The organism is Teichococcus wenyumeiae, assembly GCF_003696345.1.
GTDB lineage: Bacteria > Pseudomonadota > Alphaproteobacteria > Acetobacterales > Acetobacteraceae > Pseudoroseomonas > Pseudoroseomonas wenyumeiae.
The window spans coordinates 167,589-222,022 of sequence record NZ_RFLX01000004.1; the positions used below are offsets into that span (position 1 = coordinate 167,589).

Sequence of the window (54,434 nt, forward strand, 5' to 3'; positions counted from 1 at the left end):
CACGGTGCGGAACAGGATGCGCCAGGTCGGCGCCCCCAGGGCACGCACCGCCTCGACATAATCCAGGCTGCGGGCGGAGAGCACCTCGGCATAGGTCACGCGCGCGAAGCCCGGCAGGTAGAGCACCGAGAGCACCAGGATCAGCGTGCCCGCGCCCGGCCCCATCAGCGTCACCACCAGCAGGGCCAGCAGCACGGGCGGGAAGCACAGGATGATGTCCATGCTTCGCACGGTCAGGATCTCGCCCAGGCCACGGAACCAGCCGCCGATCAGCCCGAAGGCGGTGCCGATGACGCCCGCGATGATGGCGGAGGCGAAGGCGACGCCCAGGCTGGTGCGCGCGCCCCAGATGAGGCGGGACAGCACGTCGCGGCCGAATTCATCCCGCCCCAGCGGCGAGCCGGCCATGGGCCCGGCGAGGCGGTTCGCGATGTCCTGCCGCACCGGGTCCGCCAGCCCCAGGATAGGCGCGGCGATGGCCAGCAGAATGATGAGCGCGACGATCGCGCCCGGAATCCAGAGCTTCTTCATGCCGTGCGGATCCGCGGATCGAGGGCGGCGTAGAGCAGGTCCATGATCAGGTTGATCAGCAGGAACAGGCCCGAGATGGTCAGCACGATGCCGACGACCATCGGGTAGTCCCGCGCCTCCACCGCGCGCAGCAGCGGCGTGGAAAGGCCTGGCCAGTTGAAGACATATTCCACCAGCACCGTACCGCCGAGCAGCGTGCCCATGTGCAGGCCCAGCACTGTCAGCACCGGCGTCAGCGCGTTGCGCACCACATGCTTCACCAGCACGCGGGTGGGCGAGATGCCCTTGGCGTGCGCGGTGCGCACATAGTCGCGGCTCAGCGCGTCCAGCACCGAGGCGCGGGTCATGCGGAAGACCACCGCCGCCAGCCCCTTGGCGATGGCGAGGGATGGCAGTGCGAGAAGCGTCAGGTGCTGCCAGGGATTCTGCGCCAGCGGCACATAGCCGCCCGCGGGCATGATGCGCAGGATCTGCGCCAGCACCAGCACCAGCACGGTGCCGACCACGAAGACCGGCACAGCCAGCAGCAGCGCCGCCGCGCCCGAGGCGATGCGGTCGAAGAGCCCGCCCCGGTGCAGCGCCGCATAGGTGCCGGCGGGGATGGCGATCACCACCGCGATCAGCGTGCCGGCCAGGATGAGTTCCAGCGTGCGCGGCAGGCGCAGCGCGATCTCGTCCAGCACGGGGTATTCATCGACCAGTGAGACGCCGAGGTCGCCACGCGTCAGCCCCAGCAGGAAATGGCCGTACTGGTCCAGCAGCGGCTGGTCGAGCCCCAGCCGCTCCCGCAGTTCCGCCACCGCCGCCGGGTCAGGCGAGACGCCGCCGGTGGAGAGCAGGATCTCCGCGGGGTCGCCCGGCACCATGTGCAGGGTCATGAAAACAATGGTGGCCACGATCCAGGCCAGCGCGAGGGAGATGCCGATCCGGCGCAGGAGCCAGCGCATCAGCCGAGATACGCTTCTTCGAGCATGGCGCCGGACAGGGTGCTGAGGGCGCCGGGCAGGTTGGTGAAGCCCTTGACCTTCCTGTCCATGGCATAGCCCTGGCTGCGCCAGGCGAGCGTGACCAATGGTACCTCCTCCAGCGCGGCGCGCTGGAATTCCTTGTAGGCTTCGATGCGTTTGGCCTGGTCGAATTCCCCGCGCCCCTTGGCCAGGGCGGCAACCGTGCGCGGCGCCTGCAGGGCGAAGGACCGGCCATGGGATGGGGAGAGCGTGGTGTCGAAGATCGGCGTCAGCCCATCCGGGTCGTTGCTATCCGCAGAGACGCCGTGGATGGCCATCTCATACTGGCCGCGCTGTCCCTGGCTGACGCGGGTGGACCAGTCCGGCAGGCGCAGCTCGCACTGGATGCCGATGGCGGCCAGATGCTGCTGCACCACCTCCGCCGTGTCCTTGTGCATGCCGTATTGCGCGGTGGAGAGCAGCGTTGTCTGAAAGCCGTTGGCGAAGCCGGCCTCGCTCAACAACGCCTTGGACCGCTCGGGATCATAGGCCCAGCCCTTCGCCAGTTCGGCGTCGTACCAGGGTGTGTCCTGCACCATCGGCACACCTTCCAGCACCGCGCCGCGGCCGAAGAAGGCCGCCTTCACGATCTCCTCACGCCGGATGGCATGTGCCACCGCGCGGCGGACGCGAGGGTCCGAGAAAGGCCCCTTGGAGCCATTGAACAGGATGTCCATGAAAGGGCCGGTGGTGGCGTCCAGCTTCAGGCGCGGGTCGGCCTCCACGGCGGACATGGCCTGCCAGGGCACATATTCGATCATGTCCACGTCGCCGGACTGCAGCGCCGCCGCGCGCAGGTTCTCGTCGGCATAGACGACCATGTTGACAGTCCTGATCTTGGGCAGGCCCTGCCAGTGATTCGGCACCGCTTCCAAGGTGATGGAACTGCCGCGTTCCTGCGCGGCGATGCGGAAGGGACCGGCGCCAACCGGCTCGCGCGCTTCCGACCTGTGCCAGATCAGCCCCATGTTGTAGCCGGCGAACCAGTCCGGAAAGGCTGCCACCGGCTGCCGGGTATGGAAGCGGATGGTGTGCGGGTCCGGGGTCTCGATCCACTCCACGGCCTGGAACTGCGCGCGCATATAGGCGGTCGATTTCTCACCGCCGATCTGTTCGACATTCCAGCGGATATCGGTGGAGGTGACCGGCTCCCCATTCTGGAACGTCGCGTTCGGGCGCAGCTTGAAGACCCAGGCCCCGTCGGCCGGATCACGCGACCAGGATTCCGCCAGTTCCCCCCGCAACTCGCCCTTGGCGTTGTAGGAGATCAGGCGGCGGTGAAGCAGCATCTTCACCGTACCAGCGGCGCCGCCCGTGCTGACCCAGGGTTGCAGGTTGGGCGGGTAGGCCGAGAGCCCGAAGCGCAGCGTGCCATCCGCCGGCTGTGCCCGCGCCGGACCACGGAGAAACGGCAGGGCGGCACCGGCGGTGAGAAAGGCACGGCGTGTCGGGGTCATGACGGGTCTCCGGAACAGAGCCAGCGGCAGGGGCCGCTTTTTCGGGTCGGGCGAGCACAGGTGGTTTCCGCATGGCCGCCTGGACAGCGGCGTCACCACAACCAGCAGGTTGCAACCGCATGGCAGCATCCCGGCAGAATTGGCGCCACTTTTTTTTCGGGGGTGAAAGGCTGCGAGGTACCGCTTTGGCGGTTTAGCGCACAAAAAATCAGCAGAGGATGCTGGATTGGCAGGCGAAATGGCATCCGGCTCTGGTTTCGCACAGCGAGAACAGCCTGTAGTTCCACAGAGCGATACGGATTGCCACGCCAACTGTCGCCGGGCCTTGGGACTCGGGCTAAGGAATGCCCGTCTCTTCACCCTGGCAGGAGGTTCTTATGGCCAAGCTGGTCCACAGCATGATCCGCGTCCTCGAAGAAGCACGGTCGCTGGATTTCTATCGCCGCGCCTTCGGGCTGGAAGTCGCCGAGCGGGCTGCCTTCGATGGCTTCACGCTGATCTACCTCCGTACGCCAGAGGGAGACTTCGAGCTGGAGCTGACCGTGAATGCGGGCCGGGCCGAGCCCTACACTCTGGGCGACGGCTATGGCCACCTGGCGGTGGCGGTGGCGGACCTGCAGGCGGAACACGCCCGCATGCAGGCCGAGGGGCTGGAGCCGGGCCCGCTGCGGGAGATGCCGCATGAGGGCCGGCCCTTCGCCCGCTTCTTCTTCATCGCGGACCCCGATGGCTATCGCATCGAGGTCCTGGAGCGCTTCGGCCGCTTCCGCTGAAGCGGCCGCGCCGGCTCAGGCAGCCGCCAGCTTGGCGCGGGCGTCGTGGCGCGCGACGCGGGAGAGCAGGTATTCCACCTCCGCCTTCGCCGTGGCGCTCATGGCGGCGCCCGGCTTGCGCTGGGCGTCGGAGGCGATGATGCCGCGGCGCGCCATGATGTACTTGCGGATCGCCAGCCCCACCACCGGCTGCTGCTCGTAGCGCAGCAGGGGCAGGTGGGCGTCGAACAGGTCATGCGCCGCGTCGCGCTGGCCGGAGGAAGACAGCTTCACCAGGTCCACCAGCATGTCGGGGAAGGCATAGCCGGTCATGGCGCCATCGGCGCCGCGCTCCACCTCGAAGTCCAGGAAGGCGCCGCCATTGCCGCACAGGATGGAGACGTGGCGCATCCCGTCCTTCTCGAAGTTCCGCAGGGCGGAGATCTTCTCGAGGCCGGGCCAGTCTTCGTGCTTCACCATGACGCAGGAAGCATTCTCGGTGATGATCCGGCGCAGCACGCCCGGCGTCATCACCACTGTGAAGTTCAGCGGGAAGTCCTGCAGGACGAAGGGAATGTCCTCGCCGATCGCTTCCACCGCCTGGCGGTAGTAGGTGACGATCTGGTCGTCGGTGCGCAGGGTGTTCGGCGGCGCGATCATCACGCCAGCGGCGCCGGCATCCATCGAGGCGCGCGCCAGCGCCCGCATGGCCGCGAAGCCCGGTGCCGAGACACCCACCACCACGGGAATCGAGGAAGCCCGCTTCACGAAGCGCTTGGCCAGGTCCAGGGCCTCGCCGCCCTCCAGCTTCGGGGCCTCGCCCATCACGCCCAGCACGGTCATGCCGGTGCTGCCGCATTCCAGATAGAAGTCGGTCATGCGGTCCACCGAGGCCTCGTCGATGCGGCCATCGGGGTGGAAGGGCGTGGGGGCGATCGGGAAAACGCCCTTGGCGGTATTATCGAGCAACATAGGAACTCTCCTGGAGACGTGCCGCAGCCTAGTCAGCCGGCGGCGAAGGGCAAGCCCGCCCCGGCGAGAGAAGCGCCGATCGCCGCTTCCACCCGCAGCGCGGCATCCAGGGCGGCGCGCCCGGCGCGGCCATCCACCACGGCGGGGGTGCCATGGGTGCAGGCCTCGACAAAGGCGGCCTGCTCGGCCTCCAGGTTGTCGCGGTCCTGCCAGGAGAGGGTCTCGATGCCATGGCCGGGCAGTTGCTCCAGCGCCGTGCCCTGGCCCTTGCGGACCAGCTTCAGCTCGCGCGCCAGGAAATCGATGCTGGCATAGCCCCCGGTGCCGAAGACACGCAGGCGGCGCTCCATCTTCAGGCTGGCGCGGCTGGCGGTGACGGTCGCCTGGGCGCCGCCGGCAAAGCGCAGCCGGGCATTGGCGATATCCACCCGATCGGAACAGACTGCCGTGCCGACCGCCTGCACATCCTCCACCGCGCCGCCGGCCAGGGAGATGACCAGGTCCAGGTCATGGATCATCAGGTCCAGCACGACGGAGACATCCAGCCCGCGCGGCCGGAAGGGGGCGATCCGCACCGCCTCCACATACAGTGGCCGTCCAACGCCGCCGGAGGAGAGCAGTGTGGCGAAGCCGGCGCCGAAGCGCTCCACATGCCCGACCTGCAGCACGCGGTTAGCCGAGGCCGCCAGAGCCACCAGCGCATCCGCCTGCTCCAGTGTGGCGGCGATGGGCTTTTCCACGAAGACATGCCTGCCGGCCTTCAGCACCGCCGAGGCCAGATCGAAATGGAAGGCGGTGGGGGCAGCGACGATCAGCGCATCGGCGGCGGCGATCAGGTCATCGGTCTGCCACACCTGCGTGCCGGCCTCCCCCGCCACCAGCGCCGCGCGCTCGGCGCTGGCATCGGCCAGGCCCAGGAAAGTGACCTTCCCCTCGCCTGCCGCCTTGGCCGCCTTCAGCGCGTGGAAGCGGCCGAAATGCCCCGCCCCCAGGATCCCCAGCTTCAGCATCGCGCCCTCCGCACCGTTCAACCGATGGCGGCGGCGTGTAGCAGAGTGTGGCGCCGCGCGCATGGTGGCTTGCGTCGGGCGGCCCGGGACAGCATGTTCCGCACCCTCTAAATTGGGGGGCCTTTCCGGCCATGCTGTACTTCGCGCGGTGGAAGGTCGCCGCCATTCTGGGCGTCATCCTCCTGGGCGTGCTTCTCACGCTGCCCAACCTGTTTCCGCGTGCATCGATCCCATCCTGGCTGCCGGCGCGGCAGATCTCGCTGGGCCTCGACCTGCGCGGCGGCTCCTACCTGCTGCTGGAAGTCGATACGGCGGCCGTGGTGAAGGAGCGCCTGGAAAGCCTGGCCGATGCCACCCGCACCCGGCTGCGGCAGGCCAATATCGGCTATGTCAACCTCGCCATTCAGCCGGATGAGCGCCGCCTCTCCTTCCGCCTGCGCGACCCCGGCCAGTCCGAGGCCGCATTGGCGGCGCTGCGGGAACTGGCCAACCCGGTCGCCATCGGCGGCGGCGCCACGGCGCCGGACATCGACCTCGCCGTGACGCCGGAAGGCGTGGTCAGCGCCACGATCAGCGAGGCCGCCCTGCGCGCCCGCGCTTCCGCCGCCGTGGAGCAGTCGGTCGAGATCGTCCGCCGCCGCATCGACGAGAGCGGCACCTCAGAAGCGCTGATCGCCCGTCAGGGCAACAGCCGCATCCTGGTGCAGTTGCCGGGCGTCGAGGACCCGAACCGCATCAAGGAACTGCTGGGCCGCACCGCCCGCATGACCTTCCGCCTGCTGGACGAGAACGCCAACCCGAGCGCCGGCACCCCGCCGCCGGGCGTCGAGTTCCTGGAAGGCGAACAGCCCGGCCAGCGCTACGCGGTGCGCCGGCGCGTGGAAGTGGATGGCGCCAACCTGTCCGACGCCCGCACCGGCCAGAACCCGCAGACCGGCGAATGGGTGGTGAACTTCACCTTCGACAGCCTCGGCACCCGCCGCTTCGCCGAGATCACCCGGCAGAATGTGGGCCGGCCCTTCGCCGTGGTGCTGGACAACAAGGTCATCACCGCCCCGGTGATCCGCGAGCCCATCACGGGCGGCAGCGGCCAGATCAGCGGCAGCTTCAACGCCGCCTCGGCCAACGACCTTGCGGTGCTGCTGCGCGCCGGTGCCCTGCCCGCCCCGCTGACGGTGGTGGAAGAGCGCACCGTCGGCCCCGAGCTGGGTGCCGATGCCATCCGCGCCGGCCTGCTGAGCCTCGCCGTCGGCGCGACCTTCGTCTTCCTCTATATGGGCCTGGCTTACGGCCTGCTCGGCTGGTTCGCCAATGTGGCGCTGCTGGTCAACCTGCTGCTGATGGCGGCCGCGCTCTCCGTGCTGGAAGCGACGCTGACGCTGCCAGGCATCGCCGGCGTGGTGCTGACACTCGGCACGGCGCTGGACGCCAATATCCTGATCAACGAGCGCATCCGTGAGGAAACGCGCCTGGGCAAGCCGCCGGCCAGCGCGCTGGAGGCCGGCTTCACCAAGGCTTCCGGCACGATCATGGACAGCAACCTGACCAACCTGATCGCCATGGCCTGCCTCTACGGCTTCGGCTCCGGCCCGGTGCGCGGCTTCGCCATCACGGTCGCCATCGGCACCGTGGTGCAGATGTGGACGGCCACGACACTGGTGCGCCTGTTCGTTTCCTGGTGGTACCGCGCGCGCCGCCCGCGCACGCTGCCGGTGTAAGGGGGTTTCGCCCATGTTCCTCGCACGCCCCCTGTTCCGGCTGGTACCGGACGACACCAACATCCCCTTCATGAAGGGGCGCAAGATCGGCATCGCCTTCTCGATCTTCCTGTCGATCGCCTCGGTGATCCTGGCCTTCTATCCCGGGCTGGAGAAGGGCATCGACTTCCGTGGCGGCATCGTCATGGAGGTCCGCACCCCCGGCCCGGCCAACCTGGGCGCCCTGCGCGACGCGACCAGCGGCCTCGGCCTTGGCGATGTCGGGTTGCAGCAGTTCGGCTCCGACAACGACGTGCTGCTGCGCCTGCCGGTGCAGGGTGACGAGGCGGCCACCCAGAATGCCATCAGCAGTGTCCGCTCCGCGCTGGAAAGCGCCGCCCCCGGCACCCGCATCCTGCGGACCGAGGCCGTGGGCAACCGCGTCAGCGGCGAGCTGTTCACCGGCAGCCTGATGGCGCTCGGCATCTCGATGCTGGCGATGATGGTCTATATCTGGGCGCGCTTCGAATGGCAGTTCGCAGTGGGCGCCATTGTCACGCTGCTGCTGGAAATCACCAAGGTCGTCGGCTTCCTGGCCGTCACGCGCATTGAGTTCAACCTGACGACGGTGGCGGCGGTGCTGACCATCATCGGCTTCTCGGTCAACGACAAGGTCGTGGTCTATGACCGGATGCGCGAGAACCTGCGCAAGTACAAGACGATGCCGCTGCAGACCTTGATCGACAAGTCGATCAACGAGACGCTGAACCGTACGCTCGGCACCTCCATGACGCTGCTGCTCTCGGCCCTGCCGCTGGCGCTGTTCGGGGGGGATGCGCTGTCGGGCTTCGCCATCACCATGGTCTTCGGCATCGTGGCCTCGACCTCTTCCTCTATCTTCATCGCGGCGCCGATCCTGCTCTTCCTGGGCGAGAACCGGCTGCGCCGGGGCACCGAGGCCGCCGCGGCCCCCGCCACCGCATCCCGCTGAACGAGTCGCCCTGGCCCACATGCCAGGGCGGCACAGCGGCCGCGTCGTTAAATGAGATAGATCAACACAATAATTGAAAAATCTCTGTTTAGGTAAAACTGCCTTCAACTACCTTTACGTGTAACGGCTATCTAACAGGAAAATGCTCGTAAACTGAGACAATGCTTGGCGCTACTGCCGCGCCTGCATTACATAGCAATGGCTCCCTGGAGATGTGCCATGACCCTGCGCTTTCGTTCGGCCAAGCCGGACGAAGCCCAAATGCTGCTGCTGGCGCGTGATCCGCATGTGATCTCCGCGACCCAGAAGGCTGCCAAGGGCTTGAAGCGCCGCCCGCCTTTGCTGGTGCAGGAAGGGCGCGACGTGCTGGCGCATCTCTTCTCCTCCGGTGAGCCACCCAGCCAGATCGTCTGCCAGGCCTCCGCCGCCGGTCCCAGCTGGCCGGCACTGGTGGCCACGGCCTCGGACCCCTTCGGCCAGACCAAGATGGTGGTCATCGGCGACCCTTCGCAAAGCGGCGGAGCGGATAGCCAGATTCCTCCGGGCCTTACTTGGTCCACGGCCGAGCCGGTATCACTGGCCCGCGCCCTGCAGCAAGCGGCACTGATCCGGGCGCAGGTGCCGACCGACAATCCGCAGGATCTCGCGGTCGGGTTGCATCGGGGGGAGATCACGGTGCGCTACCAGCCGGTGGTCCGCATCGCCGACCGCCGCCTGGTGCTGCTGGAGGGGCTGGCGCGCTGGCAACGGCCTGATGACACGCCGCTCAGCCCCGATGCCTTCGTGCCCCTGGCGGAACGTAACGGGCTGGGCCGGGCGCTCTCCATCGCCGTGGCGCGGCGCGCCTTCACGGAACTGGCTGGAACCCCGGGCCGCATCGGCGCCTCCCTGGCACTGAACCTGCCGCTGGCCGTGTTGGTGGAGCGGGATGTGCTGGTCTGGCTGCGGGAACTGCTGGAAGCAACGCGCTTCCCACCTTCCGCCCTGGTGCTGGAGCTGACGGAAACATCCCCGGTGCTGGACCGGCCGGCGCTGCGGCGCGCGCTGGAACGGCTACGCGGCGCGGGCTTCCCCGTGCTGGTCGACGACATGGAGATAAATGACAACCGCGGCTGGCTGCTGTCCCTGCCTTTCTCCGGCATCAAGCTGGACCGGATGCTCGTCTCCGCCCTGCCAACACGCCGCCGCGCGCGGGCGGAGGTGCAACGGCTGGTGAAGCTGGCGCATGCCTCCCGCATGACCGTGACGGCCGAGGGGGTCTCGAACGCCCGGCTCTGGCAGGCCGTGGCGGCCGCCGGGGTGGACCATGCGCAGGGCTATGCCATTGCCCGCCCCCTGCCCGCCCTGGCGCTGCCTGCCTGGCATTCGGCCTGGCAGGCGCACCTGACGCGGCGCTAAGGCCTCAGTTGCCGTAGACCTCGCGGTAGAGCGCGATGATCTCGGCGGTGCTTGGCACGCGCGGGTTGTTGCCGGGGCTGCCCGAGGCCAGCGCCTGCTCGGCCATCAGTTCCAGCAGCGAGTCAAAGCGGTCCTGCGGGATGCCATAGGCGCGCGGCGTGGGCACGCCCAGTTCCTCGTTCAGCGCGCGCAACTCGTCCAGCAGCATGGCGCCGGCCTCGGCATCGGGCGTCCCGGCGGGCGCGACGTCCATGACTCGCGCGGCCTCAGCATAGCGCGGCAGGCCCGCCTCCAGGCCAAAAGCCGTGATGGCAGGCAGCAGCATGGCGTTGGATAGCCCGTGCGGCACATGGAAATGCGCCCCCAGCGGCCGGCTCATGCCATGCACCAGCGCCACGGAGCTGTTGGAGAAGGCGAGCCCGGCCAGCGTCGCGCCTTCCATCATGGCGGCACGGGCGGCGCGGTTCTGCGGCTCGGCATAGGCAGTGCGCAGGTTGGAGGCGATCAGCCGCATGGCGGCCTGGGCATAGATGTCGGAAACGCTGTTGGCGCGGGCGCTGACATAGGCTTCCAGCGCGTGGGTCAGGCTGTCGATGCCGGTATCGGCCGTTACGCGCGCAGGCACGCTGAAGGTCAGTTCGTAATCCACCACGGCGGCCAGTGGCAGCGCGCCGAGGCCGGCGATCAGCATCTTCTCGTCATGCTGCGTGTCGGTGACGATGGTGAAGCGCGTCGCCTCGCTGCCCGTGCCGGCGGTGGTGGGCACGCAGATCACCGGCAGCGCGGCCCGGTCGGCCGAGGCCGGCACCTTGAAGTCCCGCATGCTCTGGCCCGGCGCAGCGGCGGCCAGGATGGCGATGGCCTTGGCGGTGTCCATCGGGCTGCCGCCCCCGAAGCCGATGAGGCAGTCGAAATCCCCGGCCCGCAGCGCCTCCACGCCCGCCTGCACCACAGTATCCGTAGGGTCCGGCACGGTTTCGGAAAAGACGCTGGTGGCGATGCCGGCACCCTTCAGCGGCGCCAGCGCCCGTTCCACCGTGCCGGAGGACACCATCCAGGGATCGGTCACGACCAGGGGGCGGGAAAGGCCGAATTCCGCCAGCAGCGCGGGCAGCTTCGCCAGGGCCCCGCCGCCGATCAGCAGCTTCCGGGGGGCGACGAGGGAAATCGGGGTCATGCTTGTCAGTTCCTCCTAGTGGGGCGGAGATTCGGTCCGCGTCCTTGGCAGCAGGATCGGGCAGAATGGGCGGCAGGTCCACGCCGGGCATTGCCGGGGCACGGCGGCCCAGGCAAGGCTGCGGGCATGACGCGCACCCTTCTGCTCTATGCCGCCGCCGCGCTGGCGGAGATCGCCGGCTGCTTCGGCTTCTGGGCCTGGCTGCGCCTGGGGCGGAGCCCGCTCTGGGCGGCCGGCGGGGTCGTTTCGCTGATTGCCTTTGCCTGGCTGCTGACTCGGGCAGAGACCGATGCGGCGGGGCGCGCCTATGCGGCCTATGGCGGGGTCTATGTGGCGGCCTCGCTGCTCTGGCTCTGGGGCGCGGAAGGCATGCGGCCGGACCGCTGGGACCTTCTCGGCGTCGGGCTGTGTCTTGCCGGCACAGCAGTTATCCTTCTGGCACCGAGGGGATAGCGCCTCAGCCCGCCACCACCGGTTGCAGGCGGGCCAGCCGCAAGCCCGCCACCAGCGCCAGCAACAGGCAGCCGCCGACCACCCAGGTCACGCCGCTCCAGCCGCCCGCCGACCAGGCCAGCCCACCCGCCACCCCCACGATGCTGGAGCCCATGTAGTAGCAGAAGAGATAGAGCGAGGAGGCCTGGGCCCGCGCCACCCTGGCCCGCCGCCCGACCCAGGAGCTGGACAGGGAGTGGGCGCCGAAGAAGCAGAAGGTCACCACGGCGATCCCGGCGATCACCGCCACCAGGGATTGCAGGGCCATCAGCGCCAGCCCGCCAAGCATAGCCACCAGCACGATCCAGAGCAGCCGCCGCCGTCCGAAGCGGTCCGCCAGCCCGCCCACGAAAGTGGAACTGCCGATGCCGACCAGATACACCGTGAACACCAGCCCCACGGTGGCATGGCTCAGCGAATAGGGCGGCGCCAGCAGGCGGTAGCCGATGTAGTTGTAGACGGTGACGAAGGAGCCCATCAGCAGGAAGCCTTCCAGGAACAGCCAGCGCAGCCCGCCGTCCCGCAGGTGCAGCGCGAAGTTCTCCGCCAGCCCACCCAGCGCCAGGGGGCGTGCCTTGAAGTGGCGTGAAGGCGGCAGGCACTGCCAGAAGATCACCGCGGCCAGGAGCCCCAGCCCGCCGATGCCGCCGATGGCCAGCCGCCAGCCGCCCCATTCCATCAGCAGGCCGGTGATCACCCGCCCGAGCATCCCGCCCAGGGCGGAGCCGCTGATGTAGAGCCCCATGGCATAGCCGGAGGAGCGCGGATGCACTTCCTCCGCGATAAAGGCCATGGCCACGGCGGGCAGGCCGCTCAGCAGGATGCCCTGCACCATCCGCAGCGACAGGAAAGACCCCCAGTCCGGCATGAAGGCGCATGCGACCGTGATGGCCGAGGAAGCGAAAACCGAGACCAGCATGACCGGCTTGCGCCCCACCGCCTCGGACAAGGCGCTGGCTACCAGCATGCAAACCGCCATCGCCGCCGTGGGCAGGGACAGCGAAAGGCTGCTGGCCGCCGGGCTGACGTCGAACTCGGCGGAAAAGACCGGCATCAGGGGCTGCACGCAGTAAAGCAGCGCGAAGGTGGCGATGCCCGCGCACAGGAATGCCAGGTTGGTCCGCAGGAAGGCAGCGGTGCCGCGTTCGATGTAAGGCGCCTCCGCCGGCGTGGTCATGGTCGCCTCGGCGGGAAGCGGCGGCGCGGCGATAGGCTGGTTCATGGGTCGTCCCGGTGGGTGCGGTGCAACATGCCCGCGCCTCAGGGCTTGCTACCAGATGGCTGAAGCGGTGAAATAATTCGGTCAGGCTGAATTCTGTCTTCCCCAGCTAGCGAAAGGCAGCCGCATGGAACTGCGTCATCTGCGTGCCTTCCTTGCCGTGGCGGAGACGCTGCATTTCGCCCAGGCTGCGGAAAAGCTGGGTCTTTCCCCAGCGGCGCTGACGGAGCAGGTGCAAGGGCTGGAGGCCCTGCTGGGCGTGCGCCTCTTCCGCCGCACCAAGCGCAGCGTCGCATTGACGGACGCGGGCCAGTTGTTCCTGCGTGAAGCTCGCCCCGCCCTGGCGCAGGTCGAGCGCGCGGAGCGCACCGGCCGTCTGGCCGGGCGTGGAGAGCGGGGCATCGTATCGGTGGGCTTCGCGGCCTCGGCGGCCTTTTCGGGCGTGCTGGGCGCCAGCGTGGCCGCGTGGCGGCGGGCGCAGCCGCAGGTGGAACTCAGGCTGCAGGAACTGGAAAGCGTCCCGCAATTGGAGGCCCTGGTGGAAGGCCGGCTGGATATCGGCTTCGTCCGCCCGCCACTGGTGCTGCCCGACGGCATCGCCACCCTGCCGCTGCTGCGGGAGCCGCTCTGGCTGGCACTGCCGGACGATCATCCGCTCTGCGCCCAGGCAGCGGTTCACCCGGAGGCACTGGCCGGCGAGGCCTTCATCAGCCCGGATGCCGAAACCAGCATGGGCTTCCACCACCACACCATCGCCATCGGGCAGCAGGCCGGCTTCACGCCCCGGCTGGCGCATCATGGACGGGATCTGGTGGCCGTGGTGGCATTGGTCGGGCTGGGGCTGGGCGTCGCGCTGGTGCCGGCCTCGCTGCGGGATTGCGTGCGGCTGCCGGGGCTGGCCTATCGCCCCCTCGCAGGCTCGCCGTTGCAGGCTGAGCTGGCAGCGGCCTTCCGCCGCAACGAAGCCGCGCCCGCCGCCCGCGCCTGCATCCGCCAGTTGCGCCGGCAGGCCGAGGCGGTGCCGCCCTAGGCGGAGGCCCCAACGACGGCCTCGGCAGTCTCGGGATGCGGTCCCGCCGCGCGGTCGGCCAGCGCCGCCGCGATCACCTGCGCCCCGCGCAGCGCCGCACCCTGGACGTCGCCGAAGGCATCCTGCACCGCCGCCTGCTGCCGCGCCGCCCTGTCGGGCTGGCCCGCCACCGCCCTGTCGATGGTGGAGATGACATCCTCCGGTGCCTCGGCCACCTGGCCCAGCGCCCAGCCGGCGAAGCGCGGGTCATCCCGCCACGCCGCGTGGTGGGCGTTCAGGAAGGCCACGGGGCGCGGCCGCACCAGGAACTCGTAAAGCTGGCTCGACATGTCGCCGAGGTAGATGTCGGCCGCCAGCGCATAGCTCATGTCGATCAGGCGCGGAGAATCGAGGTCCACCAGGATCTGCCCGTCACGCGCCAGCCGCAGCCATGCTTCCCGCTCCGCCGTGTCCATGTTCTCCGCCGCGCGCATATGCGGTGCAAAGACCAGGTTGTAGCGGGACTGCCCGGCGAATTGCTCGATCACCTGCCGGGCCCACGGCAGGGAGGAAATGGTGGCATCGAAGTGCGGATTGTAGAGCACCACCGGCCGATCGTTATCGAAGATGGGCGGAACGGTGCGCGTCAGCCGCGAGAGGAACTCCAGCTTCAGGTATCCGCCGGCCCGGAGCTTGGCGGGCGGCAGGTAGCCCTTCTCCGCCGCCCGGCGCAGGTCCTTCTCGCCAGGGACCACCACCAGGTCGAAGGCGGATTGCCGGCGCTCGGATTCCGGCGCGCGGTCTCCGGCGCCATGCCGGAAATGGATCATCAGGGTGTCCCGCAGCCCCATGGTCCGCAGCTTGGCCGAGGTCCGCTCCGGCGTGACCACCGCCACCGCCCGCCGCAAACGGCGGCTGAGGGAGAAGAGCAGAGGCGTCTTCAGCGAGGACCGCCGGCCCGTCACTGCTGCCAGCATCCGCCCCCAGAGTGGCGGCCGGATGCTCTCGATCCGCATCTCGGGGGCATGCAGCACCTCCCGCACCTGGCGAAGCGCCTCGGCGGTGGCGGCGTCATTGGTGAAACAGGTGACGATGCAGCGCGGCAGCAGCCGGCTCAGCTCCGCCGCCGCGGGGGCCAGGTGATAGACCTGATGCGCGCCGCCGATGAACAGAAAGGCCACCTCGCCTTTCACAGGGGCGGTTCGGGCATTGTCTGCGGCAGGAGGCATGCTGAAAAACCTGTCATCCGCTCACGGGGCTGGGGCTGCCACGCCAGCCGGGCTGCTACACCACGGATGCCGGGACAGCTCGCCCAGCGCTATGGCTGATGGCGGCGCTGCGGTGAAGCCATTTTGTTTGCCAGCGGAGCCGGATCAATCAGCCGGGACCCTCATCGCACGGAGGCGCTATCCTCCTCGGAATGCAGGGACAGCGGCGCGGAGACATCCTCCAGGGGCTTCTTCTCGGCCGCGAAGCCCAGCCGCCATTCGGTGGCGGCGGCGACCAGCATCAAGACTGCCGCCAGCATGAAGCCCCAGAAGATATCGCCACGCTCACCGCTCTCGATCAGCCAGCCGAAGAGCGTGGGTCCGGCCACGCCGCCGATGGCGGTGCCGAAGGCGTAGAACAGTGCGATGGCAATGGCGCGCATCTCCAGCGGAAAGGCCTCGCCGACGGTCAGGTAGGCGGCTGAAGCGGCAGGCGAGGCAAAGAAGAAGATCACCGTCCAGGCCAGCGTCTGCTCCCAGGCGGACAGCCACCCCTGCTGGAAGGCATAGCCGGAGAGCGCCATCAGGATGCCGGCAACGGCATAGGTCAGGGTGATCATCACCCGGCGGCCGATGCTGTCGAAGAGCGGGCCCAGCAGCAGCGGCCCCATCAGGTTGCCCAGCGCGAAAGGCAGGATGTACCAGCCGACCTCATGCGAGGCGATGCCGTAGAACTTGGTCAGCACCAGCGCATAGGTGAAGAAGATGGCGTTGTAGCAGAAGGCCTGGCAGGCCATCAGTGTCACGCCCAGCACCGTGCGCTGCCGTTGCCGTTGCAGCATGATATGGACGACATCGCGCAGCGAGGTATGGCCGCGCCGCCGCAGCCGTACCGGGCCGTATTGCGGCGGCGGCAACGGGCCGTGGCGGGAGGCGACGCCGTCCTCGATCTCGCGCACGATACGGCTGGCCTTGTCGGCATGGCCGTGGGTCATCAGCCACCGCGGGCTTTCCGGCACCCATTTGCGCAGCAGCATGATGACGAAAGCCAGCGCGCCGCCGACGATGAAGGCCGCGCGCCAGCCGATCTCGGGGTCCACCACCGCCGGGTCCAGCACCACCAGGGCCGAGAGCGCGCCGAGCGCCGCCCCGGCCCAGAAGGTGCCGTTGACCGCCAGGTCCACCGTGCCGCGCTTGCGGGCGGGGATCATCTCCTGGATGGCGGAATTCACCGCCGCATATTCACCGCCGATGCCGGCGCCGGTCAGCGCGCGAAACAGCGCGAAGGACCAGAAATCCCAGGAGAAGCCGGTGGCGATGCTGGCCGCCAGATACAGCCCCACGGTGATGAAGAAGAGCTTCCGCCGGCCCCAGCGGTCGGTCAGCCAGCCAAAGCCGACGGCGCCCAGCACCGCGCCGATCAGATAGGCGGAAGCGGAGAGGCCCACCTGCGTCTCGGACAGGGCAAGGCTGGGGCTTTCATGGATGGCGGCGGCCAGGGAGCCGACCAGCGTCACCTCCAGCCCATCCAGGGTCCAGGTGATGCCAAGGGCGATGACGATCAGCCAGTGGAAGCGGTCCCAGGGCAGCCGGTCCAGCCGGGCCGGAACGTCCGTCTCGAAGACCTCTCCTTCGGCGACCTGCCGTTCCATGCGCGCCTCCCCTGATGCGGCCATCCAGACCCCAACGCCCGGATAGCGGCAGCGTTGCGGCGCACACGCGGGCCGGCAGGCTTGCCGGATAGGCTCTGGCATGCATCATGTTCGCCAGATGTTCCGAAGGATTCCCCTTGATGCTGGCTTCGCCTCCGCCTTCCCCCAAAGGCCTTGGCGGTCGCGCCGCGCGTGCGTTCCTGGCGGCGGACCCCGTGCTGGGGCCGGTGGTCAAGCGGGTCGGCGCCTTCACCCTGAAGCCGGAGAAGCGGGAGCCTTATGAGGCACTGGTGCGCGCCATCGCCCACCAGCAGGTGCATGGCCGCGCCGCCGAGGCGATGCTGCGGCGGCTGATCGCCCTTTTCCCTGAACAGGATTTCCCGAGCGCCACCGCCATCCTCTCACTGGAGGAAGGCGCGTTGCGCGGCTGCGGCTTTTCCGGCGCCAAGGTGGCGGCCATCCTGGATATCGCCCACAAGACGGTGGGCGGGCTGGTGCCGACCCGCCGTGCCGCCACGCGCCTTTCAGACGCGGCGCTGATCGAACGGCTGGTGGCGCTGCGCGGCGTCGGCCGCTGGACGGTGGAGATGCTGCTGATCTTCACCCTCGGCCGCCCGGACATCCTGCCGGTCGACGATTTCGGTGTGCGGGAAGGCTACCGCCACGCCGCCGGCCTGGATGCGCAGCCCAAGCCGAAGGAACTGGCCGCCATCGGCGCCGCCTGGGCACCCTACCGCTCGGCGGCGGCCTGGTATCTCTGGCGCACGGCCGATCTGGCCAAGGAAGGACGCTTCAAGGCGCCCACCGCCCTTTAGCCGAGGAAGGCGCCCACCGCGGCCAGGAAGCCTTCCGGCTGCTCCGCATGCAGCCAGTGGCCGGCGCCCTTCACCTTGCCGAAGCGCACGGCGGGGAACAGGGCGCGGAAGAGCGGGCGGTGCTCGTCGCGGATATAATGGGACTTCTCGCCGGCCAGGGCTAGGGTCGGGCCTTCGAAGCGCGCGCCGGCGGGCAGTGCGGGCGCGGCCTCGATCTCCGGCAGGGCGGCGGCGATCTCGGCCAGGCCGTTGCGCCAGGAAGGACGCTCCCCGCCCAGCTGCAGGTTCTGCAGCAGGAAGCCGCGCACCCCGGCAGAGGGCACGGCACCCGCCAGCGCCGCATCGGCCTCCCGTCGCGTCAGGCCGGGGCGGAGGTCCAGGGCCAGCATCGCCTCGGCATAAGGGCGAAAGGCAGGCGGGTATGCGACCGGCGCGATATCCGCCACCACCAGGCGGGAGACGAGATCCGGGCGCGTCAGCGCCAGCACCATGGCAACCTTGCCGCCCATGGAATGGCCCAGCACATCGGCCGGAACAGCGTCGGCGGCTTCCAGGGTCTCCGCCACATCGCCCGCCATCTCGGCATAGCTCATGCTGGAGGCATGGGGGGAAGCGCCGTGGTTGCGCAGGTCCAGCGCCAGGACACGGCGCCCTACGGCCGCCAGCGCCTTCTGCACCGCCCCGAAGTTGCTGGCTTGCCCGAAGAGGCCGTGCAGCAGCACCAGCGGCTGCCCGGCTCCTGTCCCCATCTCGATCAGGTTCAAGCGCATCTGCCTATCCCCGCGTCGCCACAATGACGCTGGCGCCGATCAGCGCGCCGCCGATCAGCACGTCCCAGCCCAGAGGCTCGCCCAGCCACAGGGTTGAGACCACCACGCCAATGGCGGGCGCCAGCAGGAAGCCCACCGAGGATACGGCGCCCGGCAGCCGCCGCCCCGCCTCGATCACGGCCCAGGTGCCCAGCGGCGCCACCAAGCAGCCGATCACCAGCACCTGCCACAGCGCGCCCAGGCCAATGCCATTCATCCCCTGCCCAAGCGGCTCCCGGATCAATGCCATGGGCACCAGCACCACGCCGCTCAGCAGGAAGCACCATGGCAGGTTCTCCAGCATGGAGCGTTCCGCCGGAAAGCGTCGGGTGATGATGATCGCCCAGGACCAGAGGAAGGAAGCAGCCAGCAACATCAGGTGGCCACTCAGGGTACTGGTCTCGCCCGGCCCAACCGCCCAGGGACCCGCCAGTGCCACGACGCCCGCCAGTCCCAGCAACGCAGCCAGCCAGCGCGTGCCGGAAACCTTCTCCCCCAGCACCAGCACGGAAAGCGGCACCAGCCAGTAGATGGTGACATTGGCCAGCACGGCCGTGCGCCCGGCCGGCACCAGCGCCACCGCCAGATGCGTCAGCGCGAAATAGCAGCCGAGTTGCAGCAGGCCCACGCCCAGCACCGCCGGCAGGTCCCGCCGCCGCGGCAGCCGCAGCTTCCCCTTCATGGCCAGCACCAGCCCGACCACCAGCGCACCCAGCAGGGTGCGGGACACCGCGAACCAGAGTGGCGTGGCGTCCGCCAGGGCGGATTTCGTGATGGGCCAAGCGCCGCCGAACAGTGTCACGGCCACCAACAGCATCCGGATATCGGCGACTCGGATCATCTGTCGGCAGGTTCCGCGAGGCGAAGCACGATCCTGCTGACCGAGAGGGACTCGGCACCGGCTCGCGGCGCGGGGCCACTGGTGGATGCAAGCCCATGCGGCAGGCCACCAAGGCCTTGCGCGATATGAGCCATGCTGCGCGGCAGCCCTGCCATTGCCCCGATCCTTTCCCCTCACGGCACCGCGAGGGTTGGCGTCCGGATGCAATCCGTCAAGCCGTGCACGAGCCTGTGAGGCGGCTCCTATGGCATGGCAAGATGTTCGGTGGCCATGCCTGGAACGACGATGTCGGCGGCGGGGAAGTCGATCCTGGCCAAGGCTGGCTGCGGCGCAACAGTGAAGAGGCTTGGCGCCTTGCTTCCTGACGCCGCAGTCCGATGGCACGGCCAGGACATTGCTTTTTTTCGCGCCCTGGGCTGCCCCTTCAAGACGAAGGCTCGTGGCGCGACTCGCCTGTCGGGGTGGATGAGACGGGGCAGGCTGGCGGGCCTGCCCCGTCTCAGCGAAGGCCAGGGAATGGCCTTGCGGTAGTTCTCCATCCGGTCCCGCCGCGCGGGACCGGATGGGCCAGATCAGCTCGCCTTGATACCGGCAGCGCGGATGATCGGGGTCCACTTCGCGATTTCGTCGTTGAGGAACTTGGCCGCGCTGGCGGGGGTGCTGTCGCTGACGGTCTGCATAGTCAGGTCGGACAGGCGCGCCTTCACGCTGTCCATGGCCATCACCTTGTTCAGCGCCGCGTTGAACTGGGTGACGGTGGATTCCGGTGTGCCGGCCGGCAGCATCACCATGTGCCAGGTATAGGCCTCGTAGCCAGCCACGCCGGCTTCCTGGAAGGTCGGGATCTCCGGCACCTGCGACAGCCGCTGGCTGGAGGAGATGGCCAGGCCCTTCACCTCGCCACGCTGCACGAAGGGCAGCGCGCTGTTGGCGACATCCAGCATCATCACCACGGTGCCGTTCAGCAGGTCCGGCATGGCGGCGGCGGAGCCACGGTAAGGCACGTGGTTCACCTTCAGGTCGCCCGCCTGCTTCAGGAACAGCTCGCTGGCCAGGTGCAGCGCGGCGCCGTTGCCGGTGCTGGCGTAGTCGTACTTGCCGGGGTTCTTCTTGAACAGCTCGACCAGTTCCGGCAGCGAATTCACCGGCAGGTCCTTGTTGACCATCAGCATCATCGGGATCGTGCCGGTGAGCGCGACCGGCTGGAAATCCTTGATGGGGTCGAAGGGCAGGTTGGCGAAGATCTCGCGCAGAGCCGCATGGGCGATGGTGGTGTAGAGCGCGGTATGCCCGTCCTTCGCCTTGGCCACGGCATCGGAGCCCACGACAACGCCCGCGCCCGTGCGGTTCTCCACGATCACGCGCTGCGGCAGCATCTTGGACAGCTCATCGGCGATGAGGCGCGCCGGCACGTCGGTCGGCCCACCGGCCGCGAACGGCACCACGAGGCGAATGGGCTGGCTGGGCCAATTGGCCTGCGCGCTGGCAGCGGAGGGCAGCAGTCCCGGAAGCGTGGCGGCAGCGCCAAGGGCGAGGAAGTCGCGACGGTTCATTGACAGTTTGTCTCCTGGACAGGCCGGAAGAATTTCATGGAAGATTTGTCACGCTATGAACTGCAATCAAGGGTGCGTCAACGCGAGCCGGCGGTGCCTCCAGGGCATTGCAAAGCCAATGGAAAGCTGACCGGCACTGGTTTCACGCCAGGGCCGCCGGACGAGACGCTTCCACTCAAGGCATTATCCGGCCGTGCCTTCTGAAGGCACTGGTGAACAGTTCAGAAGCAAGATGCGTGAGGCTGCATCCAGCCCCAGCGCGGCGCGGGACGAGGCATCCGCCGCCACCGCCAGCATCCCCGCCAGGGCATCGGCTGTTTCCAGGAAAGCGAAGGCGGAGCGTTCCAGCTCCTGCCACGCCAGCAGGCTCGGCGCTGCCGGGCCCGGGCGTCCCTGAAGCGCATCCAGGAGCGGGCTGGCGCCGGCGGCTTCCGCCACGATCAGGCGCGGCACGGCGCCTCCCCCGGCGCGAAGCTGCACCGCCACCGCCGCGGCCAACCCACCCTGCCCGCCGGGCGCGACGACATGCGTCGGTGCAACGGGCAGCGCCGCGAGGATCTCCGCCGCCGCCAGACGGTCGCCCTGCATGATGTCACGCGGCACTTCGGTATAGCCTTCCATGGCCCAGGCGGAGACGAAGAACCAGCCTTCCTGGGCCGAGCGCCGCATTGCCTCCTCATGCCCTCCGCGCAGGATCTGGGCCTCGTCGCCCGACGCTATCTCGCCGTTCATGAACATCATGCAGCGGGCGCCCAGCCGCCGTGTGGCCCTGGCGATCGCCGTCAGGTCATCCCCACGGCCCTCGGCACAGGCGAAGGTGACGGTGCCTGCCGCCGAGCCACGCCGGGCCTGTTCCGCCCTCAGCAGACGCGACACCGCATAGGCGTAGCCCGGGCTCGCCGCCTCCCCCAGATGCACGGCGGCGAGCCCGGAAGCCTGCGCCTGTTCCGGCAGCGCCCGCAGCAGTGGCGGCACGCGGTCCGGCCAGGCGCGGATTTCCGCGCTGGCCCGGCGAAACCCGGATTCGGGCAGCAGGACGACGCCAGGCACCCCGTGATGCGGATTCATGAAAAGGCGGAAGGGCGTGGGCGCGATCATGCCTGCCAGCTTGGCCGCGCGGCCGGCGCACGGCAATCTGAGCAGCAGCAGAGAAGCACAGGCGAGGAAACGATGAAGATCACCATTCTGGGCGCCGGGGGATTCCTGGGCCGCAAGTTGGCGGCCCGGCTGGCCCAGGCGGGCGAGCTGAACGGCCGTGCCATCACCGGGCTGACGCTGTTCGACCTCAATGTGCCGCCGCCCCCCGCCGCCGCCTTTCCCATCCGCCGCATCCCCGGCGACCTGGCCAATCCGGCCACGGTGGCGGAAGCCATCCCGCCCGGCACCGACATCGTCTTCCACCTCGCCGCCGTGGTCAGCGCGGCGGCGGAAGCGGATTTCGACCTGGGCCTGCGGGTCAACCTGCAAGGCACGCTGGCGGTGCTCGAGGCCTGCCGGCGGCTGGAGCGGGCGCCACGGCTGGTCTTCACCTCCTCCGTCGCCAGCTTCGGTGGCGGCCAGGGCGCGGTGGTGCCGGATGACGGCCGGCAGCTTCCCGCCAATTCCTATGGCGCGCAGAAAGCGATGGGCGAGCTGCTGCTGCAGGATGCCAGCCGCCGGGGCATGATCGACGCCGTCAGCCTGCGGCTGCCCACCGTCATCGTGCGCCCCGGGCGCCCGAACAAGGCGGCTTCCTCCTTCGTCTCCGCCATTGTGCGGGAACCGTTGCTCGGCCTGCCGACCACATGCCCCGTGGGGCCGGACTTCGCCATCTGGGTCTGCTCGCCCCGCCGGGCCGTGGACTGGTTCCTCCATGCCGCCACCATGGATACCGCTGTGCTGGGGCTGGACCGCGGCATCAACCCGCCCGGCCTTTCCGTGACGGTGGCGGAACTGCTGTCGGCGCTGGAAGCCGCCGGCGGGCAGGAGGCGCGGAGCCTCGTCACCTTTCAGCCGGACCCTGCCATCGAGGCCATCGTCTCCGGCTGGCCCGCCAGCTTCGCGGCTACGCGGGCCAAGGCGCTGGGCTTCGCGCAGCAGGACGGTGCGGAAGCCATTCTGGATGCCTTCCTGGCCGATGACCTGAAAGCCACGAAGGCCGAGCGGGAAATGGCCTGAGCCATAATCTTCTGCCACTTTGCCAACGGCTTGCGGCACGAACTTGGCGGCATCGATCAACTTCGTGCCGCCAAATCGCAGAGGCATCTGGCCTGCCCCACGGTTTCACGCTATGGCGCCGGCGGGCCGCGACTGCCTTTGCCAGCACGTGGACTAGACCGCCTATCAGGCGTGCCGCCTGAGCCTATCGGCACCGAGGAGAGGACCAGCAACTTGATTTCCCGACGCACCATCATGCTGGCGGGCGGCATGCTGCCCCTGCTGCTCGCCGGCTGCCAATCCATCGTGGCGCCGAACAAGCCGCTTCCGGAAGACGGCACCATCGATCTGATGTCGCTGCTCTCCGCCCGCTCTGACACCAAGATCTTCACCGCCGCGCTGAAGCGTTCCGGCCTGGTGGAGCGGATCACGATCGCCAACGGCCCCGCCACGGTCTTCGTGCCGACGGACGCGGCGATCGAGGCCCTGCCGCCGGCGCAGCGCGCGATCTTCACCGACAGCTCCGCCGACCAGGCGGCGCTGCGCGCGGCCGTGGGCGGCATGATCGCCTCCGGCCAGCTGCGGCTGGAGAGCATCGCGGTGCGCAACGGCCTGCTCAATACCTGGACGACCGGGCAGCAGCTGAAGGTGACCGGTGCGCCGGCGCCGACCGCCAAGGTGCAGCGCGCGGTGCTGGCCAATGGCCGCAGCACCGCCAGCGGGCCGCAGATCAGCTTCGTGAAGGCGGACATCCTGGCCAGCAACGGCGTCATCCACGTCATGGACGGCGTGCTGGTTTCCTGACCAGCGCCATCGCGGGCGGGGCTTCGGCCCCGCCTGTTTTTTTGCACCATCCGGCCAGTTGGCAGGGGTGGCAAACCAGACCTTCCCTGGCATCCTGACATAGCCTACCAGCCGCTCCAGCAGCGTGCTGTTGCCGCGAATGGTAGTCAGAGCAGGCGACTTCCGCCGCGCCAGGGCGCATGGCCCTACCCTCTTCCCGAAATTGGAAGGCTGCGGGCGCCCGCCACTGGCGGTGGCGTAACTCCGCTTCGTAAAGGCGCCGCATCCCGCCTCGGGATGCCGGCCTGGGCTAAGGGCTGCCGCCCTTCCCTCGCGGCCCCTGCGGCTCCATGCTGGAGGCCACTCGAAGCCTTCGCGGAACCTGTTGATGTCCGATACCGATCCGGCCCTGATGTCGGCCGAGCAACTTCTCGCCCTTTATGCCCGCCGCCGCCTTTCCCCGGTCGAGGCCCTGCAGGCGATCCTGGAGCGGGTCGCGCGCTACAACCCCTGGGTCAATGCCTTCGCCATGCTGAACCCGCGCGCCCTGGCCGAAGCCGGCGCCAGCGAGGCCCGCTGGTCCGCCGGCCGCCCCATGGGGCCGCTGGACGGCGTGCCGGTGACGGTGAAGGACCTGCTGAACGTCCATGGCATGCCCACCCGCCGCGGCAGCAAGACCACCGACAGCACCCCGGCCACCGAGGATGCCCCGGCCGTGATTGGCCTGAAGGCCGCCGGCGCCGTGATCCTGGGCAAGACCACCACCACCGAATTCGGTTGGAAGACCCCGGGCGACAACCCGTTGAACGGCATCAGCCGCAATGCCTGGAACCCGGAGCGGACGGTGGGCGGCTCCTCCTCCGGCGCCGGCGCGGCGGGCGCGGCCAATTTCGGGCCGATGCATATCGGCACCGATGCCGGCGGCTCCATCCGCATCCCCGCCGCCTATTGCGGGCTGGTGGGGCTGAAGCCGACCTATGGGCGCATTCCGCAATGGCCGCTCAGCGCCTTCGGCCAGGTGTCCTGCGCCGGGCCGATGACGCGCAGCGTACGGGACGCGGCGCTGATGTTCTCCGCCATGGCCCAGGCCGACCTGCGTGACCCCTACTGCCTGCCGGACGACGTGCGGGACTGGCGCGAAGGCATCGAGGGTGGCGTGGCCGGGCTGCGCGTGGCCATCGTCCGTCGCCTCGGCTTCGCGCCGCCGATCGACGACGAAGGCCAGGCGGCGGTGGAACTGGCTGGCCGCCTGCTGGCCGAGCAGGGCGCCATCGTCGAATATGCCGACCCGGAACTGCCGGACACCCGGCATGTCTTCGGCCGTGTCTGGGGCGTAGCGCTGGCGCGCCTTGTCACCACCATGGCGCCCGACAAGCGCGCCCTGCTGGACAAGGGCCTGGATGAAGTGGCGGAACGTGAGGGCGGCATGTCCGCCATCGACTTCCTGGGCGCCGAGGCCATGCGCACCGAGGCCGCGCACGCCATGGCGCGCTTCCACCAGAAATACGACCTGGTGCTCTGCCCCACCACGCCCACCGCCGCCTTCGCCGCCGATGCCCCCACGCTGAAGCCGACGGAAGCCCTGTGGCGCGACTGGGCGCCCTGGACCTTCGCCTTCAACCTGACCCGCCAGCCGGCCATCACCGTGCCGGTGGGCCTGGATGAAAGCGGCATGCCGCGTGGCGTGCAGCTGGCCGCCGCGCAGCTGCGGGACGACCTCTGCTTCCGCGCCGCCCGCGCCATCGAACGCGCAGTGGCGCTGCCGGCGGCGAAGGCGGAGGAATCCCACGCCTGCGCCCATCACCACCACTAGAGGCAGGCTTGAACGGGGCGGTCCGCTGCCCCACTTCCGGCGTTGGAGGGACGGCCCTCCCGCGCAACGCGCATCCCCTCGCCGGGACGGCCCGGCATTGATCGGAGATGTTGGCGATGCTGCCCTGGACCGTCCTGTTCCTCGCCGGCCTGCTGGAAGTAGCCTGGGCCACCGGCCTGAAGCAGAGCGCGGGCTTCACCCGCCTCTGGCCCAGCGTGTTCACCCTGGTGACCATGGCCGGCAGCTTCCTGCTGCTGGCCTATGCCATGCGCTCGCTGCCCCTGGGCACCGCCTATGCCGTCTGGACCGGCATCGGCACCGTGGGCGCCGCCATCCTTGGCATCATGATGTTCGGGGAGGCCGCGACCCCCGCGCGCATCCTTTGCATCGGCCTGATCCTGGCCGGCATCGCGGGCCTGAAGCTGACCAGCTGAGACCCACCACGGGCCGCGGCTGCTAGACGGCCGGAGGCTTCCGGCGCAGCGCCAGTTCGATCTGCCCCAGCGCATCCATGGCGGCCTTCAGGGCGGAGCCATCCACCTGCCGCAGCAGTTCCGCCTCCACTTCGGCCAGGCGGACCTCGATGCGCCTGGCGGTGGTGAGGCCGGATGGTGTCAGCGCCAGCCGGCGGGCGCGCCGGTCCTCCGGGTCCTCAGCCCGCAGGACCAGCCCGGACGCGACCAGCGAGTCGAGCAGCCGCACCAAGCTGGGGCCCTCGATCCCGATCAGCGCGGCCAGGTCCTTCTGACGCAGCGGCTCCGACGCACGGTAGAGATAGACCAGCGGGCGCCAGCCGGCATCCGGGAAGGCGTCGCGGCGGATACCGGCATCCACGGCCTGCCGCCAAAGGCGCGCGAGCTGCATCAGGCGCAGGCCGAAGCCTGTTCGCTTCAAGTCATCAGGCATTCAGAACAGATAACTATCCGTCTGTTACCGCACAAGAATGACCTGCAAAGCCCAGGCTTACCAGCGGCGTGGCGGCCCGCAGTCCAGGTGGACGAAGCCTTCGCGGTAATAGCCGACGCCGCCCATCTGCATCTGCGCCGCCGTGCGGGCCACGCCACGCCCGTCGCGCCCCGGCAGACGGAAGTCGGCGGCCATGCCCGACATGTGCAGGCTGACGGTGGAGACCACCCGCGCCCGGCGGGCGGTGGAGGCATTGTGCTCCGGCGTGCGGTAGCCGCTGGAGATCTGGAAGGATTCGTCGGTATCCAGCCGCTCGGCCACGGCGCTCAGCACGTCGAACAGCCGGGGGTCCATGGGCGTCACCTCGGCTGCGGAAAGGTCGCGGAACACCCAGTCCAGCTTGTGCAGCGCCTCGCGGTTGTATTTGCCGTTCTGGAAGTAAATGCCGTCGAAGCTGTCCTCGGTGGGCACGCGCGTCACGCGCAGGCGGCGCACCGGGGGCAAGGCGACGGCCTTGGCGCTGCCAGGCATCAGCGCGGTGCAGGCCAGGGCGCCGAGGCCGGCGAAAACCTCCCGCCGGCTGAGCGCGGCCGGCTCGCAGCAGGGGCAGGGTCCGGGGCGGGTAAAGAGATCCAGCATCAGCGTGTCACCACCGCGGCCGTGCTGGCCGCCTTCTCGGTCTGGGGGCGCGGCGCGGCGGCCGCAACGGCCGGGGCCACGGTGCCGCGCTGGTCGAGCGCGCGGGCATAGGCGGCATCCAGTCCATAGATGTCCGGGCGGATGCGCACGCCCGCCTGCTCCACCGTCACGGTCTGGTAGAAGAGCCGCACCGGCAGCGGGCGGCGCAGGCCAACGGCGGTGGTCTGCTTCGATTCGAGCACCGTGTCCGCCTTGGCGCGATCCCAGCCGGGGGTGCCTTCCAGCACCACGTCCAGCAGCTCCATCGGCTTGTCCAGGCGGATACAGCCGGAAGAGAAGGCGCGGCTCGGCCGGCTGAAGAGGTGACGGTCCGGCGTGTCGTGCAGGTAGATGTCGTCGCCATTGGGCATGATGAACTTGATCCGGCCCAGCGCGTTCGAATCCCCCGCATCCTGCCGGAAGAAATAGGGGATCTTCTTCGGGTCGATGCTGGCCCAGTCCACCGTCAGCGGGTCCACTTCCACCCGTTCCCCGCCGACATACTGGTAGATGCGGAAGCCCTTCTCGATCATCGCGCGCGGGTCGCGGCGGAACTTCGGCAGCAGGTCTTCCCGCGCATTGCGCTCGGGCACGCCCCAGGGCGGGTTGAACTGCACGGTGTTCATGGTCACCGAGAGCATCGGCGTGGCCCGGTTCGGGTTGCCGACGATCACCGCCATGTCCAGCAGCACGCGGCTGCCATCCAGCAGCTTCAGCCGGTAATCGGGGATGTTCACCTCGATCCGGCGGCCCGGCTGCGGGCGTGGCGCGGCGCGGCGCATATCCATCGCGACGCGGATCTGGTCCACGCGCGCCTGGGCCGGGCGGTTCATGAGGGCCAGCGTGGCGGGGCCGATGCGCCCATCGGCCTCCAGGCCATTGGCGGCCTGCCAGCGGCGCACCGCCTCCAGCAGCGGGTCGTCATAGAGCGTGGGGTCGATCGGGACCGTGGCGGCCAGAATGGCGTCCTCGGCGGCGATGCGGGCGCGCAGCGCGGGCACGCGCTCCGGGTCGATGGCAGCCGGCTCGATGGTGCCGCCACCTGTCGGCACGCTGGGCCAGCCGCCGGCAGCCACCAGCGCACGCGACGCCTGCAAGGCCAGCCGCAGCGCCTCCATGCCAGGGGGCAGCAGCGCGGCCTGTTCGATCACCTCGGCCGGTTCGGCATGGCTGTAGAGCCGTGCCTGCCACGCCACCATGGCCACCGAGTCGCGCCGGATGTCAGGACGGTTCGCAAGGCTGCGCACTCGCCCCTGCAACAGGTCGCCCAATGCGGCATAGGCGGCGGCGTAGAGCGCGGTGGTATAGCCCTGCGGGTCGGAGGCTGCGCGGGCATCGGGCGGGATATTGTAGTGGCCCGGGTTCAGGCCATCCACGTCCAGCGCCCGCAAGCGGGTGGACAGGCGCAGCAAGGCCTCCCAACTCGGCTGGGCAGGTTGCAGGGCGGGTCCGGCCGCCAGTGCCGGCATCGGCAGGACAGAGGCCAGGAACAGCAGGCAGACATGGCGGCGACGCATGCTGTTTGCATACAGCCCCGAGGCCCGGCATTCCAGCCCCGAGAAGCCCCAGCCTGCCCCTGCTGCCCCGCAAAAAATCGCGTGTTTCCGCGCCCCTAGCCGCTTCCGCTCAGAAACGGCACAAAGTGTTACTGCTTGCCCTTCAGGGCGGCCAGCTTGGCGAAGGGGTTGGGCCGGGCGGGTTCTTCCTCCGGCCCTTCCTCTTCCTCTTCCTCTTCCTGCGGCAGTTCCAGCTGGGCGCCGGGCACGCGGGGGTAAGGGTCGAGCGCCAGGGAAAGCTGCTCGGCGACCGCCTCGCCCAATTCCAGCACCTCCCCCTCCGTGAGGATCTCGTCGGGGCCATCCGGCTCGTCCTCTGGCTCCGCGCCCTCGGGCAGGAAGCGGAGGTCCACCGGCTCCTCGATATGCTGCGGCACCGGCTCCAGCGTCACCACGCAGGCCTGCACCACATCGGCGGTCAGGTGGCCGCGCACGCGCACGGCGCCGCCGGCTTCCTGGCGCAGCCGCAGGCTGGCCCGCAGCGAGGACACTTCCAGGATGCCGAAGCGGGCCGCCAGCGCGGCACGCTCGGCCTCGGTGGCCTCCAGCTCCTCCCGCTTTTCCTTCCGGCTCACCGCGCCCCAGGGGAGGGTCCGGGAGAATTCAGGTGCGATATCGGTCATGCCACAGGCTCCGGGAAGCGCGCCTTGCCGGCCAGCAGGGCCTCCAGCGGCTGGGCGGCCAGGGCGGCGTCGGCGTTGAAGGTGATGTCGGTCAGCCGCGCCACCGCAGGATCGGCGGCCGGGCGGGTGCCGCGCCAGACATTGCGGGCCAGGGCATCGGCCAGCGCGGCGTGGTCGCCGGCGGCCAGCGGCGCCTCATAGGCCAGGGCGCGGCCGTGGAAGGCTTCCCACATGTTCTTCACCCGCTTGGCGATGGACATGTCGCCGACGCCCATCTCGCGCAGATTCGTATCCATGTCCGCGAACATGGCGTCGAAGACGGCCTGTGCCAGGGCGGCGCCGCGTGGGTCCGTATCGCGGTGCAGGCGGCGGATCAGCAGCGCCACCTGCAGCCCCACCAGGTCGAAGCGCCCGTCCAGCGTGTCAGGCACGCCGAGGGTCGTGAAGAAGAACGGATGCCGCGCGGCACGCACGGCGGTCGCGTAGAGCTCGAAGCCCTGACGTTCATGCGGCTTGCGGCGGAACAGGCCGAACAGGGCCATGATGTGGCGCGGCTCCCTCTGGTCCGGCGCCAAGACAGCAGGCACCGGTTGACCCCGATGCGGGGCAGTGGCAATCGACCGAGCAGATGGACCGCAACCCGCCCCGGGTCAATCGCGCCGCGTGCGGCACGGCCGGGTGGCGGGCCAAACCAACCAGAGGATCGGCGCCACCATGGCCAGCAGCCACACCTCCCCTGCCCCGCGGGCGCGCCGGCATCCAATGCGCGCCGGGCTGCTTGCCCTTGGCCTTGCGCTCGCCGGCTGTTCCGTGTTCGAGGCGCCGCCCGTGCAGCGCGGCAACCGCGCGGACCCCGAGCTGATCAGCCAGCTGACCCCCGGGGTGCAGACCAAGACCGATGTGCGGGCGCTTCTGGGCTCCCCCAGCGCCACCGGCACCTTCGATGACCAGGAATGGTATTACATCAGCTCCATCACCCGCATCCGCCCGGCGCAGAACCCGGGCGTGGAGCAGCAGCGCGTGGTGGCCATGCAGTTCGACGACCAGGGCGTGCTGCGCAACATCCGGGAGTTGGGCCCCAAGGACATGAAGGACGTGCCGGTGGTGGAGCGCACCACGCCGGTGCCCGGCAGCGAGCGGACCTGGCTGCAGGCGCTGTTCGGCAATATCGGCCGCGTCGGCGCCGGCGGCCTGACGGCCCAGGACCAGGGCCCCGGCGGCGGCCCGGGCCGCTGAAAAAAGGCCGCCTCCGGGCGGCCTTTCTTTTTTATCCGCAAAGCGCCAGGCCGCCGTCCCTCCAAGGGCGGCGGCCGCGCTTGTGCTTGATTTCCCTGGCTTCTTCGCCCCGGCTGCTGGAACCCGGCGGCCGTCCCGGTGGTTATGACCGGGCAAGCCTGAGGGAAAGAGCGCGATGACAGGATCGCCTCACGCCACGGGTGATCCCGGGGCAGGCGATGTCATGAGCGGCACCACGCCGCCATGGGGTGTCGATTCCCGGTAGCAGGGCCGCACCAACAGAGAGCCGCGCCACGCAAGCGGCGGAGGAACACCATGGAGCAGCCGCACGAGGTGACCGTCCAGATCGGTGACAACATCTATACCGGCAGCTATCGCATCGAGGGCGGCATCGTGAAGGTGGTCGCCGACGACTATGGAAGCGAGGAAGCCGCCCGCATCGACGGCGACGATCCGCATGACCTCGCGCAGATGCTGCTGCGGGAGATGATCCGCCGCAAGGAAGACCTCTAGGCGGCCTGGCCGAGTGCAGCCGAACCAGAGCGGGAGTTCATCGCATGGTCAATCCGGCACATATCGAGAAAGGCCAGATCCAGGACCACATGCCCGTGGTGGGCAGCGACGGCAAACACTTCGGCACCGTGGACCATTTGGCGGGCGATTACATCAAGCTGAACCGGAGCGACATCGGAACCGGCGGACTCCATTGTTATCTGCCGCTCAGCGCCGTGGTGGGGCTGCAAGGTGGCGTGGTCCGGCTGTCGATGCCGGCGATGCAGGTGAAGCAGGCCTGCATGACCGAGGAGGAGGTGCTGAAGCGCAGCTCCATGGCTCCCGACGAAGGCGCCCGCCTCGGCCGGAAGCATGATGACGCACCGCGCGGCAGCCGCGAAGGCGCATGAAAGGAACCAGTATGCAGGATGGACTGGCCCAAGGCCGTGACCGTGACCCGGGAGACGCGGTGCCGGAAGGCTTCGCGGTGCAGGAACCCGCGCCGCTGAGCGAGCACGACAAGGCGGTCAAGCGGCGGCTGGAGAAGCTGGGGCGCAACCAGCCTAAGGACGGCAGCAGCCGCGCCTCTTAGGCCTGGCCAGCGCAGCCACGGCTTCCGGCGTCAGAAGTGGCTCCACCCCTCGCGGCCAAGGGGGATAGCTCCTCCCCGCGCATCCCGCACCGTCACCACCGCCTCCCCAGGCAGGAAGCGCCCGATGCGAGTGGCGGCCACGCCGGATGCGGCGGCGCGGGCCGTGATTTCCGCCGCCGCCTCGGGTGGCGCCGCGAAGAGCAATTCGTAATCGTCGCCGCCCGTCAGAATTCGCGGCAGGAGCTCCGGGCGGGCCGCCAGCAGCGCCGCCGCTTCCGCTGACAACGGAACACGCGCGGCCTCGATCTCCGCTCCGCAACCGGAAGCGCGGCAGAGATGGCCGAGGTCCTGCACCAGCCCGTCCGAGACATCCATCGCCGCCGTGGCGAGGCCGACCAGCGCCTGCCCCAGCGCCACCCGGGGACGCGGCAGGCGGTAGCGGGTGGCGAGGTGGCCGCCAGCCTCCCCCGGCAACTCGCCCAGCAGGACAGCCAGGCCCAGCGTGCCGTCGCCGATGGTGCCGGAGACCCAGATATCCTGCCCCGGCATGGCCCCCACCCGCCGCAGCGCCTGCCCCGGCGCCACATGGCCCAGGATGGTCAGGGAAAATGACATGGGCCCTGGGGTGGAAGTGGTGTCGCCCCCCAGCAGGGAAATGCCGAATTCCGCCTGGTCCTGCGCCAGCCCGGCGCTGAAGCCCGCCAGCCAGTCCGGCGGCAGATCCCGCGGCAAGCTGGCGGTGAGCAAATAGGCCAGCGGCGCCGCGCCCATCGAGGCTAGGTCGGAGAGATTGGTGCGCAGCAGCTTGCGGCCGATGGTCTCCGAGGGGTCGTCCGGCAGGAAATGCACGCCGGCCACCATGGCATCCGCCGCCAGCACAAGTTCCCGCCCCGGCGGCGGGGTCATGACGGCGGCATCGTCCGAAAGCTCCAGCGCGCCGGGGCCGGCCAGCGGGCGGAAATGGCGGGCGATCAGGGCGAATTCAGGCGGCAGGGTCATGCCGCCTCATGGCATGAAAGCCGGGGAAAGGCAGCCCACCGCCTCGCGGGGCCTTGATGGCGGCAGCCGGGCGGCCGACCATCCAGCGATGCCACAGGACGTTAGCCTGCCATGAACAATGATTCCCGCTTCCTCGGCCGGCGCGCGATGCTGGGCACCATCTCCGCCACCGTACTGGCCGCCACCGCCGCCCGCGCTCAGGATGCCGAGCCGGAGACGCCGGCGGCGGAACCGGCCCAGACAGGCAGGCCGGGCGAATACCTCATCACCGGCGCGCATCTGCTGACCATGGATGACAAGCTGGGCGAGATCGCCAGCGGCGCCGTGCATGTGCGGGACGGCGCCATCGTGGCGGTGGGCGCCGACCTCCAGGCACCCGGCGCCCAGCGGATTGAGGCGCATGGCGCCGTGGTGATGCCGGGCTTCGTCGATACGCATTGGCACCTCTGGGCCACGCTGGCGCGCGGGCTGGGCGCCAAGGGCGGCTTCGACAAGGCCATGGCGGCGCTGGCGCCAAAGTTCGGGCCGCAGGACAACGCCCTGGGCGTGCGGCTTTCCCTGGCCGAGGCGGCGCATGCCGGCATCACCACCGTCTGCAACTTCGCCCACAACACCCGCGGCCCCGAGGCCGCCCGCGCCGAATGGCAGGCGATGCGCGACAGCGGCCTCCGTGGCCGCTTCTACTACGGCCATCCCAACGAACTGCCCAAGGACAAGCTGATGGACCTGCCGGGGCTGGAAGCCCTGGCCAAGGAGATCAAGGGCGACGGGCTGGTCTCCCTCGGCGTCGCCGCGCGCGGGCCGGACCGCTCGCTGGCGGAGATCTGGCGGCGGGAATGGGCGGCGGCGCGGGACCTGAACCTGCCGATCTCCACCCATGTTGCCTACAGCAAGGCGGTGGCGCAGAGCGGCGCCATCAAGGCCATGGCGGAAGGCAGCTTCCTGGGCCCCGATGTGCAGCTCATCCACCTCACCCAGGCCAGCGACGACGACCTGCGCCGGGTGGCCGATGGTGGCTCCCCCGTCGGCCTCTGCCCCTGGACAGAGATGCAGGTGGGCTTTGGCCTGCCGCCGGTCGCGCGCCTCCAGAAGCAGGGGCTGCCCATCGGGCTGGGGCTGGACAACCTGGCGCTGGCCGGAAACGCCGATGTCTTCGCCATGATGAAGCTGACGGCCGACCTCGCTGCCGCCAGCGCCGGGGAACAGGGCACGCTGACGGAACGGCAGGTGCTGGAATGGGCCACGATCGGCGGCGCCCGCAGCATCGGGATGGAGGAGCAGATCGGCTCCCTGACGCCCGGCAAGCGGGCGGACCTGATCATGGTGCGGATGGACGCGGTGAATACCACGCCCGCCCCGCGCCCCGACATCACCCTGGTACGGGCGGCGCAGCCGGCCAATATCTCACTGGTGATGATCGAGGGTCGCATCCACAAGCGCGGCGGCCGCCTCGTCGGCCATGACACCCGCAAGCTGCTGCGGGATGCCGGCGGCGCCTTTTCCCGCCTCCAGAAGGAGGCCGGGATCTAGCGCTGGAACTCGGCGCCGCGCAGATGCCGCGCCAGGGCGTCCAGCACGCCATTGGCGAAGCGCGGTTCCTCGCCCCCGAAGAAGCCGTGGGCGATGTCCATGTATTCGTTGATCACCACGCGCGCCGGCGGCTCGGAGCCCGAGGAGAATTCGAAGGCCGCCGCCCGCAGCAGGGCGCGCAGCACCGGGTCCAGCCGCGCCACGGTCCATTCGCGGGCCAGATGGCCGCCAATGATCTCGTCCAGCGTCTCCGCCTGCCGCGCCACGCCACGCACGACATGCGTGAAGAGCGGCACGTCCACCGTGGGCACGCGGCCGTCTTCGAAGCCGCCGCCATCGGGGCCGAGGCGGTGGCGGACGAACTGGTCGATCACCGTCTCGGCGCTTTCGCCGCTCTGGTCGCTCTGGAACAGGGCCTGGATGGCGGCAACGCGCGCGCCGGTGCGCGGCCGGCCCGGCGGGGGAGCCGGGCGGGACTTCTTCTGGGTGGGGGTGTTCATTTGATGCCCCATCTGCGCGCCAGAGCGATCTGGGTCAACAGCGCATAAGCGGCCTCGCCACCCTTGTTATGGCGGTCGTCGGCGCTGCGGGCCTCGGCCTGGTCCAGGCTCTCCACCGTCAGCAGGCCGAAGCCCAGGGGCACGCCGGTTTCGCTGCTGATGTCCATCACGCCCTGGCAGACGGCCTCGCAGATGAACTGGTAGTGGTCGGTCTCGCCCTTCACCACGCAGCCATGCAGCAGGAAGCCGTCCCAGCCCGGCGCCACCTTCAGCGCCATGCGCAGCGCCGCCGGCAGCTCATAGGCACCGGCCACGTCCACCACCTCGACATGGCAGCCGGCCTCGTGCAGCAGCTTCTCGGCGCCCCGGCGCATGCCGGAGACCACGCCCTCATAGTAGGGCGCCTGGATCAGCAGGATGCGCGGCGCGGGGCCGGGGATGGAGGGGGTGCTGCGCTCGGGCGCGTCGACGGTGCTCATGCCGCGCCTTCCTCCGTCTCGCCCCCGCCGTCAATGGGGCGGGTCTCCACCACGGCCAGGCCATAGCCCTCGAGGCCGACGATGGCCTTGGGGTGGTTGGAGAGCAGGATCATCTCCTTCACGCCCAGGTCCGCCAGGATCTGCGCGCCGATGCCGTAGTCGCGCAGCTCGGGCGGTGCCGTGCGGTCGCGGCCGGCGCGGACCCGCTCGGAAATCGCCGTCGGCTTGATGTCGCGGATGATGACCACCGCGCCGCGCCCGGCGGCCGCGATCTCGGCCATGGAGCGCTGCAGGTCATGCGGGCCCTTCATGCCGATGATGTCCTGCAGCACGTTCACGGCATGCATGCGCACCAGCACCGGCCCGGGGCGGGACAGGTCGCCCTTCACCAGCGCCACATGCTCCCCGTATTCCAGGGTATTGGCGTAGACGATCACCCGCCATTCGCCATGCCCGCTGGAATCCGGCATGCGGCCTTCCTCCACCCGCTTCACCAGCCGCTCGGTGCGGCGGCGATGCCCGATGAGGTCGGCGATGGTGCCGAGCTTCAGGCCATGATGCTGCGCGAAGGCCACCAGGTCCGGCAGCCGGGCCATGGTGCCGTCCTCGTTCATGATCTCGCAGATCACGCCGGCGGGGTTCAGCCCGGCCATGCGGGCGAAATCCACCGCCGCCTCGGTATGCCCGGCGCGGACCAGCGTGCCGCCCTCCCGCGCCACCAGCGGGAAGACATGGCCGGGGGTGACGATATCCTCCCGCTTGGTCTCCGGATTGATGGCGACCGCGATGGTGCGGGCGCGGTCGGCGGCGGAAATGCCGGTGGTCACCCCTTCCCGCGCCTCGATCGAGACGGTGAAGGCGGTCTGGTGCCGGGTGCCATTGGCCTGGGCCATCAGCGGCAGGCCGAGCTGCTCGACGCGGTTGCGCGTCATCGCCAGGCAGATCAGGCCGCGCGCGAAGCGGGCCATGAAGTTGATGGCATCCGGCGTGGCGAACTGCGCGGGGATCACGAGGTCGCCCTCGTTCTCCCGGTCCTCGTCATCGACCAGGATGAACATGCGGCCGCGGCGCGCTTCCTCCAGCAGTTCCTCGGTGGGGCTGAGGAACTCGTGCAGGGAGCTCTCTTTGGTGACGATGCTCATGAATTGAACTCCCGCAGTCGGGCGACGTAGCGCGCCAGCATGTCGATCTCGATATTCACCCGCCGGCCCGGCGCCAGCTCGCCCAGCGTGGTCACGGCCGTCGTATGGGGAATGACATTCACGCCGAAGCTGGCGCCATCCACCTCATTCACCGTGAGGGAGACGCCATCCACCGTGATGGAACCCTTGGGCGCCACATAGCGCGCCAGCCCGTCCGGCAACTGGAACATCCAGCGCGTGGAACCGTTCTCCGGCGTCTCGGACAGCACTTCCGCCATGCCGTCCACGTGGCCAGAGACGACATGGCCGCCCATCTCGTCGCCCATCTTCAACGCGCGCTCCAGGTTGATACGCGAGCCGACCTTCCAGGTGCCGAGCGTGGTCTTGGACAGGCTCTCGGCCGAGACTTCGACCGTGAAGCGGTCGTCCTCCAGCGTCACCACCGTCAGGCAGCAGCCGGAGCAGGCGATGGAGGCGCCGATCTCGGCACCCTCCAGCCAGCCCTCGGGCGTGTCGATGGCCAGGCGCATGTCCCGCCCTTCCCCAATGGGGTCGATGGCGGCGACGACGCCGATGGCGGTGATGATGCCAGTGAACATGTTTCAGGCAGCCTCGAACTCGCTGAGCAGATCAGGGCCCAGCACAGCGGCGGAGACCCGGCGGAATCTGGGCATGGCGGAGAGCATGTCCAGCGGAAGCACATCCACGGCGGGCCGGCCATCCGCCCCCATCGTGGCAGGAGCATGGAACCAGGCGAGGCGATCCACCAGCCCCGCGCGCAGCAATCCGGCTGCCAGCGCCGCGCCGCCCTCGGCGAAAACCCGCGTGATGCCGCGCACCGCCAGCGCCCGCAGCAGGGCGCCGACGTCCAGGCCCGTGCCATTCTCCGCCGCCGGCACTTCCACCAGCTCGGCGCCACGGGCCCGCAGGGCGGCCAGCGCGGCTTCCGGATGGCCGGAGCGGGTGACGATCCAGGCCGGGGCCGGGTTGTGGAAGAGCCGGGCGGAGGCCGGGGTACGCAGCCGGGCATCGGCCACCACGCGCACGGTGGGCGTCGGCGCGGCGCCGGGCAGGCGGCAGGTCAGGTCTGGGTCATCGGCCAGCAGGGTGCCGCTGCCGACCAGCACGGCATCATGCCGCGCCCGCATGGCATGCACCGCCCGGCGCGCGGCGGGGCCGGTGATCCAGCGGCTCTCCCCGGTGCGGGTGGCGATGCGGCCATCCAGCGTGGTGGCCAGCTTCAGCGTCACCAGCGGCAGCCCCGCGGAAACGCGGCGGATGAAGCCGGCTGTCAGGGCGGCGGCCTCGGCCTCCAGCACGCCGTGCTGCACCTCGATGCCGGCTTCCTGCAACAGGCGCAGGCCGCGCCCATCCACGCGCGGGTCGGGGTCGCGCAGCGCCACCACCACCCGGGCGACGCCGGCGGCGATCAGCGCATCGGTGCAGGGCGGCGTGCGGCCCCAGTGGCAGCAGGGCTCCAGCGTCACATAGGCGGTGGCGCCACGCGCGGCCTCGCCGGCCCGTCGCAGCGCCTCGGTCTCCGCATGCGGGCGGCCACCGGGGGCGGTCCAGCCACGGCCGACCACCTGCCCGTCCCGCACCACCACGCAGCCCACGGCCGGGTTGGGCCAGGTATTGCCGAGGCCGCGTGCCGCCAGCGACAAGGCAGCGCGCATATGCGCCTCGTCCTGTGCGTGCTGCTCTGCCCCGGTTGCCATGTCAGGCCGCGACGGGTGTGGCCAGAAGGGCCAGGGGCTTGGCCAGGATGCTGTGGCGCAGCATGGCGTCCAGCACCGGCTCCGGCCGCATGCCGGCATCCATCAGCGCGTAGCCGCGGCGGCGGAACAGCCCCAGGGCGCGCAGTTGTCCGCTCGGCACCCGCACCCGCAGCCGGTCCACGCCCAGGCCGGCGAGATGCGTCTCCATCTCCGCCAGCAGGGTGGAGCCGATGCCCTGCCCCGTCATGGCCGGCGCCACCCAGAGGCCCAGCAGCCGGGCGGGCGGGTCCATCTCGCCAGGCAGGGAGGCCAGCGCGCAGCCAACCGGCACGCCGTCCATCTCGGCCAGCAGCAGCGGCCCGGGATTGGTGGCAAAGAAGCAGTTGAAGCGCGGGGCATCCGCCCGCGCGCGCAGTTCCGGCGCCAGCAGCGGCGCCAAAGCGCGGCCATAGGCATCGGCGGCCAGGGCCGCCAGGGCGGGCCGGTCTGTCAGCAGCGCCTCGCGGAGGGCGAAGCCCTGGCTTGGTCGGAGAGCCGCGATGCGGCCGGCGGCGCGCGGCAAAGGCGCCGCCGGGGATGCGAAATTTACCACGTGTGTTCTTCAACCGTTATCGAGATCGGTGGATTTGCCCAGGGCGCCCAGGAAAGCCTGGAAGTCCTTGGCCTCACGAAAATTGCGGTAGACGGAGGCGAAGCGGACATAGGCCACGGGGTCCAGTTCCTTCAACGTCTCCATCACCATTTCGCCAATGGCGCGGCTGGTGATCTCGCTTTCGCCTTCGGCTTCCAGGCGGCGCTGGATGCCGTTGACGATGCGGTCCACCCGGTCCTCGTCCACCGGCCGCTTGCGCAGCGCGACGCGGATGGAGCGGGCCAGCTTCTCCCGGTCGAAGGGCACGCGGCGGTTGTCCGACTTCACCACCGTCAGCTCGCGCAACGTCACGCGCTCGAAGGTCGTGAAGCGGGCGCCGCAGGAGGGACAGGAGCGGCGGCGGCGGATGGCCGCGCCGTCATCGGCCGGGCGGCTGTCCTTTACCTGCGTATCCTCGCTGCCGCAGAAGGGACAGCGCACGGCCCCGGCCCCGCCTTACCGGCTCAGGCCTTGTAGATCGGGAAACGGGCGCAGAGGTCGAGGACCTTCTGTCCCACTGCCTTCTCCACCGCCTCATTGGCTTCCGGTGCATTGGCCTGGCTCAGGCCCTTCAGCACCTGGCCGATGAGCTGGCCGATCTCGCGGAACTCCGCCTCGCCCAGCCCGCGCGTCGTGCCGGCGGGGGAGCCCAGGCGGATGCCGGAGGTCACCGCGGGCTTGGCCGGGTCGAAAGGAATGGCGTTCTTGTTGCAGGTCAGATGGGCGCGGCCCAGCGCGGCCTCGGCGGCCTTGCCGGTCAGGTTCATCGGCCGCAGGTCGACCAGCATCAGGTGGTTGTCGGTGCCGCCGGTGACGATGCCGGCGCCCTGGGCCTTCAGCTCCTCGGCCAGGGCCTTGGCATTGGCCACCACCTGGTGGGCATAGGCGCGGAACTCGGGGCGCAGCGCCTCGGCGAAGGCCACGGCCTTGCCGGCGATGACATGCATCAGCGGCCCGCCCTGAAGGCCGGGGAAGACAGCGCTGTTGATCTTCTTCGCCAGCGCCTCGTCATTCGTCATGATCATGCCGCCGCGCGGACCGCGAAGGGTCTTGTGCGTGGTGGTGGTGACGATATGGGCGTGGGGCACCGGGCTCTCATGCGCGCCACCAGCCACGAGACCGGCGAAATGCGCCATGTCCACCATGAAATAGGCACCGACCTCGTCGGCGATCTGGCGGAAACGAGCAAAATCCCAGGCGCGGGAATAGGCGGAACCACCGGCCACGATGACCTTGGGGCGGGATTCGCGCGCGATGCGGGCGACCTCCTCCATGTCGATCATCTGGTCTTCCTGCCGCACCGTATAGGGCGCGACCTTGAACCACTTGCCGGACTGGTTGGCGGCGGAGCCGTGGGTCAGGTGGCCGCCGGCGGCGAGGTCCAGGCCCATGAAGGTGTCGCCCGGCTGCATCAGGGCAAAGAACACCGCCTGGTTGGCCTGGGCGCCGCTATGCGGCTGCACGTTCACGAAGTTCACGCCGAAGAGCTGCTTGGCGCGCTCGATGGCCAGCGTCTCGACCACGTCCACGTATTCGCAGCCGCCGTAGTAGCGGCGGCCGGGATAGCCCTCGGCATACTTGTTGGTCAGCACCGAGCCCTGGGCCTCCAGCACGGCGCGGGAGACGATGTTCTCGCTGGCGATCAGCTCGATACCGTCCTGCTGCCGCACCAGTTCCTGGCCGATGGCCTCCAGGACCTGCGGGTCGGTCTCGGAAAGCGGGGCGGAGAAGAAGCGGCTGGCGCCGGCCAGGGGGGACAGATCGTTCATCGGCTCAGGCCTCCTGGCCCGCGGGGGTAGGATTGATCTTGGCCACGCGGCGCGCGTGGCGCCCGCCCTCGTAAGGCGTGGTCAGGAAGGCGGAGAGGCTGTCCAGCACCACTTCCGGCCCCGTGGTGCGGGCACCGAAGCAGGCGACATTGGCATTGTTATGGGCGCGGGTCAGGCGCGCCTCGGTGGTGCTGTGGAGCACCACGGCGCGGATGTCGGGGTGGCGGTTGGCGGCGATGGACATGCCGATGCCCGTGCCGCAGACCAGCACGCCGAAGGCGGCCTCGCCTTTGGCCACCGCCTGCGCCACCTGATGGGCGAAGTCGGGGTAATCCACGCTGCCATCGCCATGGGTGCCGAAGTCGCGCACGGGATGACCCGCGGCCTTCAGCGCCGCGCGCAGGCTATCCTTCAGGGCGACGCCGGCATGGTCGGCGCCGATGGCAATGGGAGTTTCGGCCGGATTCATGGCGCCTCCGTTACCACGGCTTGCGTCTCTGTGAAACATGGCCCACCAGCCCTCGCGTGCAAGGCCGAAGCGCGGACCTGACATGGCGCGGTAGTGGGTTTCCCCGCCTGCCTTGCCGTGGCACTGAGTGAAACACCTTCTGCGGAGACATTCGGAGATGATCCAGCCCTTTGGCGCCTTCCCCAACCTGCGCCCGCGCCGCAACCGCCGCGATGGCTGGACCAGGCGGCTGGTGGCCGAGAATCGCCTGTCGGTGGATGACCTGATCTGGCCGATCTTCGTGATGGAAGGCAACGGCGCCCAGGCCTCCGATGTCGCCTCCATGCCCGGCGTGCAGCGCGTGACGCTGGAGGCCCTGGCCCGGCATGTCGCCCCGGCTGCGGAGCTGGGCGTGCCGGCCGTTGCCCTCTTCCCCATGACGCCGCCGGAGAAGAAGGACGCCGAGGGCACCGAGGCCAAGAACCCGGACAACCTGATGTGCCGTGCCGCCCGGCTGCTGAAGCGGGAGTTCCCCGACCTCGGCCTGATCGGTGACGTGGCGCTGGACCCCTATACCGACCACGGCCATGACGGCGTGATCCGCGACGGCTATGTCGACAACGACGAGTCACTGGAGATCCTGGCCACCCAGGCCCTGGTGCAGGCCCAGGCCGGCATCGATGTCATCGCCCCTTCCGACATGATGGACGGCCGCGTCGGTGCCATCCGCGCCAAGCTGGACGGTCAGGGGCTGATCGGCACCCGCATCATGTCCTATGCCGCCAAGTATGCCTCGGCCTTCTACGGCCCGTTCCGGGACGCGGTGGGCTCCGGCGGCGCGCTGAAGGGCGACAAGAAGACCTACCAGATGGACCCCGCCAATTCGGACGAGGCCCTGCGCGAGGTCGCCATGGACCTGGCCGAGGGCGCCGACATGGTGATGGTCAAGCCCGGGATGCCGTACCTGGATATCGTGCAGCGGGTAAAGGCCGAGTTCCGGGTACCCACCTTTGCCTATCAGGTCAGCGGCGAATACGCGATGATCATGGCCGCCGCCCGCAACGGCTGGCTGGATGGCGAGCGGGCGATGATGGAAAGCCTCATGGCCTTCAAGCGCGCCGGGGCCGATGGCGTGCTGACCTATTTCGCGGTGGAAGCCGCGCGGGTCCTCAAGAAGTAAGCGGTGGGGGCGCGGCCGCGCCGCGCCCCCTGCCCTGTCAGGTGCCCGGCGCGCGGCGGCCGCGCTGCTGGCGCGGCACCACCACGGCGGCGGCCGGGGCCGCGAAAGCCGCCTGCAACTCGCCGGCCACGAAACGCTGGGCATCGCCCGCCTTGCTCAGCACGGCCGGGTCGGCGCCGAAGAACTCGTGCGTCACGCCCTCGTAGTCGCGATAGGCCACCTGCACGCCGGACTGCTGCAGCTTCTGCGCCAGCATCTGGCCCTCGCTGCGCAGCGGGTCGATCTCGGCGGTGACGATCACGGCCTTAGGCAGCCCGCGCAGCTCCGCATTGCCCACCACGTTCAGGCGCGGGTCCATTCTCTCGGCGGCGTCGCCGCCGCTGTAGTTGTTCAGGAACCACTGCATCATGGCCGCGTTCAGCGGGTTGGAGCGCACGTTCTGCGTATAGGACGGCGTGGTCATGTCGGTGCCGACCAGCGGATAGATCAGGCCCATGGCCACCGGCAGCGGCGCCCGCGCTTCCCGCGCCATCATGGCGACATTGATGGCCAGGTTGCCGCCGGCGCTCTCGCCCACCACCGCGATGCGGGTCAGGTCGCCGCCCAGCGGCGCCGCGTTCTGCACCGCCCAGAGGTAGGCGGCATAGGCGTCGTTATGCGCGGTGGGGAAACGGAATTCCGGCCCCTGGCGGTAATGCACCGCCAGCACGATGGCACCCGTATCCGCCGCCAGCGCCCGGGCGGAGGCATCGTAGGTATCCAGATCCGCGATCACGAAGCCGCCGCCATGATAATAGACGATCACCGGCAGGCGCGGCAGCGGCTGGCCACGCGCGGGCTCGGGCTGCGGGATATAGACCCGGGCCTTCAGGGGGCTGGCCGAGCCATCGGCGCCGGGGATCTCGATATCGCGCACCTGGGGGACGGGGCGCGGATCGGTCCGCAGGCCAAGCTGGCGCTGCCGCAGCTTCACGGCGTCGGCCAGGGTGGGCTGGCGGCGGGCCTCGGCGGGGGTCAGGGTCTCGATCGGCCGGGGCTTCAGGGAAGCCCAGACCTCCAGCAGCGCCCGCATCTCGGGATCGGCGCGGCCGGTGGGGTCCGCCGACGCGACCGGCGCAGGATTGCTGGCGCAGGCGGAGAGTGCCGCCAGGCCAAATGGCACCAGCAGACTCGCGCGGCGGGTGAGAGTACGCATGGGGGGCTCCTTATCGCACGCCGCGCTCAAGGCGTGGCGCGGCTGTCAGGAGGCGAACGTCCCGCCCAGGCCAAGGTTGCCGGGGGCTAGCCCCGCAGGAAGCCGCGGATCACCCCTGTCTGCGACGGGTCCATCAGCGCCGGCGCATGGCCGCAGCCCGGCACCGTCACCAGCGTGACGCCGGGCCTGGACGCCATCCGCTCGGCCGTCTCGGCCGTCAGCAGCGGGCTTTCGGCGCCGCGCAGCAGCAGCACCGGCAGCTTCAGCGTTTCCCAGAGCGGCCAGAGCACCACATCGGCCGGCGGCGCGCCGCGCATCGGCACCGCGATGGCCGGGTCGTAGTGCAGCACCACCCGGCCATTCGGCATCATGCGGGCCGAGGTCTCGGCCAGGTGCCGCCACTCGGCCGGGGACAGCGGGCCGAAGCCGGCATGGATGGCGCGGAGATGCGCCTCCACTGCCGCGACATCCGCGAATTCCGGCTCACTGCCGAGATAGGCGCCGATCCCGATAAGGGCCGCGGCCGGGATGGCGGCGCCCACATCGTTCAGCACCATCCGGCGCAGGCTGTTCCCCGGGATCGAGGCCAGCCCCATCCCGATCAGCCCCCCCATGGAGGTGCCGACCCAGTCGTAGCTGCCGAGTTCCTGCAACAGCGGCCCCAGCGCCGCCAGATAGGTCGGCACGGCGTAGAGATTGCCGTCCGGCAGCCAGGAAGACAGGCCGCGCCCCGGAATATCCGGGCAGATCACGCGGCGGCCGTCCTCGGCCAATTCGCGGGCCAGGGTGTCGAAATCCCGCCCCGTCCGCGTCAGGCCATGGACGCAGACCACCGGCACGCCATCCGGCGGCCCCCATTCGGCCCAACGGAGTTCCACCGGGCCGAAGGGCAGCCGGACGCGCAGCGCGCCGATGCGGGGTTCAGACAATCTTGTCGGCCTTGAGCTTCTCGATCTCGGCCGCGCTCATGCCGAGGGAGGCCAGCACCTCCTCGGTATGCTGCCCGAGCACCGGCGCGGCGGAGCGGTAGTCCGGCGGCGTGGCGGAGAGCTTCACCGGGTTGGCGATAACCGTGACCTCCTGGCCGGAGGCATGGTCCATCTTCACCAGCATCTCGCGCGCCTGCACATGCGGGTCGGCGAAGACACGGTCCAGCGTATTGATCGGGCCGCAGCCGATCTTCAGCGCCTCCAGCTTCGAGATCCACTCGTCGGTCGGCATGGTTTTGGTGACGGCCGTCAGCGTCTCGGTTACCAGCGCCCGGTTCTGCACGCGGGAGGCGTTGGTGGCGTAGCGCTCATCGGCCAGCAGGTGCTCCAGGCCGAAGTTCTTGCAGAAGCGCTCGAAGGTCGGGTCGTTGCCGATGGAAAGCACCATGTAGCCATCGGCCGTCGGGAAGACCTGATAGGGCACGATGTTCGGGTGCTGGTTGCCGAGGCGCGGCGGGTTCTGGCCGGTGGCCAGGTAGTTCATGCCCTGGTTGGCCAGCCACGCGACATGGGTGTCCAGCATGCCGATGTCGATCTGCTGCCCCTGCCCCGTCGCCTGCTTGTGCCGCAGCGCCGCCAGGATGCCGATGGTGCCGTAGAGGCCGGCGAAGAGATCGGCGACCGGGATGCCGACCTTCTGCGGCTCGCCATCCGGCTCGCCGGTGAGCGACATGACGCCGCCCATCGCCTGGATCAGCGCGTCATAGCCGGGGCGCGGCGCATAGGGACCGGTCTGGCCGAAGCCGGTGATGGAGCAGTAGATCAGCCCCGGATACTTCTCCTTCAGCTGGTCATAGCCCAGGCCGTACTTGGCCAGGGCGCCGACCTTGAAGTTCTCCACCAGGATGTCGGCGTTCTCCAGCAGCTTGTGGACGATCGCCTGGGCCTCGGGCTTGGCGATGTCGAGCGTGATGGACTTCTTGTTGCGGTTGACGCCGACGAAATAGGCGCTCTCCCGCGTGTTCGGCATGAAGGGCGGCGCGAAGCCGCGGGTGTCGTCGCCAGCCTCGGGCCGCTCGATCTTGATCACCTCGGCGCCCAGGTCGCCCAGCATCTGGGTGCAGGTGGGCCCCGCCAGCACGCGGGTGAGATCGACGACGCGCAGGCCCTTCAGCGGTCCGGTCGGTTCGGTCATGGTCTTCGTTCTCTCAGTCTGCGGTGTCGGAAATCACAGCCAGCCGGGCACGATCAGCACGGCCCAGGCCAGCGCGGGCCCGGCGACGACCACCAGCCCGCTGTAGATCAGGAAGCGACGGAACAGCTTGTCGCGCTCGCCCTCCGGCGCATTGGCCAGCACCAGCGCGCCATTGGTCGAGAAGGGGCTGACATCCACAATGGTGGCGGAGATGGCCAGCGAGGCGATCATGCCCGCCACGCCGATCTCGCCCCCGGCCAGGAAGGGCACGGCCAGCGGGATGATGGCCCCCAGCACGCCGGTGGAGGAAGCGAAGGCCGAGACGACGCCGCCGATGTAGCAGAGCAGCAGCGCCGCCAGCAGCGGCGAGCCCAGCCCGGCCACGCCGTTGGAGACGCTGTCGATGGCCCCCGACTTCTGCAGCACGCCGACATAGGTGATGACGCCCGCGATCAGCAGCACCGTGGACCAGCTCACCTTGTCGATGGCGCCCTTCTGCGCATTGGGCGACAGCAGCGCCAGGACCACGGCGATGGTGATGGCCACCATGCCCACATTCAGCCCGAAGGCCAGCGAGCCGACGCCCAGGATGATCAGCCCCGCCAGGGTCAGCATCTGGTCCCGCGTCGCGCTCTTAGGGATGTGGTGCTCGTTGTTCGGCGCGGCGGGGGTGCCGCCATGGCCGGTGACGGGCAGCGAGGCGCGGCCGCCTTCCTCGAATTCCTCATGGAGGCTTGTGTCGCGCCGGCCGATCAGCCTGGCGCCGCCGAAGGCGAAGAAGACGCCGATGGCCACGACAAGGTTGAAGATCAGGCTGGCCAGGAACAGCACCGTCTCGTCGCCCGGCAGGCCGGCGCGGTCCACGATCTGGTTGGTGATGCCGCCATAGATCGAGATGGGGGAGAAGCCGCCGCCCTGGGCGCCATGCACCACCAGCAGGCCCATCATCAGCGGGTCGATACGGTAGTGGCGGGCGAAGCGCAGCGCGATGGGCGCGATGATCGCCACCGCCGCCGGGCTGACCGCGCCCACCGCCGTCAGCACCGCCGCCACGCCGAACATCACCCAGGGAATGGCGACAACGCGGCCGCCGACCATCCGCACCGCCCAATGCACCAGCAGGTCGATGGTGCCGTTCTTCTGCGCGATGGCGAAGAGATAGGTGATGCCGACCAGCGTGACGAAGAGGTCGCCAGGGAAGCCCGCCAGGATGGCATTGGCACTCATGTTCACGAAGAACGTGCCGATCAGGAAGGCCAGCGCGAAGGCCAGCGCACCCATGTTGATCGGCAACGCGGTGCCGACGATGAACATGATGACCAGCCCCAGGATTGAGGCGATGGCAGGAGACACGGCGGACGTTCCTTGTTGCTTGTGGTCTTCGGCGGCTGCCCTCGCGGCCAGCGCCTTTCGTCATCCGGCCATGGGCCGGCGGTGGTTCAGGCGGCCGGCTTCTCGCCCGTGTCGGAGGAGCCGCCCAGCAGGCGCGGAAGATAACCCGATCGTCCCTTGGGCGGTACCAGGGCCGGCAGCGCCAGCATGGCATCCACCGCCGCCGAACGCGCCACGGCACCGGAGCGGGTGAAGGCCTCGTGGTTCGCCTCGATGCTGTCGGGATCGTAGAGGTAGTTGACCATGATGCCGTGGGATTCGGTCATGCCGCGCGGCGCGGTATTGCCCAGCCAGTTGATCCGCTCCAGCCGCGCGCCATTGCCCAGGTGGAAGCGCGCCACCGGGTCGATATTGCCCATGCCGGTATTGGGCCGCGTCAGGTATTCCGCCACCAGGCGCAGCAGCGGCGGGCGCAGCGCCGCCTCCTTCGCCGGGTCCAGCCACCATTCGCCGGAGGCCATGGCATCCAGCACGGCGGCACCCGTGGGCTGTTCCGCACCCTCCTCAACGGGGTGCAGGGCCAGGATGGCGGCCTCTTCCTCCGGCCGCAGCACATCGGCGCTGCGTTCCAGCCGCCGCTTCAGCCAGCGGCGGAAGCCGGGCACGGGCGAGAGGGTGGAGAAGAACTTCACCTGCGGCAGCTCTGCCTTCAGTTCCTCGACCACCTGCTTGATCAGGAAGTTGCCGAAGGAAATGCCGCGCAGCCCGTCCTGGCAGTTGGAGATGGAATAGAAGATCGCGGTATCGAAGCCCGGCGCCGCGCCATCCACCGGCGAGAGCAGCGGCTGGATGGCGCCGGCGAGCCCCTTCACCAGCGCCACTTCCACGAAGATCAGCGGCTCGCCCGGCAGGGCACGGTGGAAGAAGGCGAAGCAGCGGCGGTCCGGCGCCAGGCGGCGGCGCAGGTCGTCCCAGCCCATGATCTCATGCACCGCCTCGTAGTCGATCAGCTTCTCCAGGATCGCCGCCGGCGTGTCCCAGTCGATCCGCCGCAGTTCCAGGAAGCCGCGGTTGAACCAGGAGGAGAAGAGGTGGTGCAGGTCGGTATCCAGCGGCTTCAGCTCGGGCTGCTTCTTCAGCACCTGCAACAGCTCCCGCCGCAGCTCCACCAGCGTGGCGGTGCCGCCGGGCGCCATGTTCATGCGGCGCAGCACCTCCTGGCGCGGCGGCTCCGCCTTCTCGAACAGGGTGGTGGCGCGGGCGGCGGAGGGGTCTTCCAGATAGGCCTGGGCCGCGGCGCGCAGCTCGGCCTCGTCGGGCACGAATTCGCTGGCCAGGAACTGGCGGAAGGCGGCGCGGTCCTCGGTATTGAGGTCATGCAGGACGGACAGCAGCTCCCGCGCCACTGCCGCGCCGGAAGCCTCGCCGCGCTCCGACAGCAGGGAGCGTGCCAGCAGCTCGGCCCGCACAAGGGGCGGCCGCGCGATGCCCGGAACATCGGCATAAGGACGGCCACGGTCGGCGATGCTGGACCACAGACGTTCAATCCAGGTGCGGGCACCCAGGGTGATGTCGATCGGCATGTGCTTTCCCCCCGCTGAGGCGGTTGTGCTGGTTCAGCAGTATTGGACAGCCCTGGGTGCAGGGCCAATGCAATTATGCGCGTGCGGCCTAGATGCTGGGCAACGCATGCACAGACACCTAGGAATGAGCCCGGCGCATATACTGGGCCAGTGCAGCACTGGCGGTCAGCATATGTACCCGCATCAACTGCGCCGCCTCCTCCCCCGCCCCGCGCAGCACCTGCTCCAGGATCGCGCCATGCTCGGCGAAGCTGCGCTCGATACGCCGGTCCTCGTGGAACTGGGCGCGGCGATAGGGCGCCAGCCGCAGCCGCAGGGCCAGGGCATGGTCCGCCAGCACGCTGTTATGAGTGCCGCGATAGAGCAGGTTGTGGAAGGCGCGGTTGTATTCGTCGTAGCTATCCAGCGCCGCCTTGTCTGGGTGGAAGTCGGCATGCAGGGTCTGCAGCCCGAAGCGTTCCGTCGCCGTCATCCGGAAGGTGGCGAGGCGGGCACACATGGCCTCGGTCTCCGCCATCAGCTCGAACATCTCGGCCAGCTGCTCCTGGGTCACGGAAGCGACGCGGGCGCCCCGGCGCGGCTCGATCACCACCAGGCCGGCGGCCGCCAGCTCCCGCAGCGCTTCCCGCGCCGGGGTGCGGGAGGCGCCGAAGCGTTCCGCCAGGGCGCTTTCGTCGATGACGCTGCCGGGGGCCAGGCGGCCAGCGGTGATGTCATCCGCCAGCCGCAGGCGGATGGTCTCGGCCAGGGTGGCGGGAGCGAGGGTGCTGCGTGTCATGTCAAGCCAGATGCTGCCTCGCCCGCGCTCCGGGCGAAAGGGCCCGGAGCCGGACGACTTGCGGCCTAGCCATGGGCAGCGCATGGTCGCGGCGGCCCAAAAGTGTCTTCCGGGAGGAATAGTTCATGCTCGATCACCCGAACCCCGCGCCTGAAGCCCCGACCCTTGATCCGCATGCGCTAGCGAAAGCGATCTCCGGGTTCCATTTCATTGGTGGGCGTTATACCCCAGCGCAATCTGGCCGTCGCTTCGATGTGGTGAATCCCGCCACCGGCGAGGCCGTGGCCCAGGCCGCCGATGGCGATGCCGCCGATGTGGAAGCCGCCGTCACCGATGCCGCCCGCGCCCAGAAGGAATGGGCCAAGGTGCCCGCCCGCAAGCGCGGCGCGCTGGTCTATCAGGCCGCCAACCTGATCCGCGAGCATGTCGAGGAACTGGCCCGGCTGGTGGCACTGGAAACCGGCAAGGCGCTGCGGACCGAAAGCCGCGTCGAAGCCAACAATGTCGCCGACATCTTCGAATTCTTCGGCGGCCTCGGGGGCGAGCTGAAGGGTGAGACCGTGCCCTTCGGCCCCGATGTGCTGAACATGACGATCCGGGAGCCGCTTGGCGTCGTCGGCGCCATCATCCCCTGGAACATCCCGATGATGCTGATGGCGCTGAAGGCCGCGCCCGCCATCGTCGCCGGCAATACGGTGGTGGTGAAGTCGGCCGAGGAAGCGCCGCTGGCCGTGCTGCGCATCGTGGAGCTGATGAACCGCGTGCTGCCGCCGGGTGTCTTCAACATCCTCTCCGGCCAGGGCCCGGAATGCGGCGCGCCTCTGGTGGCGCATAAGCTGGTGAAGAAGGTGACCTTCACCGGCTCCGTCGAGACCGGCAAGATCATCGCCCGCGGCTGCGCCGACAAGCTGATCCCGGTGACGCTGGAGCTGGGCGGCAAGTCCCCCATGATCGTCTTCGCCGACTGCGACTTCGAGAAGACGGTGGCCGGCGCCCTCACCTCCATGCGCTTCACCCGCCAGGGCCAGAGCTGCACGGCGGCGTCCCGCATCTTTGTCGAGCGCCCGATCTACGAGAAGTTCGTGGCCGAGATGGCCAGGCGCGTCGATGCCATGGTGATGGGCGACCCGCTGGACGAGAAGACGGACATCGGCACCATCATCTCGCCCGAGCAGTTCTCCAAGGTGCGCGGCTTCATCGAGGAAGGCGAGAAGACCGCCGGCGCCACCGGCCGCGCCTGCTCCGCCATGCCGAAGGACCCGGCGCTGAAGAAGGGCCTGTTCATCCAGCCCTATATCTTCACCGGCCTGGACAAGAGCAGCCGCCTGGTTCGCGAGGAGATCTTCGGCCCTGTCACCGTCGTCTTCCCCTTCGACGACGCGGAAGCCGTGCTGGCTGAGGCCAATGACAGCGAGTTCGGCCTCGCCGCCACGGTCTGGACCAACAACATGAAGATCGCGCTGCGCTTCGCCCATGCGCTGGAAGCCGGCCTGGTGCAGGTGAACCAGAACCTGGTGGTGCAGCCGAACCTGTCCTATGGCGGCGTGAAGAACTCCGGCCTCGGCAAGGAAGCCAGCCTGGAATCCATGCTGGAGCACTTCACGCACAAGAAGACCATCATGGTGAACATGGCGTAACCACGCCTTTCCCACGCGCGCGGCGGTAGGAAATCCGCCGCGCGCGTGGCAGTTTGCCGGCCGATGCGCACGCTGGCCCTGTTCAAGAATCCCCGCTTCCTCGTGATGCTGGCGCTCGGCTTCTCAGCCGGGGCGCCCTTGCCGCTGGTGCTGGGCATCCTGCGCCGCTGGATGACAGAATCCGGCATCTCGCTGACCGAGATCGGCATGACCGCGCTGATCGGCCTGCCCTATTCGCTGAAGTTCCTCTGGTCGCCGCTGCTGGACAATGCCATGCCCCCCGCCTTCCGGTCCTGGGGGCGGCGGCGCGGCTGGCTGGCGGTCATCCAGCCGCTGCTGATGCTGGCCATCCTGGCCATGGGCGCTTCCGACCCCGTGCTGATGCCGCTGGCCACCGTCTCGGCCGCCATCGCCGTGGCTTTCCTCTCGGCCAGCCAGGACATCGTCATCGACGCCTATCGCATCGAGTTCCTGGAGGAACGCGAGCAGGGCCTCGGCCTCGCCTTCTATGTCTGGGGCTACCGGCTGGCGTTGCTGGCGGTGGGCGCGGGCGTGCTGGCGCTGTCGGAATACACCGGCTGGTTCTGGGCCTTCGCCTATGCCGCCGCGCTGATCCTGGTGGGCTTCCTGGCCGTCTGGCTGGGGCCGGAAGTGCTCTCCCCCCGCCCGCCGGGCGCGCGGATGGGCATCGGCCAGCGCATCCGCACCGCGTTGATCGACCCCTTCACGGATTTCATGCGCCGGCCCTACTGGCTGGCCATCCTGCTCTTCGTCGCGCTGTTCAAGCTAGGCGAGGCGTTGGCCGCCGTCATGGTCACGCCCTTCCAGGCGCAGCTCGGCTTCACGCGGGTGGAGGTGGCACAGGTCGGCAGCGTCTTCGGCCTCTTCGCCACCCTGCTCGGCGCCCTGGCGGGCGGCTGGCTTGTCGCGCGCATCGGCACCGCGCGGGCACTGGTGCTGACCGGGCTGGGCCAGATGCTCTCCAACGTCATGTACATCTGGCTGGCCTATGCCGGGCATGACATGGGCGTCTTCTACCTGCAGACCGGCGTGGAGAACTTCACGGACGGCCTGGCCGATGCCGCCTTCCTCACCTACCTCTCGGCGCTGACGAGCCGGGCCTTCACGGCCACGCAATATGCGCTGCTGTCATCGCTGGCGGCGGTCGGCACCCGCACCGTGGGCGCCTTCAGCGGCTCCCTGGCGGAAGCCCTGGGCTGGCCGGCCTTCTACTTCATGACCATGCTGGCGGCGCTGCCGGCCATGGGCATCATGCTCTTCCTGCTGAAGCGCCTGCCGCCGGAGCCCAAGGCCCGCCCGGTGACGCTGGCGGCGGACTGATCAGGCGGCCGGCATCCGGAAGGTGAAGCGGGTCTCCTCCGGCGTGGAAGCCGCGCTCAGGGTGCCGCCATGGGCGCGGGCGATCTCGTCCGCGATATAGAGGCCGAGGCCGAGCCCCTCCGCGTTCCGGATGGCTCCGGCCCGGAAGAAAGGGCGGAACAACTGCCCCATCACGGCCGCCGGAATGGGCTCGCCGGCATTGGCCACGGAAAGCTCGAAGACCTCTGGACCCATCCGCGCCTCCACCCTCACCGGGCTGTCGGGGGCCCCGTGGGTCAGCGCATTGGCGACCAGGTTGGACAGCAGCTGGCCGATGCGGCCAGGGTCGCAGCGCAGCACGCCCACGGCGTCCAGGTTGCTCTCGATCACCCGCTTCGGATGGGCGGAGCGCAACTCGGCCACCACCTGCTCCAGCATCGCGCGCACCGGCGCCGCTTCCTGCGGCACCAGCGACAGCCCGCCGCCCAGGCGGCCGCGGGTGAAATCCATGACATTGTCGATCAGGCCGGACATGCGGCCGACACTGTTCTGGATCAGCCCGATGATCGGGTGCGCCGCCTCCGGCAGCGGCATCCGCGTCAGGACGCGGGTGGCCGCGGCGATCGAGGCCAGCGGGTTGCGCAGGTCGTGCCCCAGCACCGCGACGAACTGCTCCCGCAGGCCGCCGCTCTCCTGCTCCGTCAGCAGGTTGGCCTCGCTGGTCTCCACCCGCCGCAGGGCGTCCAGATGAAAGGCGATCAGGTCCGCGAAAAGCTTGAACATGCCGGTGACCTCCGGCGTGTTCAGCCGCATCGGGCGCGGGTCAATGGCGCAGAGCGTACCGAAGAAGCTGCCGTCCGGCAGCATGACCGGGACGGAGATATAGCTCTGGAAGCCGTAGAGCGAAGGCGTGTGGTGCCGGCGGAACACCGGGTCCTCGGCCACATGGTCGATCACCACCGCCGCGCGGCTGTCGCGGATCTCGTTGCAGATGGTGGTCTCGACCTTCAGTTCGCCGCCCGGCTTTAGGCCGAAGCCGATGTCATCCTGCACGCTTCAGGCGATCCAGCGATCCTCTGTCACCCGTGCGACGGCGGCGAAGCCCATGCCTGTAGTGCGGCACACCACATCGAGAATGGCCGGCACGGCGGCGATCCTCGCCACCGCGGCAACATCGGCGGCAAAGGGATCATCATTGGCGTCGCTCATTGCGGGCATGCTAGCGGCTCCGGCCACCAACGTCACGCCTCGGGCCAAGGGGCGCTAGACAGCCCAGGCGAGGTAGAGCGAGACCGTCAGCACCGACAGCACCGTGGTGACCAGGATGGTGGCCGAGGTGATGCGGGCTTCCCGCCGGTAGTATTCGGCCAGCATGAAAGGCCCGGTGCCGGTGGGCAGGGCCGCCAGCAGCACGGCGGCATGGGTGGTGGCGGCCGGCAGGCGCAGCGCCACCGCCAGCAGCCAGACCAGCGCCGGCATGACGACCAGCTTGCCGCAGGAGAGCAGCAGCGTGGCATTCAGGTCGCGCCCGCGCACCATGCCCTGCTGCGCCAGGAAGACGCCCAGCGCCACCAGGGCACAGGGCGATGCCGCCGCGCCCAGCAGCTTCAGGAAGGTTTCCGCCGGCGCCGGCAGCGCCACGCCCAGGCCCGAGGCCATGGCCCCCAGCAACGGGGCGACCAGCAGCGGGTTGCGGGCCAGGGCACGGTAGACCTTGGCGGCCAAGCGGCCAGGGTGCCGCTCCTCCTGCAAGCCGATCTCGATGCAGATGATGCCCTGCGCGAAGGCGACGCAGACGGTCAGAATGGTGCCGATGGTGACCAGCGGCAGGCTTTCCGGCCCCAGCGCCACCAGGCAGAGCGGGAAGCCCATGTAGCCGGAATTGGGATAGGCGGCGTTCAGCCCATCCAGGCTGGCATCGGCCAGCGGCCTGCCGAGGGCGCGGCGCAGCGCCACCATGGCGCCGAAGACCAGCAGCGAACCCAGCCAGAAGGCCAGCACGAAGCCCGGCTGCCACAGGGTGGACCAGCGGGTATGGGCCATGATGTCGAAGAGCAGCGCCGGCAGCGCCACCCAGACCACGAAGCGGTTCAGCTCCGTCATCGAGGCCGCGCCCAGCACGTCGCCCCGCCGGCAGAGGTAGCCCAGCAGGATCAGCCCAAAGACGGGCAGGACGACGCCGAGCGTGGTGAGCACAGGCCTAGAGCTTGTCGCCCCGCATCAGCCGGGACTTGTCCCGCTGCCAATCGCGCTCCGCGATGGCGTGGCGCTTGTCGGCCTTGGACTTGCCCTCGCCCACGCCCAGCACGACCTTGGCCAGGCCGCGGTCGTTGAACAGGATCTCCAGCGGCACCAGCGTGACGCCTTCACGCGTGATGGCGCCGGTCAGGGATTCCACCTGCTTCTTGTGCAGCAGCAGCTTGCGCGGCCGGCGCGGCTCGAAATGCGCCATGAAGCTGCCGGCCTGCCATTCGGGGATGTAGCAGTTGAACAGCCACATCTCCCCGTCCCGCTCGCCCGCCCAGGCATCGGCCAGGGCCGCGCGGCCGGAGCGGAGGGATTTCACCTCCGGCCCGATCAGCACGATCCCGGCCTCGAAGGTCTCACCGATCTTGTAGTCGAAGCGCGCCTTGCGGTTCTGCGCGGCGGTGCCGTGCGCGATCA

Annotated in this window: 58 protein-coding genes (2 of these 58 cut by a window edge); 20 read left to right on the forward strand and 38 right to left on the reverse strand. The window is 69.5% G+C overall.

From position 1 onward, the window contains the following. The 3 genes in view from EBE87_RS08060 to EBE87_RS08070 are tightly spaced (each overlapping or abutting the next) and all read right to left on the reverse strand, a layout consistent with a single transcriptional unit that may run on beyond the window. Positions 1–531, reverse strand: partial view of a dipeptide/oligopeptide/nickel ABC transporter permease/ATP-binding protein gene (locus tag EBE87_RS08060; protein ID WP_120636706.1) — the beginning only. 1,314 nt of this gene lie to the left of the window's left edge; the window shows 531 of its 1,845 coding nt (coding positions 1–531); its start codon is at positions 529–531; its stop codon lies off the left edge, out of view. Continuing rightward, entirely contained in the window at positions 528–1,478 is a 951-nt protein-coding gene (locus EBE87_RS08065; protein WP_120636707.1) for an ABC transporter permease, read from the reverse strand. The genes EBE87_RS08060 and EBE87_RS08065 overlap by 4 nt, the downstream gene beginning before the upstream one ends. After that, on the reverse strand, positions 1,478–2,995 hold the full coding sequence (locus tag EBE87_RS08070; protein ID WP_120636708.1) for an ABC transporter substrate-binding protein: 1,518 nt from the start codon (positions 2,993–2,995) through the stop codon (positions 1,478–1,480). The genes EBE87_RS08065 and EBE87_RS08070 overlap by 1 nt, the downstream gene beginning before the upstream one ends. 377 nt (positions 2,996–3,372) lie before the next feature. Here EBE87_RS08070 and EBE87_RS08075 point away from each other — a divergent pair, with 377 nt between their 5' ends. Then, positions 3,373–3,768, forward strand: coding sequence for a VOC family protein (locus EBE87_RS08075; protein ID WP_120636709.1), 396 nt, complete (start codon positions 3,373–3,375; stop codon positions 3,766–3,768). A gap of 15 nt (positions 3,769–3,783) precedes the next feature. Here the strand turns inward: EBE87_RS08075 and EBE87_RS08080 are convergent, their stop codons facing one another. Then, positions 3,784–4,719, reverse strand: a complete 936-nt coding sequence (locus EBE87_RS08080; protein WP_120636710.1) for a dihydrodipicolinate synthase family protein — start codon at positions 4,717–4,719, stop codon at positions 3,784–3,786. A 32-nt stretch (positions 4,720–4,751) separates the two neighbouring features. Continuing rightward, positions 4,752–5,729, reverse strand: coding sequence for a Gfo/Idh/MocA family protein (locus EBE87_RS08085; protein ID WP_120636711.1), 978 nt, complete (start codon positions 5,727–5,729; stop codon positions 4,752–4,754). Positions 5,730–5,860: 131 nt separating this feature from the next. On the opposite strand from EBE87_RS08085, the gene secD reads away from it, so the two are divergent. The 3 genes from secD to EBE87_RS08100 all read left to right on the forward strand — a co-directional run bounded on the left by secD (position 5,861) and on the right by EBE87_RS08100 (position 9,815). After that, positions 5,861–7,447, forward strand: a complete 1,587-nt coding sequence (secD, locus tag EBE87_RS08090; protein WP_120636712.1) for a protein translocase subunit SecD — start codon at positions 5,861–5,863, stop codon at positions 7,445–7,447. Positions 7,448–7,460: 13 nt separating this feature from the next. Further along, entirely contained in the window at positions 7,461–8,417 is a 957-nt protein-coding gene (gene secF / locus EBE87_RS08095) for a protein translocase subunit SecF (RefSeq protein ID WP_199707092.1), read from the forward strand. A 219-nt stretch (positions 8,418–8,636) separates the two neighbouring features. Next, the gene (locus tag EBE87_RS08100; protein ID WP_158600802.1) at positions 8,637–9,815 is read left to right on the forward strand and encodes an EAL domain-containing protein; all 1,179 of its coding nucleotides are present in this window, start codon (positions 8,637–8,639) and stop codon (positions 9,813–9,815) included. Between the two features lie 4 nt (positions 9,816–9,819). Here the strand turns inward: EBE87_RS08100 and EBE87_RS08105 are convergent, their stop codons facing one another. After that, on the reverse strand, positions 9,820–10,992 hold the full coding sequence (locus EBE87_RS08105; protein ID WP_120636714.1) for an iron-containing alcohol dehydrogenase: 1,173 nt from the start codon (positions 10,990–10,992) through the stop codon (positions 9,820–9,822). Between the two features lie 126 nt (positions 10,993–11,118). Here EBE87_RS08105 and EBE87_RS08110 point away from each other — a divergent pair, with 126 nt between their 5' ends. Next, on the forward strand, positions 11,119–11,445 hold the full coding sequence (locus tag EBE87_RS08110; protein WP_120636715.1) for a YnfA family protein: 327 nt from the start codon (positions 11,119–11,121) through the stop codon (positions 11,443–11,445). Between the two features lie 4 nt (positions 11,446–11,449). Here EBE87_RS08110 and EBE87_RS08115 read toward each other — a convergent pair whose 3' ends face one another. Beyond that, entirely contained in the window at positions 11,450–12,706 is a 1,257-nt protein-coding gene (locus EBE87_RS08115) for an MFS transporter (protein WP_233553032.1), read from the reverse strand. A gap of 124 nt (positions 12,707–12,830) precedes the next feature. On the opposite strand from EBE87_RS08115, the gene EBE87_RS08120 reads away from it, so the two are divergent. Further along, positions 12,831–13,733 (forward strand): LysR substrate-binding domain-containing protein, encoded by a 903-nt coding sequence (locus EBE87_RS08120; protein ID WP_120636716.1) that lies wholly within the window; start codon positions 12,831–12,833, stop codon positions 13,731–13,733. Here the strand turns inward: EBE87_RS08120 and EBE87_RS28960 are convergent. Both EBE87_RS28960 and EBE87_RS08130 read right to left on the reverse strand, forming a co-directional pair. Then, on the reverse strand, positions 13,730–14,941 hold the full coding sequence (locus tag EBE87_RS28960) for a hypothetical protein (protein ID WP_158600803.1): 1,212 nt from the start codon (positions 14,939–14,941) through the stop codon (positions 13,730–13,732). The two genes, EBE87_RS08120 and EBE87_RS28960, sit on opposite strands and share 4 nt — an antisense overlap. A 161-nt stretch (positions 14,942–15,102) precedes the next feature. Further along, a complete protein-coding gene (locus tag EBE87_RS08130) occupies positions 15,103–16,572 on the reverse strand; it encodes an MFS transporter (RefSeq protein ID WP_199707095.1) in 1,470 nt (489 codons plus the stop codon). Between the two features lie 140 nt (positions 16,573–16,712). Between EBE87_RS08130 and EBE87_RS08135 the strand changes: the two genes are divergently transcribed. Beyond that, entirely contained in the window at positions 16,713–17,387 is a 675-nt protein-coding gene (locus EBE87_RS08135) for a DNA-3-methyladenine glycosylase family protein (RefSeq protein ID WP_120636718.1), read from the forward strand. Here EBE87_RS08135 and EBE87_RS08140 read toward each other — a convergent pair. Further along, positions 17,384–18,157, reverse strand: coding sequence for an alpha/beta fold hydrolase (locus EBE87_RS08140; RefSeq protein WP_120636719.1), 774 nt, complete (start codon positions 18,155–18,157; stop codon positions 17,384–17,386). The two genes, EBE87_RS08135 and EBE87_RS08140, sit on opposite strands and share 4 nt — an antisense overlap. Positions 18,158–18,161: 4 nt before the next feature. Beyond that, positions 18,162–19,037 carry a DMT family transporter gene (locus EBE87_RS08145; RefSeq protein WP_120636720.1) on the reverse strand — a complete coding sequence of 292 codons (876 nt, stop codon included), beginning with the start codon at positions 19,035–19,037 and terminating at the stop codon, positions 18,162–18,164. A gap of 95 nt (positions 19,038–19,132) precedes the next feature. Here EBE87_RS08145 and EBE87_RS28620 point away from each other — a divergent pair, with 95 nt between their 5' ends. Next, entirely contained in the window at positions 19,133–19,402 is a 270-nt protein-coding gene (locus EBE87_RS28620) for a hypothetical protein (protein ID WP_147425940.1), read from the forward strand. A gap of 207 nt (positions 19,403–19,609) precedes the next feature. Here EBE87_RS28620 and EBE87_RS08150 read toward each other — a convergent pair whose 3' ends face one another. Together EBE87_RS08150 and EBE87_RS08155 are read right to left on the reverse strand one after the other, a co-directional pair. Further along, positions 19,610–20,590, reverse strand: coding sequence for a Bug family tripartite tricarboxylate transporter substrate binding protein (locus EBE87_RS08150; RefSeq protein ID WP_120636721.1), 981 nt, complete (start codon positions 20,588–20,590; stop codon positions 19,610–19,612). A gap of 183 nt (positions 20,591–20,773) precedes the next feature. Further along, positions 20,774–21,688 carry a pyridoxal-phosphate dependent enzyme gene (locus EBE87_RS08155; RefSeq protein ID WP_120636722.1) on the reverse strand — a complete coding sequence of 305 codons (915 nt, stop codon included), beginning with the start codon at positions 21,686–21,688 and terminating at the stop codon, positions 20,774–20,776. A 72-nt stretch (positions 21,689–21,760) separates the two neighbouring features. On the opposite strand from EBE87_RS08155, the gene denD reads away from it, so the two are divergent. From denD to sugE, 4 genes are all read left to right on the forward strand, one after another. Then, on the forward strand, positions 21,761–22,747 hold the full coding sequence (gene denD / locus EBE87_RS08160) for a D-erythronate dehydrogenase (protein ID WP_120636723.1): 987 nt from the start codon (positions 21,761–21,763) through the stop codon (positions 22,745–22,747). A 213-nt stretch (positions 22,748–22,960) separates the two neighbouring features. Then, positions 22,961–23,530, forward strand: a complete 570-nt coding sequence (locus tag EBE87_RS08165) for a fasciclin domain-containing protein (protein ID WP_147425941.1) — start codon at positions 22,961–22,963, stop codon at positions 23,528–23,530. Positions 23,531–23,897: 367 nt separating this feature from the next. Next, the gene (locus EBE87_RS08170) at positions 23,898–25,322 is read left to right on the forward strand and encodes an amidase (RefSeq protein WP_120636725.1); all 1,425 of its coding nucleotides are present in this window, start codon (positions 23,898–23,900) and stop codon (positions 25,320–25,322) included. 116 nt (positions 25,323–25,438) lie between these two features. Then, on the forward strand, positions 25,439–25,756 hold the full coding sequence (gene sugE / locus EBE87_RS08175) for a quaternary ammonium compound efflux SMR transporter SugE (protein ID WP_456316257.1): 318 nt from the start codon (positions 25,439–25,441) through the stop codon (positions 25,754–25,756). A 22-nt stretch (positions 25,757–25,778) separates the two neighbouring features. Here sugE and EBE87_RS08180 read toward each other — a convergent pair whose 3' ends face one another. From EBE87_RS08180 to EBE87_RS08200, 5 genes are all read right to left on the reverse strand, one after another. Beyond that, complete coding sequence (locus EBE87_RS08180; RefSeq protein WP_120636726.1) at positions 25,779–26,228, reverse strand: MarR family winged helix-turn-helix transcriptional regulator; 450 nt, start codon at positions 26,226–26,228, stop codon at positions 25,779–25,781. Positions 26,229–26,285: 57 nt separating this feature from the next. After that, positions 26,286–26,867 (reverse strand): YcbK family protein, encoded by a 582-nt coding sequence (locus EBE87_RS08185; protein ID WP_120636727.1) that lies wholly within the window; start codon positions 26,865–26,867, stop codon positions 26,286–26,288. Beyond that, entirely contained in the window at positions 26,867–28,423 is a 1,557-nt protein-coding gene (locus EBE87_RS08190; RefSeq protein WP_120636728.1) for a L,D-transpeptidase family protein, read from the reverse strand. The genes EBE87_RS08185 and EBE87_RS08190 overlap by 1 nt, the downstream gene beginning before the upstream one ends. Before the next feature lie 128 nt (positions 28,424–28,551). Next, the gene (locus EBE87_RS08195; protein WP_120636729.1) at positions 28,552–29,085 is read right to left on the reverse strand and encodes a YceD family protein; all 534 of its coding nucleotides are present in this window, start codon (positions 29,083–29,085) and stop codon (positions 28,552–28,554) included. Continuing rightward, on the reverse strand, positions 29,082–29,627 hold the full coding sequence (locus tag EBE87_RS08200; protein WP_120636730.1) for a ubiquinol-cytochrome C chaperone family protein: 546 nt from the start codon (positions 29,625–29,627) through the stop codon (positions 29,082–29,084). Before EBE87_RS08200 ends, EBE87_RS08195 begins: the two co-directional genes overlap by 4 nt. A gap of 172 nt (positions 29,628–29,799) precedes the next feature. Between EBE87_RS08200 and EBE87_RS08205 the strand changes: the two genes are divergently transcribed. The 4 genes from EBE87_RS08205 (at position 29,800) to EBE87_RS28965 (ending at position 31,405) form a co-directional block, all read left to right on the forward strand. After that, positions 29,800–30,321: an outer membrane protein assembly factor BamE gene (locus EBE87_RS08205; RefSeq protein ID WP_120636731.1), complete on the forward strand. Its 522-nt coding sequence runs from the start codon at positions 29,800–29,802 to the stop codon at positions 30,319–30,321. A 315-nt stretch (positions 30,322–30,636) separates the two neighbouring features. Further along, on the forward strand, positions 30,637–30,834 hold the full coding sequence (locus EBE87_RS08210; protein WP_120636732.1) for a hypothetical protein: 198 nt from the start codon (positions 30,637–30,639) through the stop codon (positions 30,832–30,834). Positions 30,835–30,878: 44 nt separating this feature from the next. Beyond that, positions 30,879–31,223 carry a DUF2171 domain-containing protein gene (locus tag EBE87_RS08215; RefSeq protein ID WP_120636733.1) on the forward strand — a complete coding sequence of 115 codons (345 nt, stop codon included), beginning with the start codon at positions 30,879–30,881 and terminating at the stop codon, positions 31,221–31,223. An 11-nt stretch (positions 31,224–31,234) separates the two neighbouring features. Beyond that, positions 31,235–31,405: a hypothetical protein gene (locus EBE87_RS28965; RefSeq protein ID WP_158600804.1), complete on the forward strand. Its 171-nt coding sequence runs from the start codon at positions 31,235–31,237 to the stop codon at positions 31,403–31,405. A 30-nt stretch (positions 31,406–31,435) separates the two neighbouring features. Here the strand turns inward: EBE87_RS28965 and thiL are convergent, their stop codons facing one another. Continuing rightward, on the reverse strand, positions 31,436–32,404 hold the full coding sequence (thiL, locus tag EBE87_RS08220) for a thiamine-phosphate kinase (RefSeq protein ID WP_120636734.1): 969 nt from the start codon (positions 32,402–32,404) through the stop codon (positions 31,436–31,438). 111 nt (positions 32,405–32,515) lie between these two features. On the opposite strand from thiL, the gene EBE87_RS08225 reads away from it, so the two are divergent. Further along, complete coding sequence (locus tag EBE87_RS08225) at positions 32,516–33,934, forward strand: amidohydrolase family protein (protein ID WP_120636735.1); 1,419 nt, start codon at positions 32,516–32,518, stop codon at positions 33,932–33,934. Here EBE87_RS08225 and nusB read toward each other — a convergent pair. Genes nusB through rpiB form a run of 9 tightly spaced genes read right to left on the reverse strand, consistent with a single transcriptional unit; the run spans position 33,931 to position 40,642 of the window. After that, positions 33,931–34,434 (reverse strand): transcription antitermination factor NusB, encoded by a 504-nt coding sequence (nusB, locus tag EBE87_RS08230; protein WP_120636736.1) that lies wholly within the window; start codon positions 34,432–34,434, stop codon positions 33,931–33,933. The two genes, EBE87_RS08225 and nusB, sit on opposite strands and share 4 nt — an antisense overlap. Next, positions 34,431–34,913 carry a 6,7-dimethyl-8-ribityllumazine synthase gene (ribH, locus tag EBE87_RS08235; protein WP_120636737.1) on the reverse strand — a complete coding sequence of 161 codons (483 nt, stop codon included), beginning with the start codon at positions 34,911–34,913 and terminating at the stop codon, positions 34,431–34,433. The genes nusB and ribH overlap by 4 nt, the downstream gene beginning before the upstream one ends. Further along, entirely contained in the window at positions 34,910–36,055 is a 1,146-nt protein-coding gene (ribB, locus tag EBE87_RS08240) for a 3,4-dihydroxy-2-butanone-4-phosphate synthase (RefSeq protein WP_120636738.1), read from the reverse strand. Before ribB ends, ribH begins: the two co-directional genes overlap by 4 nt. Beyond that, positions 36,052–36,654 carry a riboflavin synthase gene (locus tag EBE87_RS08245; protein WP_120636739.1) on the reverse strand — a complete coding sequence of 201 codons (603 nt, stop codon included), beginning with the start codon at positions 36,652–36,654 and terminating at the stop codon, positions 36,052–36,054. The genes ribB and EBE87_RS08245 overlap by 4 nt, the downstream gene beginning before the upstream one ends. A gap of 3 nt (positions 36,655–36,657) precedes the next feature. Continuing rightward, on the reverse strand, positions 36,658–37,773 hold the full coding sequence (ribD, locus tag EBE87_RS08250; RefSeq protein ID WP_267898240.1) for a bifunctional diaminohydroxyphosphoribosylaminopyrimidine deaminase/5-amino-6-(5-phosphoribosylamino)uracil reductase RibD: 1,116 nt from the start codon (positions 37,771–37,773) through the stop codon (positions 36,658–36,660). A 1-nt stretch (position 37,774) separates the two neighbouring features. Beyond that, positions 37,775–38,365 carry a GNAT family N-acetyltransferase gene (locus EBE87_RS08255; protein ID WP_120636741.1) on the reverse strand — a complete coding sequence of 197 codons (591 nt, stop codon included), beginning with the start codon at positions 38,363–38,365 and terminating at the stop codon, positions 37,775–37,777. 9 nt (positions 38,366–38,374) lie between these two features. Continuing rightward, positions 38,375–38,845, reverse strand: a complete 471-nt coding sequence (gene nrdR / locus EBE87_RS08260) for a transcriptional regulator NrdR (RefSeq protein WP_120636742.1) — start codon at positions 38,843–38,845, stop codon at positions 38,375–38,377. A gap of 23 nt (positions 38,846–38,868) precedes the next feature. Continuing rightward, a complete protein-coding gene (glyA, locus tag EBE87_RS08265) occupies positions 38,869–40,173 on the reverse strand; it encodes a serine hydroxymethyltransferase (protein WP_120636743.1) in 1,305 nt (434 codons plus the stop codon). Between the two features lie 4 nt (positions 40,174–40,177). Further along, positions 40,178–40,642, reverse strand: coding sequence for a ribose 5-phosphate isomerase B (gene rpiB, locus EBE87_RS08270; RefSeq protein ID WP_120636744.1), 465 nt, complete (start codon positions 40,640–40,642; stop codon positions 40,178–40,180). Positions 40,643–40,799: 157 nt separating this feature from the next. On the opposite strand from rpiB, the gene hemB reads away from it, so the two are divergent. After that, entirely contained in the window at positions 40,800–41,801 is a 1,002-nt protein-coding gene (gene hemB, locus EBE87_RS08275) for a porphobilinogen synthase (RefSeq protein ID WP_120636745.1), read from the forward strand. A 37-nt stretch (positions 41,802–41,838) separates the two neighbouring features. Here the strand turns inward: hemB and EBE87_RS08280 are convergent, their stop codons facing one another. From EBE87_RS08280 to EBE87_RS08305, 6 genes are all read right to left on the reverse strand, one after another. After that, the gene (locus EBE87_RS08280) at positions 41,839–42,996 is read right to left on the reverse strand and encodes an alpha/beta hydrolase (protein ID WP_120638020.1); all 1,158 of its coding nucleotides are present in this window, start codon (positions 42,994–42,996) and stop codon (positions 41,839–41,841) included. A gap of 86 nt (positions 42,997–43,082) precedes the next feature. Next, entirely contained in the window at positions 43,083–43,925 is an 843-nt protein-coding gene (locus EBE87_RS08285) for an alpha/beta fold hydrolase (protein ID WP_120638021.1), read from the reverse strand. Then, complete coding sequence (locus tag EBE87_RS08290) at positions 43,918–45,120, reverse strand: CaiB/BaiF CoA transferase family protein (RefSeq protein WP_120638022.1); 1,203 nt, start codon at positions 45,118–45,120, stop codon at positions 43,918–43,920. The genes EBE87_RS08285 and EBE87_RS08290 overlap by 8 nt, the downstream gene beginning before the upstream one ends. Before the next feature lie 33 nt (positions 45,121–45,153). Continuing rightward, positions 45,154–46,473, reverse strand: a complete 1,320-nt coding sequence (locus tag EBE87_RS08295) for an SLC13 family permease (protein WP_120638023.1) — start codon at positions 46,471–46,473, stop codon at positions 45,154–45,156. A gap of 86 nt (positions 46,474–46,559) precedes the next feature. Beyond that, a complete protein-coding gene (locus EBE87_RS08300; protein WP_120638024.1) occupies positions 46,560–48,035 on the reverse strand; it encodes a malonyl-CoA decarboxylase in 1,476 nt (491 codons plus the stop codon). Between the two features lie 118 nt (positions 48,036–48,153). Then, the gene (locus EBE87_RS08305; RefSeq protein WP_120638025.1) at positions 48,154–48,813 is read right to left on the reverse strand and encodes a GntR family transcriptional regulator; all 660 of its coding nucleotides are present in this window, start codon (positions 48,811–48,813) and stop codon (positions 48,154–48,156) included. 125 nt (positions 48,814–48,938) lie between these two features. On the opposite strand from EBE87_RS08305, the gene EBE87_RS08310 reads away from it, so the two are divergent. Then, positions 48,939–50,450 (forward strand): aldehyde dehydrogenase family protein, encoded by a 1,512-nt coding sequence (locus EBE87_RS08310; protein ID WP_120638026.1) that lies wholly within the window; start codon positions 48,939–48,941, stop codon positions 50,448–50,450. Positions 50,451–50,513: 63 nt separating this feature from the next. Beyond that, positions 50,514–51,791: an AmpG family muropeptide MFS transporter gene (locus tag EBE87_RS08315; protein ID WP_120638027.1), complete on the forward strand. Its 1,278-nt coding sequence runs from the start codon at positions 50,514–50,516 to the stop codon at positions 51,789–51,791. On the opposite strand, the gene EBE87_RS08320 is transcribed toward EBE87_RS08315, so the two are convergent. The 4 genes in view from EBE87_RS08320 to smpB are tightly spaced (at most 54 nt apart) and all read right to left on the reverse strand, a layout consistent with a single transcriptional unit that may run on beyond the window. Beyond that, positions 51,792–52,823: a GAF domain-containing sensor histidine kinase gene (locus tag EBE87_RS08320; protein WP_233553171.1), complete on the reverse strand. Its 1,032-nt coding sequence runs from the start codon at positions 52,821–52,823 to the stop codon at positions 51,792–51,794. A gap of 3 nt (positions 52,824–52,826) precedes the next feature. Next, the gene (locus tag EBE87_RS29645) at positions 52,827–52,979 is read right to left on the reverse strand and encodes a hypothetical protein (RefSeq protein ID WP_233553172.1); all 153 of its coding nucleotides are present in this window, start codon (positions 52,977–52,979) and stop codon (positions 52,827–52,829) included. Between the two features lie 54 nt (positions 52,980–53,033). Beyond that, positions 53,034–53,966, reverse strand: a complete 933-nt coding sequence (locus EBE87_RS08325) for an AEC family transporter (protein ID WP_120638028.1) — start codon at positions 53,964–53,966, stop codon at positions 53,034–53,036. Between the two features lie 4 nt (positions 53,967–53,970). Then, positions 53,971–54,434, reverse strand: partial view of an SsrA-binding protein SmpB gene (gene smpB, locus EBE87_RS08330; protein WP_120638029.1) — the 3' portion only. 34 nt of this gene lie beyond the right edge of the window; only the last 464 of its 498 coding nucleotides appear in the window; its start codon lies off the right edge, out of view — the gene reads right to left on this strand; the stop codon is at positions 53,971–53,973.

Bases quoted from the DNA above. Each gene is read 5' to 3' on its own strand.
- EBE87_RS08065 (WP_120636707.1), bottom strand. From the start codon at position 1,478: ATGCGCTGGCTCCTGCGCCGGATCGGCATCTCCCTCGCGCTGGCCTGG.
- EBE87_RS08070 (WP_120636708.1), bottom strand. From the start codon at position 2,995: ATGACCCCGACACGCCGTGCCTTTCTCACCGCCGGTGCCGCCCTGCCG.
- EBE87_RS08075 (WP_120636709.1), top strand. From the start codon at position 3,373: ATGGCCAAGCTGGTCCACAGCATGATCCGCGTCCTCGAAGAAGCACGG.
- EBE87_RS08080 (WP_120636710.1), bottom strand. From the start codon at position 4,719: ATGTTGCTCGATAATACCGCCAAGGGCGTTTTCCCGATCGCCCCCACG.
- EBE87_RS08085 (WP_120636711.1), bottom strand. From the start codon at position 5,729: ATGCTGAAGCTGGGGATCCTGGGGGCGGGGCATTTCGGCCGCTTCCAC.
- secD (WP_120636712.1), top strand. From the start codon at position 5,861: ATGCTGTACTTCGCGCGGTGGAAGGTCGCCGCCATTCTGGGCGTCATC.
- secF (WP_199707092.1), top strand. From the start codon at position 7,461: ATGTTCCTCGCACGCCCCCTGTTCCGGCTGGTACCGGACGACACCAAC.
- EBE87_RS08100 (WP_158600802.1), top strand. From the start codon at position 8,637: ATGACCCTGCGCTTTCGTTCGGCCAAGCCGGACGAAGCCCAAATGCTG.
- EBE87_RS08105 (WP_120636714.1), bottom strand. From the start codon at position 10,992: ATGACCCCGATTTCCCTCGTCGCCCCCCGGAAGCTGCTGATCGGCGGC.
- EBE87_RS08110 (WP_120636715.1), top strand. From the start codon at position 11,119: ATGACGCGCACCCTTCTGCTCTATGCCGCCGCCGCGCTGGCGGAGATC.
- EBE87_RS08115 (WP_233553032.1), bottom strand. From the start codon at position 12,706: ATGAACCAGCCTATCGCCGCGCCGCCGCTTCCCGCCGAGGCGACCATG.
- EBE87_RS08120 (WP_120636716.1), top strand. From the start codon at position 12,831: ATGGAACTGCGTCATCTGCGTGCCTTCCTTGCCGTGGCGGAGACGCTG.
- EBE87_RS28960 (WP_158600803.1), bottom strand. From the start codon at position 14,941: ATGCCTCCTGCCGCAGACAATGCCCGAACCGCCCCTGTGAAAGGCGAG.
- EBE87_RS08130 (WP_199707095.1), bottom strand. From the start codon at position 16,572: ATGGAACGGCAGGTCGCCGAAGGAGAGGTCTTCGAGACGGACGTTCCG.
- EBE87_RS08135 (WP_120636718.1), top strand. From the start codon at position 16,713: ATGCTGGCTTCGCCTCCGCCTTCCCCCAAAGGCCTTGGCGGTCGCGCC.
- EBE87_RS08140 (WP_120636719.1), bottom strand. From the start codon at position 18,157: ATGCGCTTGAACCTGATCGAGATGGGGACAGGAGCCGGGCAGCCGCTG.
- EBE87_RS08145 (WP_120636720.1), bottom strand. From the start codon at position 19,037: ATGATCCGAGTCGCCGATATCCGGATGCTGTTGGTGGCCGTGACACTG.
- EBE87_RS28620 (WP_147425940.1), top strand. From the start codon at position 19,133: ATGCGGCAGGCCACCAAGGCCTTGCGCGATATGAGCCATGCTGCGCGG.
- EBE87_RS08150 (WP_120636721.1), bottom strand. From the start codon at position 20,590: ATGAACCGTCGCGACTTCCTCGCCCTTGGCGCTGCCGCCACGCTTCCG.
- EBE87_RS08155 (WP_120636722.1), bottom strand. From the start codon at position 21,688: ATGATCGCGCCCACGCCCTTCCGCCTTTTCATGAATCCGCATCACGGG.
- denD (WP_120636723.1), top strand. From the start codon at position 21,761: ATGAAGATCACCATTCTGGGCGCCGGGGGATTCCTGGGCCGCAAGTTG.
- EBE87_RS08170 (WP_120636725.1), top strand. From the start codon at position 23,898: ATGTCCGATACCGATCCGGCCCTGATGTCGGCCGAGCAACTTCTCGCC.
- sugE (WP_456316257.1), top strand. From the start codon at position 25,439: ATGCTGCCCTGGACCGTCCTGTTCCTCGCCGGCCTGCTGGAAGTAGCC.
- EBE87_RS08180 (WP_120636726.1), bottom strand. From the start codon at position 26,228: ATGCCTGATGACTTGAAGCGAACAGGCTTCGGCCTGCGCCTGATGCAG.
- EBE87_RS08185 (WP_120636727.1), bottom strand. From the start codon at position 26,867: ATGCTGGATCTCTTTACCCGCCCCGGACCCTGCCCCTGCTGCGAGCCG.
- EBE87_RS08190 (WP_120636728.1), bottom strand. From the start codon at position 28,423: ATGCGTCGCCGCCATGTCTGCCTGCTGTTCCTGGCCTCTGTCCTGCCG.
- EBE87_RS08195 (WP_120636729.1), bottom strand. From the start codon at position 29,085: ATGACCGATATCGCACCTGAATTCTCCCGGACCCTCCCCTGGGGCGCG.
- EBE87_RS08200 (WP_120636730.1), bottom strand. From the start codon at position 29,627: ATGGCCCTGTTCGGCCTGTTCCGCCGCAAGCCGCATGAACGTCAGGGC.
- EBE87_RS08205 (WP_120636731.1), top strand. From the start codon at position 29,800: ATGGCCAGCAGCCACACCTCCCCTGCCCCGCGGGCGCGCCGGCATCCA.
- EBE87_RS08210 (WP_120636732.1), top strand. From the start codon at position 30,637: ATGGAGCAGCCGCACGAGGTGACCGTCCAGATCGGTGACAACATCTAT.
- EBE87_RS08215 (WP_120636733.1), top strand. From the start codon at position 30,879: ATGGTCAATCCGGCACATATCGAGAAAGGCCAGATCCAGGACCACATG.
- EBE87_RS28965 (WP_158600804.1), top strand. From the start codon at position 31,235: ATGCAGGATGGACTGGCCCAAGGCCGTGACCGTGACCCGGGAGACGCG.
- thiL (WP_120636734.1), bottom strand. From the start codon at position 32,404: ATGACCCTGCCGCCTGAATTCGCCCTGATCGCCCGCCATTTCCGCCCG.
- EBE87_RS08225 (WP_120636735.1), top strand. From the start codon at position 32,516: ATGAACAATGATTCCCGCTTCCTCGGCCGGCGCGCGATGCTGGGCACC.
- nusB (WP_120636736.1), bottom strand. From the start codon at position 34,434: ATGAACACCCCCACCCAGAAGAAGTCCCGCCCGGCTCCCCCGCCGGGC.
- ribH (WP_120636737.1), bottom strand. From the start codon at position 34,913: ATGAGCACCGTCGACGCGCCCGAGCGCAGCACCCCCTCCATCCCCGGC.
- ribB (WP_120636738.1), bottom strand. From the start codon at position 36,055: ATGAGCATCGTCACCAAAGAGAGCTCCCTGCACGAGTTCCTCAGCCCC.
- EBE87_RS08245 (WP_120636739.1), bottom strand. From the start codon at position 36,654: ATGTTCACTGGCATCATCACCGCCATCGGCGTCGTCGCCGCCATCGAC.
- ribD (WP_267898240.1), bottom strand. From the start codon at position 37,773: ATGGCAACCGGGGCAGAGCAGCACGCACAGGACGAGGCGCATATGCGC.
- glyA (WP_120636743.1), bottom strand. From the start codon at position 40,173: ATGAACGATCTGTCCCCCCTGGCCGGCGCCAGCCGCTTCTTCTCCGCC.
- rpiB (WP_120636744.1), bottom strand. From the start codon at position 40,642: ATGAATCCGGCCGAAACTCCCATTGCCATCGGCGCCGACCATGCCGGC.
- hemB (WP_120636745.1), top strand. From the start codon at position 40,800: ATGATCCAGCCCTTTGGCGCCTTCCCCAACCTGCGCCCGCGCCGCAAC.
- EBE87_RS08280 (WP_120638020.1), bottom strand. From the start codon at position 42,996: ATGCGTACTCTCACCCGCCGCGCGAGTCTGCTGGTGCCATTTGGCCTG.
- EBE87_RS08290 (WP_120638022.1), bottom strand. From the start codon at position 45,120: ATGACCGAACCGACCGGACCGCTGAAGGGCCTGCGCGTCGTCGATCTC.
- EBE87_RS08300 (WP_120638024.1), bottom strand. From the start codon at position 48,035: ATGCCGATCGACATCACCCTGGGTGCCCGCACCTGGATTGAACGTCTG.
- EBE87_RS08305 (WP_120638025.1), bottom strand. From the start codon at position 48,813: ATGACACGCAGCACCCTCGCTCCCGCCACCCTGGCCGAGACCATCCGC.
- EBE87_RS08310 (WP_120638026.1), top strand. From the start codon at position 48,939: ATGCTCGATCACCCGAACCCCGCGCCTGAAGCCCCGACCCTTGATCCG.
- EBE87_RS08315 (WP_120638027.1), top strand. From the start codon at position 50,514: ATGCGCACGCTGGCCCTGTTCAAGAATCCCCGCTTCCTCGTGATGCTG.
- EBE87_RS29645 (WP_233553172.1), bottom strand. From the start codon at position 52,979: ATGAGCGACGCCAATGATGATCCCTTTGCCGCCGATGTTGCCGCGGTG.